43 protein-coding genes, 2 tRNA genes and 1 other RNA gene (1 of these 46 running past the window's edge) are annotated in these 57,671 nt (G+C 50.8%); 22 read left to right on the forward strand and 24 right to left on the reverse strand.

Going from position 1 to position 57,671, the window contains the following annotated elements:
• Window positions 1-1,457, forward strand: a 1,457-nt coding sequence (locus ACQ9LF_RS09010; RefSeq protein ID WP_462489064.1) for a hypothetical protein, incomplete at its 5' end; no start/stop codon positions are given.
• Window positions 1,458-1,577: 120 nt separating this feature from the next.
• Window positions 1,578-3,530, forward strand: coding sequence for a glycoside hydrolase family 97 protein (locus tag ACQ9LF_RS09015; protein WP_462489065.1), 1,953 nt, complete (start codon window positions 1,578-1,580; stop codon window positions 3,528-3,530).
• Window positions 3,531-3,578: 48 nt separating this feature from the next.
• On the opposite strand, the gene ACQ9LF_RS09020 is transcribed toward ACQ9LF_RS09015, so the two are convergent.
• The 11 genes from ACQ9LF_RS09020 to ffs form a co-directional block, all read right to left on the reverse strand.
• Window positions 3,579-3,661, reverse strand: a tRNA-Tyr gene (locus ACQ9LF_RS09020).
• A gap of 117 nt (window positions 3,662-3,778) precedes the next feature.
• Window positions 3,779-5,167, reverse strand: a complete 1,389-nt coding sequence (locus ACQ9LF_RS09025; RefSeq protein WP_462489066.1) for a TrpB-like pyridoxal phosphate-dependent enzyme — start codon at window positions 5,165-5,167, stop codon at window positions 3,779-3,781.
• A complete protein-coding gene (locus tag ACQ9LF_RS09030) occupies window positions 5,164-5,463 on the reverse strand; it encodes a Trp family transcriptional regulator (RefSeq protein ID WP_462489067.1) in 300 nt (99 codons plus the stop codon). Before ACQ9LF_RS09030 ends, ACQ9LF_RS09025 begins: the two co-directional genes overlap by 4 nt.
• A 100-nt stretch (window positions 5,464-5,563) precedes the next feature.
• Window positions 5,564-6,595, reverse strand: a complete 1,032-nt coding sequence (locus ACQ9LF_RS09035; protein ID WP_462489068.1) for a DHH family phosphoesterase — start codon at window positions 6,593-6,595, stop codon at window positions 5,564-5,566.
• Window positions 6,596-6,624: 29 nt separating this feature from the next.
• Entirely contained in the window at window positions 6,625-7,239 is a 615-nt protein-coding gene (locus ACQ9LF_RS09040; RefSeq protein WP_462489069.1) for a DUF2179 domain-containing protein, read from the reverse strand.
• A 28-nt stretch (window positions 7,240-7,267) separates the two neighbouring features.
• A complete protein-coding gene (gene corA / locus ACQ9LF_RS09045) occupies window positions 7,268-8,365 on the reverse strand; it encodes a magnesium/cobalt transporter CorA (protein WP_462489070.1) in 1,098 nt (365 codons plus the stop codon).
• A 43-nt stretch (window positions 8,366-8,408) separates the two neighbouring features.
• Window positions 8,409-9,287 (reverse strand): UDP-2,3-diacylglucosamine diphosphatase, encoded by an 879-nt coding sequence (locus tag ACQ9LF_RS09050; RefSeq protein WP_462489071.1) that lies wholly within the window; start codon window positions 9,285-9,287, stop codon window positions 8,409-8,411.
• Between the two features lie 114 nt (window positions 9,288-9,401).
• Window positions 9,402-10,865 (reverse strand): RNA polymerase factor sigma-54, encoded by a 1,464-nt coding sequence (gene rpoN, locus ACQ9LF_RS09055; protein WP_462489072.1) that lies wholly within the window; start codon window positions 10,863-10,865, stop codon window positions 9,402-9,404.
• Between the two features lie 205 nt (window positions 10,866-11,070).
• Window positions 11,071-11,673: a recombination mediator RecR gene (gene recR, locus ACQ9LF_RS09060; protein WP_462489073.1), complete on the reverse strand. Its 603-nt coding sequence runs from the start codon at window positions 11,671-11,673 to the stop codon at window positions 11,071-11,073.
• Entirely contained in the window at window positions 11,670-13,397 is a 1,728-nt protein-coding gene (dnaX, locus tag ACQ9LF_RS09065; RefSeq protein ID WP_462489074.1) for a DNA polymerase III subunit gamma/tau, read from the reverse strand. The genes recR and dnaX overlap by 4 nt, the downstream gene beginning before the upstream one ends.
• A gap of 85 nt (window positions 13,398-13,482) precedes the next feature.
• Window positions 13,483-13,581, reverse strand: an RNA gene (ffs, locus tag ACQ9LF_RS09070) — signal recognition particle sRNA small type.
• Between the two features lie 270 nt (window positions 13,582-13,851).
• Here ffs and ACQ9LF_RS09075 point away from each other — a divergent pair.
• From ACQ9LF_RS09075 to ACQ9LF_RS09110, 8 genes are all read left to right on the forward strand, one after another.
• A complete protein-coding gene (locus ACQ9LF_RS09075; protein WP_462489075.1) occupies window positions 13,852-14,559 on the forward strand; it encodes a DUF502 domain-containing protein in 708 nt (235 codons plus the stop codon).
• A gap of 322 nt (window positions 14,560-14,881) precedes the next feature.
• Complete coding sequence (locus ACQ9LF_RS09080; RefSeq protein WP_462489076.1) at window positions 14,882-15,352, forward strand: 3-hydroxyacyl-ACP dehydratase FabZ family protein; 471 nt, start codon at window positions 14,882-14,884, stop codon at window positions 15,350-15,352.
• Window positions 15,353-15,420: 68 nt separating this feature from the next.
• Entirely contained in the window at window positions 15,421-15,810 is a 390-nt protein-coding gene (locus ACQ9LF_RS09085; protein WP_462489077.1) for an acyl carrier protein, read from the forward strand.
• Between the two features lie 150 nt (window positions 15,811-15,960).
• Window positions 15,961-16,449 carry a 3-hydroxyacyl-ACP dehydratase FabZ family protein gene (locus ACQ9LF_RS09090; protein WP_462489078.1) on the forward strand — a complete coding sequence of 163 codons (489 nt, stop codon included), beginning with the start codon at window positions 15,961-15,963 and terminating at the stop codon, window positions 16,447-16,449.
• Entirely contained in the window at window positions 16,449-17,771 is a 1,323-nt protein-coding gene (locus tag ACQ9LF_RS09095; protein ID WP_462489079.1) for a beta-ketoacyl-[acyl-carrier-protein] synthase family protein, read from the forward strand. Before ACQ9LF_RS09090 ends, ACQ9LF_RS09095 begins: the two co-directional genes overlap by 1 nt.
• On the forward strand, window positions 17,768-19,075 hold the full coding sequence (locus ACQ9LF_RS09100; RefSeq protein WP_462489080.1) for a beta-ketoacyl-[acyl-carrier-protein] synthase family protein: 1,308 nt from the start codon (window positions 17,768-17,770) through the stop codon (window positions 19,073-19,075). The genes ACQ9LF_RS09095 and ACQ9LF_RS09100 overlap by 4 nt, the downstream gene beginning before the upstream one ends.
• Window positions 19,076-19,112: 37 nt before the next feature.
• Window positions 19,113-20,387 (forward strand): serine--tRNA ligase, encoded by a 1,275-nt coding sequence (serS, locus tag ACQ9LF_RS09105; protein WP_462489081.1) that lies wholly within the window; start codon window positions 19,113-19,115, stop codon window positions 20,385-20,387.
• Window positions 20,388-20,422: 35 nt separating this feature from the next.
• The gene (locus ACQ9LF_RS09110; protein ID WP_462489082.1) at window positions 20,423-22,975 is read left to right on the forward strand and encodes a ComEC/Rec2 family competence protein; all 2,553 of its coding nucleotides are present in this window, start codon (window positions 20,423-20,425) and stop codon (window positions 22,973-22,975) included.
• A gap of 17 nt (window positions 22,976-22,992) precedes the next feature.
• Here the strand turns inward: ACQ9LF_RS09110 and ACQ9LF_RS09115 are convergent, their stop codons facing one another.
• Genes ACQ9LF_RS09115 through ACQ9LF_RS09125 form a run of 3 tightly spaced genes read right to left on the reverse strand, consistent with a single transcriptional unit; the run spans window position 22,993 to window position 26,160 of the window.
• Entirely contained in the window at window positions 22,993-23,676 is a 684-nt protein-coding gene (locus tag ACQ9LF_RS09115) for an OmpA/MotB family protein (RefSeq protein WP_462489083.1), read from the reverse strand.
• Window positions 23,677-23,706: 30 nt separating this feature from the next.
• Window positions 23,707-24,855 (reverse strand): prepilin peptidase, encoded by a 1,149-nt coding sequence (locus ACQ9LF_RS09120; RefSeq protein ID WP_462489084.1) that lies wholly within the window; start codon window positions 24,853-24,855, stop codon window positions 23,707-23,709.
• A 54-nt stretch (window positions 24,856-24,909) separates the two neighbouring features.
• Entirely contained in the window at window positions 24,910-26,160 is a 1,251-nt protein-coding gene (locus ACQ9LF_RS09125) for an argininosuccinate synthase (protein ID WP_462489085.1), read from the reverse strand.
• 347 nt (window positions 26,161-26,507) lie between these two features.
• Here ACQ9LF_RS09125 and ACQ9LF_RS09130 point away from each other — a divergent pair, with 347 nt between their 5' ends.
• The 4 genes from ACQ9LF_RS09130 to hisD are packed head-to-tail and all read left to right on the forward strand — an operon-like array spanning window position 26,508 to window position 31,131.
• Window positions 26,508-28,484 (forward strand): aconitate hydratase, encoded by a 1,977-nt coding sequence (locus tag ACQ9LF_RS09130; RefSeq protein ID WP_462489086.1) that lies wholly within the window; start codon window positions 26,508-26,510, stop codon window positions 28,482-28,484.
• Window positions 28,485-28,486: 2 nt separating this feature from the next.
• Window positions 28,487-29,032: an LOG family protein gene (locus ACQ9LF_RS09135; protein ID WP_462489087.1), complete on the forward strand. Its 546-nt coding sequence runs from the start codon at window positions 28,487-28,489 to the stop codon at window positions 29,030-29,032.
• Window positions 29,033-29,040: 8 nt separating this feature from the next.
• A complete protein-coding gene (locus ACQ9LF_RS09140; RefSeq protein WP_462489088.1) occupies window positions 29,041-29,814 on the forward strand; it encodes a hypothetical protein in 774 nt (257 codons plus the stop codon).
• Window positions 29,815-29,826: 12 nt separating this feature from the next.
• On the forward strand, window positions 29,827-31,131 hold the full coding sequence (gene hisD / locus ACQ9LF_RS09145; protein WP_462489089.1) for a histidinol dehydrogenase: 1,305 nt from the start codon (window positions 29,827-29,829) through the stop codon (window positions 31,129-31,131).
• Here the strand turns inward: hisD and ACQ9LF_RS09150 are convergent, their stop codons facing one another.
• Entirely contained in the window at window positions 31,132-31,854 is a 723-nt protein-coding gene (locus ACQ9LF_RS09150) for a hypothetical protein (protein WP_462489090.1), read from the reverse strand.
• Window positions 31,855-31,927: 73 nt separating this feature from the next.
• Window positions 31,928-32,575 carry an HAD family hydrolase gene (locus tag ACQ9LF_RS09155; protein WP_462489091.1) on the reverse strand — a complete coding sequence of 216 codons (648 nt, stop codon included), beginning with the start codon at window positions 32,573-32,575 and terminating at the stop codon, window positions 31,928-31,930.
• A 167-nt stretch (window positions 32,576-32,742) separates the two neighbouring features.
• Between ACQ9LF_RS09155 and ACQ9LF_RS09160 the strand changes: the two genes are divergently transcribed.
• Both ACQ9LF_RS09160 and rlmN read left to right on the forward strand, forming a co-directional pair.
• Complete coding sequence (locus tag ACQ9LF_RS09160; protein ID WP_462489092.1) at window positions 32,743-33,195, forward strand: FHA domain-containing protein; 453 nt, start codon at window positions 32,743-32,745, stop codon at window positions 33,193-33,195.
• Between the two features lie 59 nt (window positions 33,196-33,254).
• Complete coding sequence (gene rlmN, locus ACQ9LF_RS09165) at window positions 33,255-34,289, forward strand: dual-specificity RNA methyltransferase RlmN (protein WP_462489093.1); 1,035 nt, start codon at window positions 33,255-33,257, stop codon at window positions 34,287-34,289.
• A gap of 7 nt (window positions 34,290-34,296) precedes the next feature.
• Here rlmN and ACQ9LF_RS09170 read toward each other — a convergent pair whose 3' ends face one another.
• Together ACQ9LF_RS09170 and cls are read right to left on the reverse strand one after the other, a co-directional pair.
• Window positions 34,297-34,878 (reverse strand): sulfotransferase family protein, encoded by a 582-nt coding sequence (locus tag ACQ9LF_RS09170; protein WP_462489094.1) that lies wholly within the window; start codon window positions 34,876-34,878, stop codon window positions 34,297-34,299.
• 71 nt (window positions 34,879-34,949) lie between these two features.
• Entirely contained in the window at window positions 34,950-36,344 is a 1,395-nt protein-coding gene (gene cls, locus ACQ9LF_RS09175; RefSeq protein ID WP_462489095.1) for a cardiolipin synthase, read from the reverse strand.
• Window positions 36,345-36,705: 361 nt separating this feature from the next.
• Here cls and ACQ9LF_RS09180 point away from each other — a divergent pair, with 361 nt between their 5' ends.
• The 6 genes from ACQ9LF_RS09180 (at window position 36,706) to ACQ9LF_RS09205 (ending at window position 43,341) form a co-directional block, all read left to right on the forward strand.
• Window positions 36,706-38,298 (forward strand): TolC family protein, encoded by a 1,593-nt coding sequence (locus ACQ9LF_RS09180; protein ID WP_462489096.1) that lies wholly within the window; start codon window positions 36,706-36,708, stop codon window positions 38,296-38,298.
• Window positions 38,259-40,247 (forward strand): efflux RND transporter periplasmic adaptor subunit, encoded by a 1,989-nt coding sequence (locus tag ACQ9LF_RS09185; protein WP_462489097.1) that lies wholly within the window; start codon window positions 38,259-38,261, stop codon window positions 40,245-40,247. The genes ACQ9LF_RS09180 and ACQ9LF_RS09185 overlap by 40 nt, the downstream gene beginning before the upstream one ends.
• Window positions 40,244-40,972 carry an ABC transporter ATP-binding protein gene (locus ACQ9LF_RS09190; protein WP_462489098.1) on the forward strand — a complete coding sequence of 243 codons (729 nt, stop codon included), beginning with the start codon at window positions 40,244-40,246 and terminating at the stop codon, window positions 40,970-40,972. The genes ACQ9LF_RS09185 and ACQ9LF_RS09190 overlap by 4 nt, the downstream gene beginning before the upstream one ends.
• Window positions 40,969-42,270 (forward strand): ABC transporter permease, encoded by a 1,302-nt coding sequence (locus ACQ9LF_RS09195; protein WP_462489099.1) that lies wholly within the window; start codon window positions 40,969-40,971, stop codon window positions 42,268-42,270. Before ACQ9LF_RS09190 ends, ACQ9LF_RS09195 begins: the two co-directional genes overlap by 4 nt.
• Window positions 42,271-42,315: 45 nt before the next feature.
• Window positions 42,316-42,389, forward strand: a tRNA-Arg gene (locus ACQ9LF_RS09200).
• 349 nt (window positions 42,390-42,738) lie between these two features.
• On the forward strand, window positions 42,739-43,341 hold the full coding sequence (locus ACQ9LF_RS09205) for a hypothetical protein (RefSeq protein ID WP_462489100.1): 603 nt from the start codon (window positions 42,739-42,741) through the stop codon (window positions 43,339-43,341).
• Window positions 43,342-43,443: 102 nt separating this feature from the next.
• On the opposite strand, the gene carA is transcribed toward ACQ9LF_RS09205, so the two are convergent.
• The 6 genes in view from carA to gltB are tightly spaced (at most 34 nt apart) and all read right to left on the reverse strand, a layout consistent with a single transcriptional unit that may run on beyond the window.
• Window positions 43,444-44,580 (reverse strand): glutamine-hydrolyzing carbamoyl-phosphate synthase small subunit, encoded by a 1,137-nt coding sequence (carA, locus tag ACQ9LF_RS09210; protein ID WP_462489101.1) that lies wholly within the window; start codon window positions 44,578-44,580, stop codon window positions 43,444-43,446.
• A 3-nt stretch (window positions 44,581-44,583) separates the two neighbouring features.
• Window positions 44,584-47,796 carry a carbamoyl-phosphate synthase large subunit gene (carB, locus tag ACQ9LF_RS09215; protein ID WP_462489102.1) on the reverse strand — a complete coding sequence of 1,071 codons (3,213 nt, stop codon included), beginning with the start codon at window positions 47,794-47,796 and terminating at the stop codon, window positions 44,584-44,586.
• A gap of 11 nt (window positions 47,797-47,807) precedes the next feature.
• On the reverse strand, window positions 47,808-51,008 hold the full coding sequence (gene carB / locus ACQ9LF_RS09220) for a carbamoyl-phosphate synthase large subunit (RefSeq protein WP_462489103.1): 3,201 nt from the start codon (window positions 51,006-51,008) through the stop codon (window positions 47,808-47,810).
• Window positions 51,009-51,042: 34 nt separating this feature from the next.
• Window positions 51,043-52,704: an NAD+ synthase gene (locus tag ACQ9LF_RS09225; RefSeq protein WP_462489104.1), complete on the reverse strand. Its 1,662-nt coding sequence runs from the start codon at window positions 52,702-52,704 to the stop codon at window positions 51,043-51,045.
• Window positions 52,705-52,724: 20 nt separating this feature from the next.
• A complete protein-coding gene (locus ACQ9LF_RS09230) occupies window positions 52,725-54,149 on the reverse strand; it encodes a glutamate synthase subunit beta (RefSeq protein WP_462489105.1) in 1,425 nt (474 codons plus the stop codon).
• A protein-coding gene (gltB, locus tag ACQ9LF_RS09235) for a glutamate synthase large subunit (protein ID WP_462489106.1) crosses the window boundary here: on the reverse strand, window positions 54,142-57,671 show its 3' portion. 1,024 nt of this gene lie beyond the right edge of the window; the window shows 3,530 of its 4,554 coding nt (coding positions 1,025-4,554); its start codon lies off the right edge, out of view — the gene reads right to left on this strand; its stop codon occupies window positions 54,142-54,144. The genes ACQ9LF_RS09230 and gltB overlap by 8 nt, the downstream gene beginning before the upstream one ends.

The raw sequence follows: 57,671 nt of genomic DNA on the forward strand, positions 1-57,671 counted from the left end.
TCATTAATGATCGGTTCGGAAGTCGTCCGCTGTTTTATCTGAAAACCAGCAAGGGGGTATTTTTTTGTTCGAACATCATTTTATTACTTCGCCTCTGTCGTTACAAGGTAACACTGAATCCCTTAGGTTTAATGCAGCAACTTTGTTTCGGACATCCCGTGGGCGAAACCACACACATTACTGGTGTTCAACGCTTATTCCCTGCCAGTCATCTTCAACTAACCTCTGGGCAATTGAATCAACGCAGATACTGGCACCTCAATTATGCCCCCCAAACCAATTTAAATCCGAAAACATTCTGTAATCAGGTGTATGCTGCATTCCGTGAGGGCACTGTTCGTCGTGCTTATCTAATGAAACAGGGATTGGTGGCTTTGAGCGGCGGATTGGACAGTCGCCTTATTGCCGGATCTTTGCCGGACGATGCTGATTTTTCTTTTTATACGTTTTACTCTTCATTGGGCAAACCTCTCATGGATTTTCAGGTGGCATCCCAAATTGCTCAAATTCTTCACCGCCGTCATTTAACAAAAGAATGGCTGCCAGGCGCATTTTCTTCTGCCGCCCGAGATTTAACGTTTTTGGTCGGGGGGCTAATCCCCATGAACTACTCATTAAAGTCTCTTCCGCCGTCGGAATTAGGGTATGACCTATATATGGCGGGAGGGCCGGGAGACAATCTTATTGGGTCATATGTGCCGTCCATCCACGCTACGCTGGAGTCAAGGGTCAATGAATTCATAAACTCTTTTACAAAAATAACCGACCCCTCTCTCTTCTTGTATTTTCTGTCCAAAGACATGTTTTATACTCACCTGCAGGAATATCAGGATTTCATGCAGGACTCTTTTGATAGTATCAAAAGTCCGACAGCCGCACATAAAATTTCTGCGTGGAACATGATCTATCCCGGATTGGTTTTCTCGAACACCCCACATTCTCACCCCTATATGTCGCAAATCCGCCCCCATTTGGATTATGCTTACAACGATTTAATCCTGAAACTGCCGGCACTCTGGCTATATCAAAAACAGTTTTATAAGTACATGATTTATCATGCACTGCCCCGACTCCAGAAGGTCGTTTATGCCAATACAAACCTTCCGCTATCCGGAAAAATAGGACCGTCATCCAGGCCGGAGTGGTTTTATAAATTCTATAGTCTCAGACGCAGGCTCGCTGCCGGCTGGAACACTCTTTTCCCGCATCATACATCATCCGGTTGTAATTTCGAGCTGATGCTGATCCGGCAAGATGCTGTATTCACTGATACGATAGAAAATATCCTGTTGTCTTACCCCTTCTTCAAGGACTACTTCAATGTCGATCAATGCATTAAGTATATACGAGATATTAAATCCGATACAACACCACAAGTCCAGGTGTATTGCAAAGAAGAACCCCTTTGCTTTTTGGCGGCAATCGCATACTTCTATCAAATTGTCAATTCTTGCTGATGCTGTTTGGGATAGGCTTGGCTTTGTAAGAATGCTTCAAGAAACCGTAACGATTATCTCGAAAGGGATACCATGCAACCAAATGTACAAGAGGGTATTTTGAATTGGAAAGGATAAATTATGTGCAAAAAGGAGTGGATTATGGCTGTCATCGCCGTCACTGGTTCGATTCTGTATGCGGATGGGATCCCACTCACAATACAAAGCCCTGACCAGAAAATTCAGATTACTGTTTCAACGGATCGACAGCTTATCTTATCCGTTCAGTACCAGCAATCGGACCTGCTGACAATCGGCCCTATTGGCTTGATCCTCGATGGCGGTCGTAAGCTGGGTTCGGATGCCTCCATCAAAAACACCGTCACCCGCTCGGTTGATGAACAGATTCAGGTGGTTGTCCCTGAAAAATTCAGTATCGTGCCGGATGTTTACAATGAACTGACCATTCATTTCGATTCGTTTGGCCTGATTATCCGGGCCTATAACGACGGTGTCGCCTATCGTTTTACAACCGCTCTGCCGGGTACAATCCAGGTAATAGATGAACAGGTAAAATTCACCTTGAACGGCAATCCCACGGTTTATTTCGGCCTGGAAGACAGCTTCTACAGCCATTCTGAGCGGGAATACCTGCCGATGAAGCTGGAAGCCATTACCGACAAACAATTCGCTCCTCTGCCCGTTGTGGCCGATATTGCCGGCGGTCCCAAAGTGGCCATCGTCGAATCTGACCTGCGAGACTACCCCGGTCTGTATCTGCAGGGGACTGCCGGAAGCAGTCTTGCTGGGATTTTGCCCAAAGCCGCCCTGGAAACCGAAAACACCTCGCCGCTGGACGTCAAAGTCAAAACCCGGGCCGACTATCTGGCCAAAACAGAAGGAACTCGTGCATTCCCCTGGCGAGCGGCCATTATTGCTGCCGCCGACAAAGACCTGCTGACCAATCAGATGGTTTATAAACTGGCCGAACCGTGCAAGCTCAAGGATCCCTCCTGGATCAAGCCTGGCAAAGTTGCCTGGGACTGGTGGAATGCCAATAACATCTATGGAGTTGATTTCAAATCCGGCATCAACACCGAAACGTACAAATACTACATCGATTTTGCCTCCAAATACGGCACTGAATATATCATCATCGATGATGGCTGGTCGCCGCAGGACGACCTGTTGACTACCAAACCCGGCATGAATATCCCGGAAATTGTCAATTACGGCAAGCAGAAAAATGTCGGCGTTATCCTCTGGATGAGCTGGGTGGCTCTTGACCGGCAATTGCAGCCCGCCCTCGAGCAATTCGCCAGGTGGGGTGTCGTCGGTCTGAAAGTCGATTTCATGCAGCGTGACGACCAGTGGATGGTCAACTACTATGAACGCATCCTGGCCGAAGCCGCCAAGTATAAGATGCTCGTTGATTTCCACGGCGCATTCAAGCCCACCGGCCTGCGACGAACTTATCCCAACTACATCACCCAGGAAGGCGTCCGCGGCAACGAGTGGAATAAATGGTCCGATTCCTGCTCCATTCAGCATACCATCACCCTGCCGTTTACCCGCATGGTGGCTGGCCCCATGGATTTCACGCCGGGGGCAATGCGTAATGCCGGCAAAGACCAGTTCAAATACATCAATGAACGCCCCATGAGCATCGGCACACGCTGCCGTCAGTTGGCCATGTATGTCCTGTATGACAGCCCCCTGCAGATGCTCTGCGACAGCCCGTCGAACTATCTCCGGGAGCCGGAGTGCATGGACTTTCTCGCCGCCGTCCCGACCGTCTGGCACAATACCATTGCCCTGGATGGCAAAATCGCTGAATATGCCGTTATGGCCCGTCAGTACGGCAGCGACTGGTATATCGGCGGCATGAATGGTGAAAAAGCAATGACCTGTACAGTGGATTGCTCATTCCTGCCCGAGGGGCAGTTTGAATTGACCCTTTTTCAGGATGGCGTCAATGCAGACCGGTTTGCCGAAGACTATAAAAAAATCACAAAAACCATTACCCGGCAGGACAAACTGGAAATCAAACTGGTCTCTGGTGGCGGCTTTGCAGGGAGAATAATCAGAAAATAACTTGTTTAGCAACAAGGTGTTATGAAAAAGACAGTACAGCCGTAGAAATGGGCAGAGGTGGATTCGAACCACCGTAGGCGTTAGCCAATGGATTTACAGTCCATCCCCTTTAGCCACTCGGGCATCTACCCAAACAAGAGAAAATATTTTAACGGCCCGGAGCCAAAAAACAAGTAAAAATTACCCTTTTTTTGATTCCGGGCCTAAAATTACGTTTTTTTGGAGTATTTTAAGACTTACTATCTCGCTTACCATTTCCCTGATTTACGGACCGGAGCCTGAGGATGTCCAGCCAGGCAGGCTTCGGACTTGATGATTTCTTCCTCCGGCAGATAATAAGGCTTTAGCTTGCCGGACATATAGGCGTCATACCCCATCAGGTCCATCAGGCCATGGCCGCTGTAGCTAAAGAGAATGACTTTTTCCTTGCCTTCTTCTTTGGCCTGTTTGGCCTGTCGAATCACTCCGGCAATGGCATGGCTGGTTTCAGGAGCACAGATAAAGCCTTCCGTTTTTGCCCATGTCATTGCTGCATCATAGCATTCCATCTGATCAATCGACTGTGGTGTATGCAGCCCTTCCACGACGCACTGGCAGACCAGCGGGGCCATCCCATGGTAGCGAAGCCCGCCGGCATGAATGGGGGCCGGGACAAAGGCATGGCCCAGGGTATGCATCGCCATCAGCGGAGTCATACAGGCGATATCGCCATAATCGTAAGCAAACTTGCCCCGCGTCATCTTCGGGCAGGCTGTCGGCTCAACCGGGATAATGTCGATTTGGGCTCCATTAATTTTGTCGAGTGTAAACGGCATCGCAATGCCAGCAAAGTTGCTGCCCCCACCAGCACAGCCAACAACAACATCCGGCAACCTCTCCCCAATACTTTTCAATTGAGCCTTGGCTTCCAGTCCGATAATGCTTTGATGCAAAATCACATGATTAAGCACACTGCCCAGTGAATATCGTGTCTGGCCGGTCTTATCCGTCACCGCGGCTTCAATGGCCTCAGAAATCGCAATCCCCAGGCTACCCGGGGTATCCGGAGATTCAGCGAGGATCTTTCTGCCGGCATTGGTCTCATTGCTGGGGCTGGCAACACAATTGGCCCCCCAGACCTGCATCATCAGCTTGCGGAAGGGTTTCTGGTCAAAGCTGATACGCACCATATACACCTTGCACTCGAGCCCGACCAGCTGACAGGCAAATGCCAGTGCCGACCCCCATTGTCCGGCTCCGGTTTCCGTCGTGAGCCGTTTAATGCCAAATTGTTTATTATACCAGGCCTGCGGCACAGCGGTATTGGGTTTGTGGCTGCCCGGAGGAGAGACACTTTCATCTTTATAATAAATTCTCGCAGGGGTCTGAAGATAACGTTCCAAATATACGGCACGGCGCAGCGGCGAGGGTCGCCAGCGATATAAAATATCAAGCACTTCTTCGGGAATATCAATCCATCGCTGGGTGCTGACTTCCTGCTCGATGATATTCATGGGAAATACCGGGGCCAGCATCTCCGGCGAAACCGGCTTGCCGTCGGGCGTCAAAGGCGGCAGAAGCGGAGTCGGCAAATCAGCGGCGATATTGTACCATTGACGGGGGATGTCCTGTTCCTGAAGCAAGATTTTGCGATTCATAATGTCTTCTTTCCAACCAAGAATTTACGAGTTATAGAGTCTTTATTTTTGAGAACCTTGGCACCACGGGTAATTTTACAAAGACTAATACCCATTTCCGAAGCAATCTGTCGCTGAGGTACGCCCTGACTCAGCTTTCGCATTAGTTCCCATCGCAGGGTCAAATCGTGCAACTCTGCAAGGGTCATGATTTCAGTCAAAAACAGCTCCATTTGCTTGACATCCCGAATCTGGCATAACACCGCACAAAGCTGGTCTATGCCATTGATGTCTGATTTCACCTTGTTTCTAACCATAGAAACATCCTACTCCAAGTTAACAAAAAAGTAAAGTCGTCTTTATTCAATTTTTACTATTTTTATCCGGTTTTTGCCCATACTATCGATATCAGTACGCCTATTCAATTAACTTTCGACAGGGAGCATTGGCCGCAGATGGCTCAACAGATTTCAAGAACGATTTCTCGATTTGGGATATCCATTTTGCAAGTTGGGTCTTCGAGAGTTTTTCCACTGGAATCTGCCCGCCAGCGTAACTGTCATGGCCTCCTCCGGCCCCCTTTCTGGCTACGATATGGCGAATGACTTTCGCGGCCGGGGGAGATTCAGCATCTGTCCGCAGTGAAAGCAGCATTTTGCCCTCATAAAAGCCATAACACAGCACCCAGACAATCTGTTCGTCACGCAGCAGCAAATCGGCCATTTCGCCCACCATATCGGGATTAATCACCGTCCCCAGCGAACTGATCACGGCCCTGCCGAATACCCGGGCATTGTTTAGGCATTCAGCCAGGTACTTGTAGTATTCCCGCTGCACGGCACCGTGCTGAATCTGACTGAGAATACGTTTATTGGCCTTCGGATACAGAGCCATCAGGGCATTGACATCGGCACACGTGGTGTCTCGTCCGAGGTCCTGGGTATCAGAACGGATGCCATATAACAGTGCTGTGGCAAGGGAGGCATCGATTTCAATACCCGAGGCATAGAGGTATTCCACCAGAATTGTCGAAGTCGCTCCGTAATGGCTGCGGATATCGGTAAAACGGCACTGGCGGGTATTCCGATGGCAGGGATGGTGATCAATCACAATGTCCGGCTCCACCCCTGACGGCAGACTGTTATTGCCAGTTCCGGGCTGGGTATCCACCATCGCAATCAGATCAAACGAGGCGAAATCGATCTGCTCGGCTGGTCGCAGATTCAGGTTCAGATACTTGACCAGAGCCCGGTTTTCCGCTCTGCCGACGGTGCCGCCATGCGCAATAGAACATTGAATATTGGCGATCTGATTGGCAATTTTTCGCAGTGCTACCGCTGAAGCAATGGCATCCGGATCCGGATGATCCTGCATGACAATCAGCATTGTGGCATTATGATTGATGACCTCGTACAGTTGTTTGAGTTTGGCTTTACTCTTTTCCATCATAGCTGACTGAATCCTCCGGAGACGAACTCCTATTTGCCTTTTCGAAACGGTCTGAATCCCATTTTTGCACCATCAGCCAGGGCTTTTTTGGCCGTTGGGTAGGCCCTGCTTACCGTGTCGATTTCTTCGATGACATAAAAAGCGTCCGGATGATGATTTTTGATAATTGCCAGAAAATCATTGACCTCCCGTCGGGACACCACAGTAAAAATCTGCTTGACCGGCCCATACGCCCCCTGGCCGTCGAAACAGGTAATACCGTATCCGGCCTGCCGGACGGCTTCCAGCAGCGGCTTGATATCCTTGTTGAATACCACACGCACCACAACAAATCCCATGGACAGTTTTTCGACAATCAGAATCCCCACAAAATTACCCGTCGCAAACCCCGCCGCATACGCCACATAGCAAATCGGATTAGACAGATTTTTCATAATCTGTCCCATGGCCACAATCCAGATGAGCACTTCAAAAAAACCTGCACAGGCCGCCAGGTATTTATACCCGCGCGTCACAAAGATGACACGCACCGTTCCGATGGTTACATCACAGATGCGGGCCAGAAAAATCAGAATTGGAAGGACAATCCACGAAAAAACCTGAATTTCGGCCAGTCCCGTCGGTATTGCTAACCCTTCTATCATGGCTATTTCCTTGCTGGCAGGAGACGACTCACAACCAATCCTGACGTTTGAAATAATACAGCATTGCTCCTACTGTTACCGCAATCAGCGACCAGAATCCAACCGGATACATCCAGTACGACTCCAGTTCGGGCATGTGCTTGAAATTCATCCCATATACACTGGCCAGAAAGCTTAGCGGCATAAAAATTGTGGCAATCAGCGTCAGCATTTTCATCACCGAGTTCATCCGTGTGTTCAGACTGGACAGATACACTTCCAAAAGGCTGGCGATCACATCCCGAAGACTTTCGATGGCATCGATAATCTGGATGGCATGGTCATAGACATCCCGAAGATAAACCTTGGTTGAATCCTGAATCAGTTCGCTGTCAGACCGCTGCATGGCGGCGGTCAATTCCCGCATCGGCCAGATGCATTTGCGAAGCATTGTCAATTCACGCTTGAATTCATGGATATGCCCCAGGATTTGCTGATCCGGCTGGTTGAGCAAATCTTCCTCCAGCTTCTCAATCTTTTCACCATAACTGTCCAGAATGGAAAAATACTGATCGACAATCGCATCAATCAGACAATATGCCAGGTAATCCGCACTCATCTTCCTCGCACGCCCTTTATTATTCCGCAGGCGGTCGCGGATCTGATCGAAGACATCCCCCACTGTTTCCTGAAATGTAATCAGGCAATTCTGCCGCAAAATCATACTAATCTGCTCGGTCAGGATTTCACTGCGAGCCGCATCGTACCGCAGCATCCGAACCACAATAAACAGGGTATCCTCATAATCCTCCATTTTGGGACGCTGGCCCGGCACAACAATATCTTCCATAACCAGAGGGTGCAGATTGAAGCGTTTGCCGATTTTTTCGACAAGCCCCACATCGCTAATGCCATCAATATTAATCCACGAAGTCCCCAGAGAGGCCTGGAAATCCAGCACCTCTTCGATCCGTGAAAAGCTCTGCTCCCTGAAGAGGTTGGCATCATATTCCATCAGGCTGATACGGACCGGTTCGGCAGGCGTTTCACCGGCATAAAAGACCGTTCCAGGCGGCATTCCCGCCTTTCGCAGATTGCCCCGTATCAGACGCAGTGGACGGATGATTTTCTTTTTCCTCTTGGACATAGCTAATTCCTGTTCGATCACCTTGCCGGTCAGGTTGCCACGATTATGTTATGGCAGGCTGGACTTCGGTACCTTCGGTTATTATCTCCCGGCCGTTTTTCCACTCACATACAGAAACCCCGCCCGCCGGGTCAATCCGCAAATAATTATTCCGCAGCCCAACCCAGCAGCCGCTGTTGTAATACCAATCGCCACTGCGTCCGGCCTTATGGGTATGGCCCGTCACCAGCACATCATACCCTTCACGCAGCCGGTCTTTCTGATACAAAGCCAGAATTCCTTTGACCTTTTCCGGATATTGTGTCGGGGTCAGTGAGGCCTCAAAATCCGGGGCCATCTGCCGCGTCTGGCTTTTTTCAAACTGATTGACGGATAAATTCATAATCCACATAAACCCCCGTCCGATCCGCAACAGTGTTTTTTCTGTCATCCCGCCGGCCGATAACAGGGGCGAACCTTTGCGATCCTCAATAATCCCGCCTAAAATGGACAAGATTCGTCCCCAGCCCGGGGTTCCGTCCCGATGAAACGGATCCAGTTCGTGCCCATGCATAAACTTGAATTGCCGAGTCCCGATTAACCGCATAAAAGGCCCGGTCATCCGATCAAAAAAGGGGTGATTCAGCAGTCGGGTTCCGATCAATTCCTCGAAGTCTGCGTCATGATTGCCCACGACATACACGGCTTTCATCTCTGCCAGCCGGTCCAGAAACGGCATGCGTTCTTTGAGTACACGGCTGATATTGGCCTGCCAGAATTCAAACAGATCCCCAAGAATATACAGCTCCCCCCCGGCCTGCCCCACAAAGTCCAGAAAGCGTGAAAACTCCCTCGCTTTATTATCAAAGGCAAAGTTATCCCGCGGCCCGCCATCACCCATGTGCAGGTCACTGACTACAAAAATCGTCCTTGAATCATTCATCAAAAACCATCCTACCAAACCGTCCGAGCAGTCCTGTCGGGCTAACTGAATCTCACTGGACGGACGGTTTGAATCCATATTGATATTGGCCGATATTCATCCGACCCGTCTGAATTAATACTTCTTTCGGAATCGAGCCGTCGGAATATTCAAAATCGAGCGGTACTTGGCCACCGTGCGACGGGCAATATTCCCCATTCCCGCTTCGGCCAGCTTCTGACGCAATTCATCATCACTGAGGGGATTGGCTTTGTCCTCGTTGTCAACGATTTCCTGCAGTTTGGCCTTGACAGCGTCATAGCTCAGTTCACGTCCCTGCGGATCTTCTGTGCCGCCGGTAAAGAAACTCCGCAACGGTAAAATCCCCTGCGGCGACTGCATGTATTTGCCTGCGACCGCACGCGAAATCGTCGCAATATGTACACCCACTTTTTCAGCGATAGTGGCCATTGGCAGCGGTTTCAAATACAGCTTGCCTTTGTCGAAAAAATCCTTTTGAAATTCCACAATCGCCCGGGCAACCTTCAGCAGGGTCTGCTTGCGTTGTTCGATTGCATCCATAAACCACTGCGCGGAACGAATATTTTTTTGCAGAAACTGGCGGGTGTTTTCGTCAATGCCGCGATCTTTGGCCATTTTTTGGTAAAATCCGTTGACCCGCAAATTTTGCAGTCTGGCCTCCATCAGGCTGACAGTGTAGCCCCCCTTGCCGTCCGGCTCGACAATCACATCGGCAGTAATGGGGTGATTCTCGTTGCGTCCGATGGACAAACCCGGTGAGGTATCCAGCTTGCTCATGCGTTCGATGGCCTTGCCGATACGTTCCAGACTGACATTCATCTTCCTGGCAATTCGCGGCAAATGATTATCCAGTAAATCCTGCCAGTGATTTCGTACCAGCTCCATTTCAAATGACATATCCTCGGGAAATTGTCGCATTTGAATCAGCAGACATTCGCGCAAATCCCGGGCCCCCACTCCAGGCGGTTCCAGTTTTTGTATTAAAGCCAACGCCTGATAAAGCTCATCCAGACCAAAGGGATACTTATCCTTGTTGTGAAGCTGCTCCAGCCGTACCGACAAATATCCTTTGTCGTCGATATAATCAATTATCAGTTCACCGGCGGCCTTGACTCCTTCCGGTGCATCCACCAGCCGCCATTGCTCTTTGAGGGAATCATTCAGAGAGACCTCATTAGCGGCAGTATTTTGCATTGCTTCCAGTTTCTTGTCCGGCTGGCCGTCGTCTCTAACGGGCCGATAAGCCCCCCCATCAAAATAGTCGCCATAATAGTCAGAAATCGTGTCCAGCCGCTGAAAATCTTCAATCCGGTCGGAATCATCTCGGACCACCAGTTCTTTCTCTTCAACATCTTCCGCCGACTTGGATTCCACGGGTTCTGTCTGGACCTGCGTCTCTTCATCCAGTTCCAGCACCGGATTGCTATTGAGCTCAGCCTCGATTTTTTCCTGCAGCGCCAGCAGCGGCAGTTGAAGCACCTCCATCGACTGAATCATTCGAGGAGCCAGCTTCATCCGCTGTTCCATCCGCATCTGGTTGGACAAAGACAGTTTCATACTCAAGGTATCACATTCATAACTCCCCGCTTTTAGCAGGGTTTATCTGCTTCTACGAAGAACGACATACTGATCCTGCTTGATAGTTCACGTTTCCTTGCGGCCAAGTAAAGCAGCTTCAACCACGTGCTTCTTTTGCTCGCGGAATAATCATACCCGTTGGGCATAACACGTTGGTGTAATTATAGCAAACGCTGTGCCATTTTTAAAGAGGAATTCGTCCCAAAATGGCATCCGCCAGGATATTTCCACTGGCAAACTCAATGGTTGATCCCGTAGGCAGGCCGCGAGCCAGGCGTGTCACCTTGATATTCATCCCCGATAATAGCGATTGAATATACAACGCTGTACCATCCCCCTCAAGGTTGGGATTGGTCGCCATCACTACTTCTTTGACGGTTCCCGTGCGAATCCGCTTGATGAGTGCGTCAATTGTCAGGTCTGCCGGTTCAATCCCCTCCAGGGGTGCAATATGGCCGTTGAGAACATGATAGACCCATTTGCAAAGCCCTGTTTTTTCAAGACTTATCACATCTTTGGGCTGTTCGACTACACAAATAATCGAGTTGTCCCGCCGTGAATCCGAACAAATCGGACAGGAATCCGATTCGGCCAGATTAAAACAGGTCTTGCACTGGCGGATATTCTTTTTGACATCCGTAATCGCCTCCGCCAGGGCCAGTGCCTCCGGCGAATCGGACTTTAATATATGAAAAGCCAGACGTTCGGCCGTCTTGGGGCCGACACCTGGTAATTTGGCAAACTGGTCAATCAGATTATTCAGACTTTTGGTATATGCGGGGTTCATAAGTCGGTTTCCTCTGTCAAATCCTCCTGCTCGGTATTCGGTTCTTCCAGACGTTCAATCTTGATTGGCCTGGCCGACAGACCCTGTAAAATCATCTGCACTGCCGGATCAGACATGACCTGCTCCTCTTCCTTGTGGTTAAGCCTTGCCCCCGGGGGGGGCGTGGGAGTCGCTGCTTTGGCGGTGTGTAATTGGCCCAGCTCCAATTTGACATGCACAGTCTGTCCCAGCGTTTCTCTCAATACGGTCTCGATCACATCGATTTTCTTGCGGCACATATCAATAGCAAGCTGCCCTTTGCCGTCATGATGGAATTGAATCGTCAAAATCCCATTGCGAAATTCCCCTGGCTGGGTTTGTGACAGGAACGATCCAATCTGGAAATAGCTTGACCGTATCCGCTCAATAATCAGGGGCCACTGTTGTACAATAGACTGCAAATCGATAGTGCCGGTAAATATGGGCGTATCGGCTGCTGCCTGAGGGCGTTCTGCCGTTTCAGCCGTCCTGGAATTGGAAGATCGAGGATTAGCAGGTGGGGCTATAAATTTTTTTTTTACCTCTGCCGCTGTCGTTGCCGGTGTCGTAGTGCCGCGAAGCTGTTGAGACACTGCATCCAGCCCCAGGAAATGCTCGCTCAACGCAAGTCGCAAAAACGTCGCTTCCAGCAATGCCCGGGCTGTCTCGCTGTTACGCAGCGTCCAGCGGAGCCGCTCCAGCGCTGTAATCGAGAACACCAGCCATGGAAGATCAAACTTGTCCCCAATCTCTGCCAGCTTTGCCGGCGAAACCCCCGACAGTAGTAAAACAGGGCTATTCCCCCCCGTCGCCTTAATGACCATCATATCGCGGAATAACTCCACCGCTGCGTCGGCAATCTGCGAGGCACTCTGTCCCTGCATCGACAATGCCTCAATGGCTTTTAGCACTGCCGCCGGGTCCGCCGCGGCCAGGCTTTGAATCAGGGCATGGAGATGCTCCGCCCCCGGTCTGCCCAGTAGCTGTTCCAGCATCGGCAGTGTCAGCGGCTGCATGCCCGAGCTGATAAGCTGGTCCAGCAGACTCAGGGCATCACGCATGGACCCGTTGGCCAGCCGTGACAATTGCATCAAAAAATCCGGCTCAAATGCAATCCCTTCCTTGTGAAGGATTTCTGCAAGCTGTTTACCGATAGTCTCCGGGCTGATGGCCGAAAAATCAAACCGCTGGCATCGCGACTGAATTGTCGGCAGCACTTTATTGGGTTCGGTAGTCGCAAAGATAAATTTGACATGCGCCGGCGGTTCTTCCAAAATCTTCAACAGAGCATTAAAGGCCTCTGCCGTCAGCATGTGCACTTCGTCAACGATATAGATTTTATATCGTGCCCGTGCGGGCCGGTAAATGGCATTTTGCCGCAGCTCCCGGATATTATCAATCCCGCGGTTACTGGCACCGTCAATTTCAATCACATCAATGTCGTCGCCGGTATTGATCGCCACGCAGCTGTCACAGGTCAGACACGGCTCAGTCGTCGGCTCGGTGGCTTTCAGGCAATTCAATGACTTGGCCAGAATACGAGCCATGGTTGTTTTCCCCACGCCCCGTGTTCCGCAAAACAGATACGCATGCGCCACCCTGTTGGTTTTGATGGCGTTTTTGAGCGTCTGTGCAACGGCATCCTGGCCGACCACATCGTCAAATGTTTGTGAACGAAACCGTCTGGCTAAAACCGTATATGACATTGCTCATCCTGCCCAGTGCAGTGGTATGGATTTCTGCCCCGGCACACGGTGCTTGAGGCCAAAACATACTCGCTGAATATAGAAAAGTGGTCGGGTTTGCCACGGCACAGCCCGCCGGCCGCTTAGGGCTGCTCGGTTCCCCGCCTGACCCGGTTCACGCGCGGTACTTGCATGGGACCCGACCATCAAAATTTGTTTGTCGTTAATTCTATCCCGCATTCGATCCTATTTGAACTCGAATGAGGCAGTTAGTATAGTCGCTTGCCCGGAAATTTCCAGAAAAAACTCGAAATACCCTGCATTTCTCATTATTTTGTGACCCTGCAAATAAGATGGCTTCATGGTCTTGCTTAGTGAATCAAAATATTCACCCCCATTATAGCTTGTTTTTCGGACAAAACAGGATATAGTCGGTGACTTCTATTACGAATCAATCAGGTAGCAGGTGTGTAGAATGTCGAGCGAACATAATCAAAGTTTTTATAAAAATGTGTCTTTGAATATCCGGAATCGTCTCCTTAGTGGTATATTCGTTATCGTACCATTTGCGGTAACGATTGTCATCATTTTCTGGCTGTTCAACGCTCTCAAGGGCTTCCTTGAGCCTATTGTTAACAAAGTGCTGGCGTTTCTATTGAAGATTCACTTAATGCAGCAACTCCCCGAGCACTATGTTAAATATGCCATCTCGGTGGCCACTATTCTGTGCCTGCTGTTTATCATTTATCTGATAGGAGCTATCGCCAAATTTGTTGCAGGCCGGAAACTTTTGGCATTGGGCGAGACTCTGGTCATGCGGATTCCCTTAGCCAGTACTATCTACTCGGCCACCAAACAGGTTACCACGGCCCTGTCCCTGCCGGACAATACGGCTTTTAAATCGGTGGTCATGGTCGAATTCCCACGAAAAGGGCTATATTCTCTTGGATTCCTGACAGGCAATATCCGAGACAATACAAACTCGGCCTATTGCAAGATATTCATTCCGACCTGCCCCAACCCAACCACGGGTTTTTTTATCATGCTGCCAGCCAGCGAGGTTTTTTTGACCAAAATGACCGTCGAAGAGGCATTCAAAATGATTATCTCCGGTGGCATTGTTGCCCCAGACACTTTCCCCATCACAGGGCCTATTTCGCAAAACCAGAACCTTATCCAATAATTTTATTGAGAGCCACGAAGCCATGCCCGAAACATCATCATTATCTAAGGAGCATTTCACCGCATCTTTGCTTGTTTTAAATCATGTTATTCTTACGAGATTTTAGGTCTGCTAACTCCAGGGGTTGTCTGTGATATGCAGTGGATCATAGATTATGCATCATACAACCTGGTAATTACTGGAATTAATACATCCATAATTATACTGAAATGTACAACCAGCTCCAATCCAAATTTTACCCTGTCTATTACTTCTTGTTAATTCTGAAAAAACTCCAAAAAAAACTGGAAAAAGGAAAGCTTTTAGCTACAATTCGCAGGCTATGAAATTCATACTGATAGACAAAGTAACGGCCATAGAGCCGGGAAAATCGTTGACCGCGGTCAAAAGCGTCTCGCTGGCCGAGGAATATCTGGCGGATCATTTCCCCATATTCCCCGTCCTGCCGGGTGTGTTATTACTGGAAGGTCTGATTGAGTCAGCCTCCTGGCTGGTGCGGCAGAACAATCACTTTGCCCAGAGCATGGTTTTGCTGGAAAGTGCTCGGAATGTGCGGTATAAAAGCTTTGCCGCTCCGGGTATGCAGATATGCTACACGGTGACCGCCAAGGCCCTTGAGGACAACACCAGCAGTTTTACGGGTGTCGGTGTCTGTGGCGATGAGGAAATTGTGGCTGCCAATTTCACGATGCGGCATTTTAACCTGGGTGATGAGAATCCCAAGCTGGCTCATGTCGATGGTCAGATTGTGGACAACATGAAAAAACGGTGGAAGCTGCTTTACAGCGAATAATGGATAGTCAATAAATTAAATCGCCATCGGCGAAGGATTTTTGGAAACAATAATGGAGAACAGATATTATGGCAATGAGCCGAGATGACATTTTCAATCAGGTCAAGGATGTTTTGGTTGATGCGCTGGGACTGGACGATAGTGATGTGACCGAAGACGCCACGCTGATGGGCGATCTGGGGGCTGAAAGCATTGATTTTCTGGACATCGTATTTCGTCTGGAAAAGGCATTCAATATCAAGGTGCCCCGCGAAGAGCTTTTCCCTGCCGAAGCGGTGATGAACAATCCCGAATATGTCAGCGGCGGCAAAGTTACCGCCAAAGGGCTTGCTGAGCTGAAGGCCAAGATGCCGCATACGGATTTCTCGGAATTCGAAAAGAATCCCGACGTCAACAAGATTGCGGACCTGTTCACTGTCAGCGCTATCGTGAACTTTATCGAAGGCAAACTGAAATAAGTCTTCCACGTTCATTTTCCTTTTCCATTTTCACCCAATCGGACCTGGAGATGGGCTGGATTCTGAAATTGAATAAAAACCATAAACTGGATGTATCGGCAGGCTCGCTGATGTGGCGCTCCTGCCGATAGCCTTTTTGAGAACAAAATTATGCGTTGGATTTGGATTGATAAATTTTTGGAATTTGAAAGCGGAAAACGGGCGGTCTCGCTTAAAAATGTGTCCCTGGCCGAGGAGCATCTCCACGACCACTTCCCGGGTTTCCCGATTATGCCCGAGTGCCTGATGATCGAGGCCATGGCTCAGACGGCCGGTATCCTCGTCGGTGAGGCCCGTAAGTTCCAGGAAAAAGTCGTCCTGGCCAAGATAAAAAACGCGGTGTTCCATCACTATGTCCGCCCGGGCGACACCATTACTCTGCATGCGGAGATCGAATCCATCGCCCCGGAAGCCGCCAGCACCACCGGTGTCATCAAACGCGGCGACACCCTGATCGCTCAGATTAACCTGATGTTCAGTCATGTGGATAAAAACCTGGCGGGCAAAAAATTCCCGGAAGAAAATTTTGTCTTTACCGACATGTTCAATTCCCTGCTGACCGGATTCGTTGAAACCCAAACCACGGAGGGGGCCAACTAATGCAGCGTCGGGTTGTGATTACCGGAGTCGGGGCCGTTTCTCCGCTTGGATTAACCAGTGACCAGATGTGGCAGGGGCTTCTCGAAGGTCGGTGCGGGCTGGGGCCGATTCGCAATTTTGATGCGTCTGCCTTTGACTGCAAAATCGCCGGCGAAGTCCCCCCATTTAACATCCGTGACTATGTCCCCAAGAGTCATCGTAAAGCCACCAAGCTGATGAGCCGCGACATTGAGCTGGCCGTTGCCGCTTCGCATGAGGCTGTCAAACACAGCGGCCTAATCAGCAAAGCCGACGAAGGCAAGACCCCCACGCTGATTCCCCAGCGAACCGCCATCAACTATGGGGCCGGCCTGATCGCCTGTGATCTGACAGAGATGGCCCAGTCCGTCAAGCTTTGTGTCACTGACGGCAAATTCGATATTCGCAAATGGGGCAGTGAAGGAATGCAGACCCTGACCCCCCTGTGGCTGCTCAAATACCTGCCCAATATGCTGCCCTGTCACGTGGCCATTATTCACGATATCCAGGGCCCCAGCAATACCATTACCTGCGGCGATGCCAGTTCTTACCTGGCGGTTTCGGAAGCCGCCGAGATGATTATTCGCGGTGATGTCGAAACCGCCCTGGCAGGAGGCGGCGAGACCCGCATTCATCCCTTCGGTATCGTTCGTCAGTACTTGATGAAACGAGCCAATTGCTCCTCGAATGACAATCCCTCAGCCGCCTGCAGGCCGTTTGATGCTCAGGCTGCCGGAACGGTGTTTTCCGAAGCTGCCGGAACCCTGGTTCTCGAAGACATGCAGACCGCTCGTCACCGCGGCGCATCCATGCTGGCCGAAGTCGCCGGCTGGGGTGCCAGCCACAGTCTGAATCCGGACTATACCCATCTGGAACCAAATGGTCAAGCTGTCACTTATGCTATTGAAACCGCATTGCAGCAGGCCGGTATCACCCCGGACAAACTGGATCTGATCATCCCGTGCGGCACGGGTATTCCCTGCGATGATCAGGCTGAAGCCATCGGCATCCAGAACGCCCTTGGGCAGGCCGCTTGTGTGGTTCCTGTCTGGCCGACCAAGGCACTGCTGGGGCACTCCGGTGCTGCCGCAGGAGCATTGGATTTAATTGCCGCTGCCCTGGCCATTTGCCACGGGAAAACCGGTAAGGCGGTCAATCTGGATTCTCCAACAGCCGGATGCAAACTCCATTTTCTCCGGGAGCCGCTGCATCAGCCGTTGAATTATGTTTTGTGCTGTGGTTACTCTTTTGGCGGACAGTGTGCCGCAGTTATTCTCAAGTCAATTAAGGACGAAAGTCAATGAAACATAGAGTCGTTATTACAGGCATGGGAATCATATGCCCCCTGGGGCATTCGGTTGCTGAAATGTGGGAGGGGCTCATGACCGGCAAACACGGTATGGGATACAATACACTGTTCGACGCTTCCACCTTTCCCACGCAATTTGATGCCGAAGTCAAAGATTACCAGTTAAGCCGTTTTGTCAAAAATGTCCAATTGCATAATACCGGTAATCGCGGCTCACAGTTTGTCGTTGGCGCCGCCGCCCAGGCGTGCAGGCAGGCCGGTATCGACATCGAAACCGACCACCCCGCCGACGGGATTGATCGCCGACGAATGGGAATTTATCTGGGGGCAGGCGAAGGTTCCGTCAACAACGACGCTTTCTTTCAATCGCTGATTGATTCCTGGGTCGAGGAGAAGCAACAGCCGGATTGGAATGCCTGGGTTCAATCTGCTGCCATAAAAATGACCCCGACTCAGGAACTCGAGCAGGAGCCCAGTATGCCTGCTGCCCACGTGGCCCTGCTGACCGGTGCCCGGGGCATCAGTCGCAGCTGTCTGACAGCCTGTGCTGCCAGTACGCAGGCTGTGGGTGAAGCTTCCATGCTGATTCGCTATGGGAAAGCCGATGTCATGATTGCCGGCGGCTGTCATTCGATGATACACCCACTGGGCGTTACCGGGTTCAATCGCCTGACAGCCCTGTCTACCCGCAATGACAGCCCGCAGACCGCCTCACGTCCGTTCTCTGCAACGCGCGATGGATTTGTACTGGGTGAAGGTGCAGCTATTGTCGTCCTGGAAACACTCGAAAACGCCCAGAGACGAAAGGCGACGATTCTGGCTGAAGTCATTGGTTTTGGTTCCAGCAGCGATGCGTTTCGCGTGACCGATATGCATGAAGATGCCCGCGGTGCGGTACAGGCCCTGCAGCGTGCTCTCGAAGATGCGGGCCTGACGGTCAACGACATCGACTATATCAGCACTCACGGCACCAGTACCTCTGAAAACGACTCCATCGAAACCAAGGCCATTAAAACCGTCTTTGGTCCGCAGGCCTATAAAATTCCATGCAGCAGTCCCAAGAGCCAGTTTGGTCACCTTATCGGTGCCACTGGCTGCGCCGAGCTGATCACCTGCGTTATGGCAATTCAGGAAAATACCCTGCCGCCGACCATGAATTTGCATGAGCCGGATCCGAACCTGGATCTGGATTATGTCCCCAACAAACCCAGGAAAGCCCAAGTCAATGTGGCACTCAAGGAATCCTTTGGTTTCGGCGGACAAAATAATGTCATCATCATCAAGCGATATAAAGAGTAAGTTCAGACTGTTGGTTTAACGATTTGAGGGATCAAAAATGATAGATATCAAGCTTGTACGGGAAAATCCTCAGCTTTTTAAAGACGGTGCCAAAGCCAAACGTTTTGATGTCGATATTGATGCTCTGCTTGAACTGGACAGCAAAATTATGGCTGCCAAACAAATGCTTCAGGACATCGTCACTGAAAAAAACCGTATCGGCAAAGAAATCCCCAAATTGCCGGCCCAGGAAAAACAGGCCGTCCTGGCTGAACTGAGCAAGCTTAAGGAAAAAGAAGCCGCCCTCAACGACGAACTCAAGCGAATCCAGCCTGAATTTGACGCCCTGATGCTTGAGGTGCCGCAGCCCCCCTCGCCGGAAGTACCGCTGGGTATGGATGACACCGAAAATGTCGAACTGTATAAACGGGGCGAAATTCGCACCTTCGATTTCGAACCCAAAGACCACATTCAGCTGGGCCAGGCACTGGATATGATTGATATGGAACGCGGTGTCAAACTGGCCGGCACGCGTAACTACTTCCTCAAGGGAGAGGGTGCCATGCTGCATCGGGCCGTTATGAATTTTGCGATGGATTTTATGATTGGCCGCGGCTATACCCCGATGATCGTCCCCCTGCTGATGCGTAACGAAGCCATGCGGGGTACCGGTTATTTTCCCGGCTCCGAAGAACAGACCTACCAGATGGAGCGAGACGAACTCAACCTGGTCGGTACTGCCGAAGTGCCCTTGACGGCCTATTATATGAATGAAATGCTGACCGAAAAACAGCTTCCCGTCAAATTTGTGGCCATGAGTTCCTGTTTCCGCCGCGAAGCCGGCGCTGCAGGCAAAGACACCTACGGCCTGTACCGCATCCACCAGTTTGACAAGGTCGAACAGGTTATTATTGGTGAAAACGACGAACAGAAAAGTATCCAATATCATCAGGAAATTCTGGGTAATTCCGAAGCTGTCCTGCAAGCCCTTGGCTTGCCGTATCGTGTGGTCAATGTTTGCTCCGGGGATCTCGGCCGCGGTCAGGTTCAGAAATTTGACATTGAAACCTGGATGCCATCCCGCAAAAGCTATGGAGAAACTCACTCGGCCAGCCGATTTTATGAATTCCAGGCTCGACGCCTGAATCTCAAATACAAAACCGAACAGAAGAAAAACGTCTTCTGCCATACGCTTAACAATACAGTGATTGCCTCACCTCGCATCCTGATTCCCATCATGGAACTGTATCAGAATGCCGATGGTTCCATTACTATCCCTGCAGTTCTGCGGCCCTACATGGGCGGGCGGGAGCGAATCGAACCCAAAAAATAACTGACCTAAGCCGTTGATGAAGGAGGACGGCTTCCATGCGGCTCAAAACGCTGGACCCCATTGCGCAGCAGATCCAACGACTGGACGAGCAGCTAGCAGTCAGGCCGCCGGTGATTGAGACGATTCTCATTACCGTCCCTGCTCTTCCTGCAGCAGTCGGTTTTATCATCGGTCTTAGTCTGGGATCAAGCCTGCGTCTTTGCTGGATGGTTTGCTTCATCGGTGCATTGATGACGGTGCTGCTTTCCCTGGCTTTACGCCGATTCAAAAGCCTTCATCATCAGGCTGCATGGCTTACGCTGTGCCTGACGCTGCTGTTTGTCTGGCTGGGGATGCTGCGGCTGGACTATTTTCATACCCCCTATCCCAACGATGCCCGGCTTCTGGTTCGTTCCGAACCCTATCCTGCGACGATTCGTGGAACCATCATCAGCGACATCTATCGCGAAAACCGCAAAAGCTGGCTGTTCGGGGATTACCAGTTTACCGAACCTGCCCGCAGCTTTTATCTGGCTCTTGACCAGTACCAGACCAGAACCGGCGACTGGGCCTCGGCTCGCGGTGTTATTCGTGTCCAGATCGCCCAGCCGACGGTTCATATCCGCTCGCTGGATCGTGTCCAGATGTACTGTATCCTTAGCGGCTTGAAGCCGCCTGCCAACCCCGGACAGTTTGATTTTCAGAAGTATATGCACAGCCGCGGGGTCCACCTGTCAGCTGCTGTTCAGACCAGCGATGGTATTTGCGTGCTGGACCGACCAGTCGGTCTTACCTTCCATCATATAATTTCTGCTCTGAAGCGGCTGGCCTGGCAGGGCTTGCTGTCTGAAATGCCAGATGAATCCGACCAGCGGACCGCGATGGCAGCCGCACTTCTTCTGGGGTATCAGCAAACCATCGATTTGCCAACCAATGAAGCGTTTCTCCGAACTGGCCTGTCACATATCATCAGCCTGTCTGGGATGCATATGGCCATTATTGCCGCTATTGTCTGGTGGATTGCCAAAGCCGCCGGTCTCGAAAAACGAAAACGTGCCATCGTTACCTGGATTCTTATCACCGCCTACGCCCTTATTGTCCCGCCCCGGGCACCCACCCTGCGGGCTGTGGTCGTCTGCTGGATTTTTTGTGCTGCAATGCTGTTTCGCCGCCGGCCCCATCCTGTCAATACGCTGGCTGTTGCCGCTTTGGTTATGCTTTTGTACCGCCCGATGGACTTATTCTATCCCGATTGGCAGCTCTCGTACGGCACCATTCTGGGCATTCTGTTGTTCTATAAACCTACTCTCAGTCGACTCAGCCAATATACTCTCGAAAAGAGTCAATTGTTAGCCACCGGCTCTTTACCCGCACGCACACTCTACTGGCTTATCCAGATTCTGATTGAAATGGGCGCGGTCGGCTTTGCCGCCTGGTTCGGCGGCAGCGGCATTCTGTTGTGGCATTTTGGTTCGTTTACGCCCTTGTGCACCTTCTGGACCATCCTCGTGGCTCCTATCGTACCGATTATCCTTTATCTGGGCTTTTTCAAGATACTGCTGGCGGGTTTCCTGCCTACCCTGTCTGCGATGATGAGTGTAGTCATTCTTCACTGCTGCCGCCTGTTTTCCGTCGCCGTCCAATGGTTTGCTGCCGTCGATTTCACCTCGTTTCGCATCGGTCCTGTTGCCGGCTGGATTGTCGCAGCATATTATTTGCTCATCCTGATATGGCTGCTCCGACATCATCTTCACGCTGTTGCACGAAAACTCGGATATACAGTGTTGACTGCGATTGTGATTGCTGGGCTTGCTGTTCACCTTCATTCCCACCGAGAGGGTCTGTCGCTGTGCTGTCTTTCTGTCGGCCATGGCCAGGCCATCGTGCTCCGGACGCCCCGCGGCGATGCCTATCTGTTTGATACCGGCTCCATCAGCCATAAGGACCCCGGATCACGTGTTGTTATCCCCTATCTCAAATATAAGGGAATCGACCGCCTCCGGGCCGCTTTCATCAGCCACGGCGATCTTGACCATTTCAATGGCCTGCCGGAAATCGCCGCAACCGGCTTCCTCAACACTGTGTATGCCAATACCACATTTATCGATCGAGCTCAATCCCCCTCCGCCCCGGCTCAATTAATCCGGCAACTGAATCAGTACAACATCCCCATCCAGCCCATCCCCCGCCTCCTCAACTCCGATTCCATCCAAATCCGCAGTCTCTGGCCAACAGACGCCGTCTCTTTGTCGCTATCCGACAACGACCGATCCGAGGTCCTGTTGATTACCTATGCCGGCAAATCCATTCTCCTGTGCGGCGACATTGAAGCTGCAGCCCAGACGGAACTGTTGAAACAATACCCGGACCTGCACGCCGATATCCTGATTTTGCCCCACCATGGCTCAACCACCAACCTGGCCCCCCATTTCATCGCCTGCATCGCCCCCGATATTCTCATCGCCAGTTGTTCGCAAAGCCGGCTGAGTCATGTCTGCTTGCCTGCACCAAACCAGCAGGCCTTTTACACCGGCCGTGACGGTGCGGTCGAAATCAAAATAAAAGCCGACGGTACATATAGTACCATCGGCTTTCTCAACTCTCAATAAGTCCGAGCGATCCGCTGCTATCGCATATACACAACGATTTCCACGCGGCGGTTCTTGGCCTTGCCTGCAGCCGTGCTGTTGGATGCAACCGGACGCGATTCGCCACAACCGGCAGCCCGGATCGTTTCATCCGGAATCCCTTTCTTCACTAAGTACCGTACCACCGTCAGGGCTCGTTCTGCCGACAGTTCCCAGTTATCTTGCCATTTGTTCTTGGTCTTGTTGATGGGGTCTGTGTCCGTATGGCCGACAATGTCAATCTTGCGTCCGGCATATTTGGAACGCAGCACGCTATAGGCCTTGTCCAGTTCGGCAATCGAAGCACTCTTCAGCGTCGCGCTGCCTGAGGCAAACAGAATCGCATCGCTGATGGTTACGGTAATCGTCCCCGCAGCGGCATCCACGGCAACATCGCCGACCCCCTCAAATCCAGTCGCTTGAGCAGGAGTCGCCTGCTTGGTGGCTATTTGCCTTTGCATTTCTTCCAGCTGCCGCCTGCTGTCCGCCAAATCCCGCTCCAGCCGGCCTTTTTCGGATGCGGAACTTGACAGGGTCGCTTCACAGTTTTCATACAATCCCTTGACGTTCTGATATTCCACGTCCAGAGCCTCGTATTTCTTCTTCCAGTCGGTGCAGCCTGTCAGCATCGTTGCAGCAACCAGTCCAACCAAAACAAACATCATTTTTCCTGTGGTTTTCATAATGTGACCTCCCTTTCGTCTATGTCAGTGTTAAAAACCATACCAGTTCATAAATAGATTTCGTATCCAGTCATCGAAAATCATAACGCCAAAAACCGCAATTGACAAGAATGGACCATACGGAATTTGTCGACTTTTTTTGAAAATCCATTGATATAATGCCCAGATCAGCCCAAAAAACGGAGCGATAAAAAATGCCAGCACCGCCATCCACGGCCCAATCACTGCTCCCGCGGCTCCCATCAGGTGCACATCCCCAAGCCCCATCGCTTCCCGGCCAAAAACCAGAGTCCCAGCAATCCGGGTCGCCCAGACCACCGTACAGCCTGCAAAATACCCCATCAACGCCCCGAAAAAGCCCCGAACAGCCGGAATCCCAAGCCAGTGATCCCACATTGCCAATCCAGCCTCGGAGCGAACAAACATATACCCGACAAATCCTCCCGCTATTATCGGAATAAGATAAACGATCTCTTTTAATATCTCCCGCCGGTCATCGAATTCCGGCTCCTGCGATTCCGGATTGTCCGAGATTTTTTCGTGACCTTCCGGATACGGATAACTTGGCTTAATCAATCCTGATTTCAGGCAGCCCAGCGAAATAATCAGCCCTATCCCCGCTCCCGCCGCAATTGATGCCTGTGTAGGAGTTGCCATCGGAAAAATCTGGTGAATATCTATCTGCGAAGGGGATAGCACATACCCGCTGACACTGGCCGCGATAATTCCCGCTGCCGTCACAAACCAGCACAGCTCAAGCGGAATAACCCACAGCTCCAGATCAATCGCCGAGGCCGCCAGAAACACCGACACCAGAATCATCACATTCAGATAGACCAGCCACCCCCCAGCCATAAACCGCTGAATTGCCATTTCGCCCGGCAGTTCCATCTGTCGGCCCTCAAAATAAAAATACCACAGATAGACCCCGATAAACAGGCACGCCGTCAGCAGTTCAATCAGAAAATAACGGGGAGAAATCGAGGTTTTGCACGCCCGACATCGCCCCCCCAGAATCAGCCATGAAAACAGCGGAATATTATCATAAAAGCGTATCGGCGTATCACAGGATGGACATGCAGACCCCGGCCACACAAGGGATTTCTCCCGCGGCAGCCGATAAATGACTACATTCAGGAAACTGCCAACGCAGGCCCCGAACGCAGCAATAAACGCCATCCAAATCCATTCTGGCGACACGCCGATATCCTTTTCTATACCCGTTGGGTATTATTACTTTTTCTTTTTGGCAGACTTGGCTGCAGCGGTCTGACGGCTGACAATCCCGGCCACCTTCATTGGCAGACCAAATAGCCGAATGAATCCGGTTGCATCGGTGGAATTGTATTCGGCGCCCATGGTAAAGCTGGCCAGATCCGGATTATACAGGCTCTTGGGACTGGTCATGCCGGCTAGTGTAGCCTTCCCCTTATAGAGCTTGAGCCGCACAGTGCCGGTCACATTCCGCTGCGTTACGTCCACAAATGCATCCAGCGCCTCACGGAGCTGGCAGAACCATTGTCCATAATAGACCATTTCGGCATACTTCAGCGATATCAGCTGTTTATAGTGAGCTGTCTCCCGGTCCAGACACAACATTTCCAGTGCCCTGTGAGCCGTCGTCAGAATCGTTCCGCCGGGCGTCTCATATACTCCGCGGGATTTCATTCCCACCAGACGATTCTCCACCAAATCCGCAACACCGACACCATGGATGCCGCCGATAATATTGAGGGTTTCAATCAGCTTGACGCCATCGGTTGTCTTGCCGTTTAACTTTACCGGGATACCCTGCTCAAATCCGATTTCGACATATTCGGCCTTGTTTGGGGTCTTCGAAATGGGCCGGCACAGAACCAGCATCTCATCCTTCGGCTCATTGGCCGGATTTTCCAGGTCCGCCCCCTCGTGGCTAATATGCCAAAGGTTCCGGTCACGCGAATAAATTTTCTTAACCGACTGCTGAATCGGGATTTTTCGCTGTTTGGCGTATTCGACGGCTGCCTCCCGGCTGGTCAGCGTGAAATTCGGGTCCTTCCAGGGGGCAATAATCTTCAAATCCGGCGCCAGTGCCATAAATGTCAGCTCAAACCGCACCTGGTCGTTACCTTTGCCGGTAGCGCCATGGGATACCGCCGTTGCCCCGGTCTGGCGGGCAACATCAACCTGATGCTTGGCAATCAGCGGGCGAGCAATGCTCGTACCCAGCAGGTACCCGTTTTCATACACCGCGCCGCTTTTCAGCATGGGCCAGATGTAATCTTCCACAAATTCCTTGCGGAGGTCCTTAACAATGCACTTGACTGCACCCGTAGCCAAAGCCTTTTTCTGAATGCCTGCCAATTCGTCACCCTGTCCCAGTTCGGCGGCAAACGCCACCACTTCATACCCATATGTTTCCTTCAGCCATGGCAGGATCACGCTGGTATCCAGCCCGCCGCTGTAAGCTAATACTACTTTTTCCGGTTTATTCCTGGCAGTCATTACTATTTCCTTTCTAATGCCGACATAAATCATAGATAATCATAAAAGAGGTATTATAGACACAATGAACCGACTTGACAAGATACAAAATTTATGCGTGCAAATCTTGCACCTTGAAGGTAACCATTTTTAGTTGAATCCATTGAAGGTTCCAAAGGGACATTGAATGCAGGAGTACTGCACTTAAGAACCCCTATTCATTGTGCCAGAGACCAAGGGGGACAAAGTGGGTTTTTTCGTGCAAAAACGTTGTTTTTCAGGCACTACTGTGGTAAATTGAATTAAGCAGATTCGAGCACCAAGCACATGAAGAAAACCGTAACTTTTGTCATTGCAAAGGCTTAACAATGAATCGGACATTAACATACAAGATTTTACATAAACATTTAGTCGAAGGCGAATTGAAGGCGGGTAACCCTATAGGCATTCGCATTGACCAGACCCTGACCCAGGATGCGACGGGGACAACGGCGTTTTTGTTGTTTGAGATGATGGGCACCGGACGAGTCAGGACCGAGGTGTCGGTCAGTTATGTGGACCATAATATGGCTCAGTTCGGGCCAGAAAACCATAACGACCATTTGTATTTACAGACGGTATCGACCAAGCATGGGGCGTGGCATTCGCGGCCAGGCAACGGCATCTGTCACCAGGTGCATCTGGAGCGATTCGCTCGGCCTGGGGCAACGCTGCTGGGCAGCGATTCGCATACGCCAACCTGTGGTGGAATGGGGATGCTGGCGATGGGTGCCGGCGGGCTGGATGTGGCGGTAGCGATGGGGGGCGGGCCATTTTATCTGACCTGCCCGAAGGTGATCGGCGTGGAGCTGACTGGCAAGCTGAACGAGTGGGTCTCAAGCAAGGATGTCATTTTAAAATTGCTGAGCATCCTGACGACCAAGGGCAATGTGGGGTGCGTCGTGGAATATTTTGGGCCGGGCGTCAAGACGCTGACAGTACCGCAGCGGGCTACGATAACCAACATGGGCGCGGAATTGGGCGTTACGACCAGTATCTTCCCAAGCGACGAATTGACGCAGGCATTCCTGGAAGCCCAGGACCGCGGGCGGGATTTTCAGCCCCTTCATGCAGACCCGGGAGCGGAATATGAACGTGTGATTCCGATTAATCTTTCGGAGGTGGTGCCGATGGCAGCGTGTCCGTCGTCACCGGATAATATTCAGGCCATCCGGGATATCGAAGGGCTTAAAATTGGGCAGGTGATTGTCGGAAGCTGCACAAATTCGAGTTATACGGATATGATGCTGGTGGCGGAGGTGCTGCGAGGCAAGCAGATTGATGCGATGGTGGAATTTGGCGTGGCGCCGGGCAGCAGGCAAGTGCTGGAGATGCTGGCTCGCAATGGGGCCTTGGCAGATATGATTGCAGCCGGGGCGAGAATTATTGAATCCGGCTGCGGGCCATGTATCGGGCAGGGATTTTCGCCGGCTGATGGCGTGGTGTCACTGCGGACGTTCAATCGGAATTTCGCAGGGCGGACAGGAACCAAGAACGACATGTGTTATCTGGTTAGTCCGGAAACCGCGGTTGCCTCGGCAATTATGGGTGAGATTACCGATCCTCGCAACCTGCGGCAGTTAATGGGGATTAAATATCCCAAGATTCGTGTGCCGCGGGAATTTCTGATTGATGACAGTATGCTGCTGCCGCCGCTGTCGCCGGAGGAATCGGGCGCGGCCCAGGTGCTCCGCGGGCCGACAATAGTCGTGCCGGAATCGCCCAAGCCCTTGCCGGAACATCTGGACGGTAAGGTACTGCTCAAATGTGGTGACAAGATTACGACCGACCATATCATGCCGGCCGGGGCATTTTTGAAATACCGCTCCAATGTGCCGTTATATTCAAAATATGTGTTTAACTGCTTCAATGAAGAAGGCAAACCTACTTTTGCGGATCGGGCACTGGCCCTGAAGGCCCAGGATCGCTGCGGGGTGATTATTGCCGGGGAAAGCTATGGACAGGGGTCCAGTCGTGAGCATGCGGCGTTGTGCCCGATGTATCTGGGTGTGCGGGCGATTGTCGCCAAAAGTATTGAGCGAATCCATAAAGCGAACCTGATTAACTTTGCGATCGTGCCGATTGAGTTTGCCAATCCAGCCGATTATGAGGCAATTAACGCTGATGATGATCTTGCAATTGAAGAGTTGACTGCTGCGATTCAGGGACGGGATGAGGTTACGATCCAGAACAAGACCAGCGGCCAGACCTTCCGAGGCAAGCTGACCTTGTCAGCCCGAGACCGGGATATCCTGCTGCATGCAGGCCTGCTGCACTACACCAAGATGATGGCCGGACGGCGATGATTTTGAAATCCAGACCTATTATTACAGTATTTGGTACCAGCAAGGTCGTTGAAGGCGATACGGTATTCACACTGGCGATGGAAGCCGGCAGAGCATTGGCCGCAGCAGGATTTGATATTGCCAATGGCGGGTATGGCGGCACGATGCTGGCCTCGGCACAGGGTGCGGTTCAGGCAGGTGCACAGGTGTTCGGCGTGACCTGTAAAGCCTTTCGACGCGGCAAGGCCAATCCGTATGTCAGTACAGAACTGGCTACCGACAATCTTGACCAGCGGCTAAAAAAACTGGTCGAAATCGGTAATGGCTACCTCGTCCTGCCTGGCGGAACCGGAACGCTGCTGGAACTGGCGTATGTGTGGGAACACAAACACAAGCGTTTTGAGACGGCAAATAAGCCGATTGTGGTCATGCGGGATTTCTGGCAGCCGCTGGTGGTGATGATGGAACAGGCAGACCTGGCCAGCAAAGACAGCCTCGCTGTTGCTGAAGACCTGGCAGAGGCCGTAGAATTCCTGAAACGACATTTCATTTCGACGGAATCAAGATAAACATGGATATGAAACGATTATTCCTTTGCCTTGCGGTATGGACGGGTGCTGGCATTGCCCAGGCAGCCAGACCGACATTACCGGAAGGATTTGTGCTGAATGCCATCGACGGCATTGCCCGACAGGACAAGGTCGATAAAAACCTGTGGACGTTTTCCACGGATGCGGAACTGAAATATATGAAAACGGTATTTCCGTCCGGCATTCCCCTGAAAATTCTGGCTTCGGGCGGTCTGGACCAGATACGGGCCTTTGCCAAAGAGAACACCGAGGTACGGATTAAAATCTGGGGGATTTTGACGCTGTACCGAAAGGAAAATTACCTGTTTCCGATTCAAGTCATGCCGTTAGTTGAGCCGGAAAAGGCGGTTCCTGTCCCGGCAGAAGCCTCCCCCGTGACAGACCCCAACAGCACGGATTCGGAAGTCATTCCCAGCGATATTATGAAGCTGCTTCGATCGCAAAGTAAGGTCGATTTGGCCCAGATTAGCGAGACGACCGCACAAACCACTGCAGATTCGTCGCTGATTAGCAAGGCCGGGTATATTACTTTGGGCCAGACCAGACAATTCCAGCCGGATGGTTTTGGCCGCAAGGTGGAGACGGCGGATTATGTGCTGCTGCCCTGTCTGACACTGGAAATGACCGAAGATGCGCTGGCCCGTGCGATGGGACGCTACCGCTATACGATTTCGGGGATTCTCTCGCGAAGTCAGGGGCAGCAATATCTGCTGCTGTACCGGGCCCAGCGAACCTATTCCAACGGCAACTTCACACCTTAAGGAGGGACTTCTTTGAGTGCTTCTTTACGTTCTATCGTGATGCATCATAGCGATCCGGATTTCCAAAACAAAGTCCGTCATCTGCTGGACGAACATTCGATGCAGGCTTTTTTGCACAGCCGAACATCACTGGCTCAGAGCGTCCGTGCGATTGTTGAAGAAGTTCGCAATCGAGGGGATGAGGCAGTTGCTGAATTCACGGAAAAATTCGATAAAGTCAAGCTGTCTGCTTGCCAGTTTCGTATCCCGCAGGAGGAACTCAAAAAAGCCCATGCCGGTCTGGATAACGATCTGCTGCGTTCCCTGCGAAAGGCTATAGAGAATGTCCGTCGTTATCAGGCCGAGATTTTTATCGGGAACAAAATCACCTCGGCGGGTATCCGGTACCGTCCTTTACAGCGGGTAGGGGTTTGTATTCCAGGCGCCAGTGCTCCCCTGCCCAGCACAGTCATTATGACCGCAGTCCCGGCACAGGTCGCCGGCGTGCGGGATATTGTAGTAATTTCTCCGCCGCGATATCAGGGCGGTATTCATCCGGTGATTCTGGGACTGTGTTTTGAACTGGGGATTACGGAAGTCTATCGATTGGGCGGTGCACACGCCGTAGCGGCACTGGCATGGGGAACGCAGACGATTCGCAAGGTCGATAAGATTGTCGGGCCGGGACATGATGTGGTACAGCTTGCCAAGAAAGAGGTGTATGGGCTGGTCGATATTGATTCCTTTGCCGGGCCCAGCGATGTGCTGATTGTGGCCAACGAGCAGGCAAATCCGGCATGGGTGGCCGCAGATATGCTCAGTCAGGCTGAACATGACCCGGGCGCAGGGATTCTGGTAACCGCCTCGGAAAAGCTGGCTGAGGCGGTTCTGGCGGAACTGGAACACCAGGTCGCCCGGCTGGGACGGTCGGAAGCGACGCGGGCGTGCCTTCTGGCCTACAGCGGCATTGTAGTCCTTAAGACCATGGAACAGGTCATTGACTGGGCCAATGCCTTTGCCGCTGAACATCTGCAGGTCCAATGCGGTGATCAGAGCAAGGCTGTCAGCGAAAAATTAGTCAATGCAGGGGCTATATTCATCGGACCCTACACGCCGGTTGCCGCGGGCGATTATTACGCCGGGCCAAGCCATACCCTGCCGACCCGCCAGACCAGCAAGTTCTTCAGTGCACTGACCAGCAACGAATTTGTCAAGTCCAGCAGTATCATCGAATTCGATGCCCGCAAGCTCGCTGACAGCGCCGATGACATTATCCGATTGGCAATGACCGAAGGACTGGATGCTCACGCCAGAAGCGTTCAGATTCGTCGCGGCTGATTAGATACCCCAGTCAAGACGAGATTCATTTCGGTAATAAAACCGGCCCAGCATGGCGGAGCCGACAAAAGCCAGGTATAAGGTCATTGCCTCTGCAGGCAGAGCCATCCAAATACCCCACCGATTGGCGTAGATTGCCAGCACAACAAATAATCCAAACGGAATGCAAAAACACAGAACCAGCAGCAGGTAATACAGGTGAGTGCGAATAATGGATAGCACAATGAGAATCGGATTGAGGCCACAGAGAGAATCATGCAGAATAGTGGATAATAAGACCATCGGCAGGAAGAACAAACCGACAGCCAGAATATGCCATAATGTTTCATCCGTCTTTCGGGTCCAGATCAAATAGATGAATCCCGGCGTAAAACAGAGAGCAGCCGCAAACAAAATTCGGCTCATCCTGGCTATTATTTCCGTATAATCGCCTTCGTCCTCCTGCAGAATATCGGGGGCTGTGGTTTGTCCTTCTGCGGTAACCTGCACACACAGGCACAGATACCAGCCAATATATCCTTCGACTATGGCGGATAGGATGGCTATGACAAAGCCAATTGTGGCGATTGGTACAAAAGCCAGGGCGCCAAGAACAATTTTACAGAGGATGAACACCCCGATCATGCCCAGGCCGGTCTCGTTTAATGGAAACAAAAACGGCCAGTACCAGGGCGGCGGCGCAGCCGGGCTTTGCAGGACATGTTCATCCTGGTGGACTTTCATAAATCTGTTTTCTTCTGCTACTCTGTCTATGTTTAGTACGATAATGCACTCTGGGAATATAGACAGTACCAAATCATAAAATTTCCAGAATTTCGGCGGCCTGATGCACGATTATTTGCCCGCCGGCAGCTTTAATCTGTTCAATGGATCGAAATCCCCAGCTGACCCCGACGAAATCCACCCCAGCATTCAGAGCCGTCTGTGCATCGATATCGCTGTCGCCGATATACAGAACATCTTTGGGGTTGCTGATTCCCAGTTCGTTCATAACCCAATTTACCGGAGCAGGGTCGGGTTTGATTTTCAGGCCTTCTTTCTGGCCGAGAATACATTCAAATCGTTCCGGCCCGAAGTAATGCTGGACAATTTTATGGGTCAGGCTGTGTTCTTTATTGCTGATTACCGCCAATTTCAATCCTTTTTGGCGGCATTGGTCCACAAACTCCAACACGCCCGGATAAATCGTGGTTTCTTTAAGGCAGGTCGCCAGGTAGCGTTTCTTCATTTCACTAATCAATTGCTGCTGAAGATGCTTGGCATGGTCAGGCAGGGCTTTGTAAGCAAATACGGCAAGACCATTGCCAATCATCGCTCTGCATTCTTCCCGACTGATGGAAGGTTGTCCGAGCAGATTCAGAGCATAGTTCATCGCATTCGTAAGATCATCGAGGGTATCGACAAGAGTCCCGTCAAGGTCGAAAAATACAGCTTTGTGCTTCATAATAGATACTTATTATCTTTTATTTGTTTTTGGATAAATTATCCCGTCATTTCCGTTTTTTTCTTGCAGAATCAACAAATCATACGCTATAATTTCTTTGTACTCAAAGAATTTTTCAGGGAGGCAGAATGCAGGTAAATCTTTTGTTGTTAAAAAAAGACGGGTCTGTGAAACCATTCAACCTACCCAGTGCCGTAACCACCATCGGGCGTCGGCAGGACTGTGATTTATGTATACCCATCTCTGTTGCATCCCGTAAACACTGCGAAATCAATATGGACCAAGGGCGATTGATGGTGCGCGACTTGGGTAGCAAAAATGGTACATTTGTCAATGGCCGGAAAATAGATGAAATTCGACTGAATCCCGGAGATCAGTTGCGAATCGGGCCTGTCACCTTCGTGATTCAAATTGATGGCAACCCGGCCGATGTGACCGGTGTCAAGCCCATTGAGCCGGTTCAAGAGCCTCTGGAAGAGAAAAACGGGGAAAAACTTACCGCAGACCATCAATTTGATGAATTCGTCAAAGACCTGGCCAATGCGGACCTGAGCGAAAGTCAATCCACGGAAATCCATCATTTCCCTGATGACGATATGACAACATTTAAAGATATGTAAATTTACGGGCATGCAAATTTTTCTTTGGTTGCCGGCACAAAAATCGTTATGATGCCGGGATGATAAAAGACCTGAAATCGCTGACATGGAATGAGCTGGAACAACTGGCAGCCCAATATGGGCAGAAGTCATTTGTTGTCCGTTATTTATTTACTTTTATTCACCAGAAAAACGTTTCCTCTCTGGAACAGATTACCCCTCTTTCCAAAACCTTTCGTGCCGCGTTGACCGAGGCAGGCTATTCTATTTCGTCGCTGAAACGGATCAAGACTTTCGAGGATCTGGACGGGACGATAAAGTTTGTGTTTGAGACCCCCGATGGGAATCGGCTTGAGGCGGTCCGGCTTTTGGACGATGGCCGCAATACCTTGTGCATATCGACGCAAATAGGCTGTCGAATGGGATGCCTGTTCTGTGCCACTGGGAACCTGGGCTATCAGCGAAATCTAACCTGCGGAGAGATTGTCGACCAGGTCTATCAGATACAGGCTCAAGTGGGCAAAGTTCAGAATATCGTATATATGGGAATGGGTGAGCCTCTGGATAATTACGAAGCAACCATGAGGTCCGTAGAATTGCTTCATCATTCCGATGGCCAGAATATGGGGATTCGGCATATTACGATTTCAACCTGCGGGTTGACGGAGGGTATTACGCGTTTAGCAAAAGAGCCATTGTTGCCGCGGCTGGCAATTTCACTGCATGGGCCGGACGACCAAACCCGGCAATGTCTAATGAGAATATCCAAGAAAGTATCTATACGCGAGCTAATGTCTGCTTTGCGGCACTACCAGGACCAGACCGGCCGGCGGATCACATTCGAATATTGCATGATACAAAATTTTAATGATTCACCGCAGCAAGCCCGTCTTCTGGCTCGCCTGATCAAGCCTTTTAAATGCAATGTGAATCTGATTGAGTTTAACGCCTTTGATGGCTGTGATTTTACGGCTGCAAGCCCTGCAGGAATCCGTCAGTTCGCTGCGATTCTGGAACGCGAAGGAATTGAAACCGTCATTCGCTATAAACGCGGACGTTCGATCCGGGCGGCCTGCGGACAATTGGGGGCCGATTGGCTTAAACCTGCAACCTGATTTCTGGTTATTGATTTCGATTGCGATATAATAACGGGTTGACGGTTTGAACCATGTTTTCGATGTTGAGTCGGCCTCCCAAAAAATGGGATATTTTCTCACACTGCTCCCGCGTATGATTCAGCATATCGCGATGATTGACAATCAGCATCTTAAAATGCGGCTGCTGGGCAATCCACAGAAAAAACTTCTGCAAATCGGCCTGATATAAAGCGGCCATCTGGTCATCGGAGACTTTGGCAGCCGATTTTTGGCTGCGTTCAAGCATTTTTTTTTGGGAAGCAAGTACCTCCGCCATATCGCGTTGCATGAAGATGACTCGATATTCATACCCTTTTGGCAAATCATAAAGAAGGCGATAGACCATTTTGACAGCCTTTCCGCAGGCGTGGGGCAGCCAGGAAGGGTCTTGTGCTGTTTTCTTCACTGGCTCATACTCAAAATAGCCCAGGGGATTATCCTCGTCTGCTTTGCGGATATTATCCACCAGAAGCTCAAGCCCCCCCTTTTGGAGGCAATTCATCATCATTGAAGTCCCGGAGCGGGGAAGTCCCGCTACAATAGTTACAAAATCATTTTTCTGTTCCATGGGTATTTATCCAATCTTGTTATAAAAGCGATATTATACCCATAATCAATCATAAATCAATCGGAATTGGGCTATAATAATGGGCTAAAAAGGCGAATCACATGCTCGAATAAAGTACGCATAAAGCCGGCTTTCAATTCACAATGAATACAGGCTTTTTCGATGCGAGCCATCCAGGTTTGAATTTGGGTAATTTGAGGACGGCTGTAAGTAATTAACATAACTTCATAATTTAGAAACAGGCTTCGTGAGTCCATATTGGCCGAACCAATCATAACCAGGGTGTCATCCACGAGAATGGTTTTCGCGTGAATCATTGTCGGGGTATAAAAAAAGATTTCAGCTCCTACACGAAGCATTTCTCGCAGATATATCCGCCGGACAATATCTGCTATCATGTGGTTGGATTTGGCAGGGACGATAATTTTGACCTGGACGCCCCGTCGAACAGCAAGCTGGAGGGCATAGAGCAGAGGCTCATCCGGGATAAAGTACGGCGTTATGATCTGGATTTTATGTCGAGCATTGTACAGGGAGGTCAGGATTGCATCATACAGGGCGTCACCTGGTATATCAGGCCCGGATGGAACAACCTGAACAATGGCAACATTGGGGCTATCATAATATCCGGCCGGTTCCGCCTGGGCTGGTACATCATCTGTGCCTATTGTAAAAGCCCAGTCCGAATGAAAAATTTCAAGGTAAGACCGCACAGCAGGTCCTTTTAATATAAAGGATAAATCCTGCCATCGCTTCGGGTCGGGTTCAGGGCCAAGGTATTCTTTGCCGATATTGGCCCCCCCTGCCAGTACGGTTTGATTATCGACGATAACGATTTTGCGATGATTGCGGAGGTTTGTTCTGCCGCGAAAAAGCCGGTGCATGAAAAATGCATATTTTCCGCCGGCTTCGGCCAGCGGAACAAAGAAACGACGGCCGGTCTGAATCGCCCCAAATCCGTCAAGCAAAACACGCACGTCGAGCCCCCGACGAGCTTTGAGCACGAGTCTGTCTCGGATTTCTTTGCCGACCTCATCCGGACGAAAAATAAAGGTTGAGATATATATAGAATGCTGTGCGTTATCAATCAGGGAAATCAGGTTATGGTATATCTGTTGGCCATCGGTCAGGAATTCCAGCCGATTGCCGTCAGTGGCATTGGGGATGCCATAACTTTCGAGCAATTCATCGACTTGCGTTCGCGGAACGTCCAATCGCCGCGAGGGGCGGGATAACGACGTTGCTGATTTTTTGGCGGCAGTGCGTTTCATTTTTCTGCCGCCGAACATTAAATACAGAGGGACGCCAATATAAGGAATCAGGATAATGGCCAGCAGCCATGCAATCGTGCCTGATGGCGAGCGTTTTTGAGTCAGAACATGCGCAATGAGCACGATACCCACCATAAAGCCGATCAGCAATTCGACATGTGCAATCAGCCATTGTAGAATAATCCATCCGGTCATTTGATGCCCTTTGGTGCAAAATCCTCAAATCCGCCTTGCCTTTGATATATCCCAATTTAACACAGATTGTTTTTTGCACATTCTATAGATATTTTACAGAACCTATCTAATTATGATACAATAACACAGAGATAGACTCTGGTCAACCGTCTGCGCGACAGAACAGGAACCATCAAATGAGAATAATTTTCGAATTTAAATGTATTTTTATACTTTTTTGCAACAAAATCATAGGATATAACGTCATAAGCACAATAAAACTAATGACGGCCTTATTGATTAATTAACGAATATGTTATGTCCTGATAAAACAAAAAAGATAAATCAGCAATTATCCGATCGGTATCGTTTTGTTCAGTTCTTGCTTGTATTAAGCTGCTGTTGTCTGGCCTGTATTGGCTGTTCACCGGAACAGTATAAAGCTGACGCAGACAAGGAAGTCCAGAGCATTTTAGACAGCAAGTGGAAGGCCGAACATGGCACCCGTGCGAATTCGCGGATTTCGGATGTGGAACGAGATCCCAACGATTTATTTTTTGATCCCAATTACATTCCAACCGGGAAACTAACCCTTGCTGAAGCGGTGGCATTGGCAACCGCTCGGAACCGGGATTATCAGCGGCAAAAGGAATCGTTGTACCTGTCTGCGCTGGATTTAACACTATTCCGTCATAACTTTGCCACCAAGTGGTTTGGTACCTTCGACGGTACCTACAGCCGAAACGAGTCAGACGAATCCCTGACAGGCGGCGGCGAGGTGGGCTTAAACAGGCTTCTGGAAGATGGAACTCAGATTTCGACCAGCATTGCCTCCGACTGGCTTCGTTATCTGACGGGTGACCCGCGGGAAAGCCTTGGAAGTGTTCTGAGCGCAACGATCAGCAAGCCCCTTCTTCGGGGAGCCGGTAAAGATGTCGTGATGGAAAATCTGACACAGGCAGAACGCAATGTTCTGTATCAAATCCGGACATTTAGCCGGTATCGCAAAACATTTGTGGTCTCAATCGTAAGCGACTATTATCGCGTATTGCAGGCTCTGGATCGAGTCAAGAACGCCGAAAGCAATTACAAAAGTCTGCAGCTGGCCTATGACCAATCGAATCTGAAGGCCATGGCCGGTCGGCTGGATATGTTTGAAGCGGACCAGACCAAACAGCAGATGCTGGATGCACGCGACAATCTGGCTGGGGCAGAGCGAGCATACCAGCAGGCCCTGGATACGTTTAAAATCAGACTCGCCATTCCAACCGATGCCTCAATCGAACTTGACCCGAATGCCCTGGAGATACTGTCCACGATGGAAGTGACTGAGCCAGAGTTCAATGTGGACGATGCGATTCAAACCGCGTTGGCACTGCGACTTGATTTGGCAACAATCAGGGATCAGGTGGATGATGCCCGTCGGAAAATCAAAGTGTCTGAAAATGCGCTCAAGGCGGATTTAAATATCATTGCCCGGGCCAATGTGGATTCCACCCCTGACAGGCAGGCAGGACGACTGCGGTTTAACGACGGCAGTTACAGTATTGGTGCTCAGGTGGACTTGCCCTTTGATCGCAAGTCGGAGCGAAATAATTACCGGGAATCTCTGATTACCCTGATTCAACGCCAGCGGGATTATGAGGATGGTATCGATAATGTCAAATTAGATGTGCGAAACAATTATCGTTCTCTGGTTGAATCCGCACAACGCTACAAGATTCAGCTGCTCAGTCTTGAATTGGCAAAAGAACGAGTGAAAAGCACCTCGCTGCTGTTTCAGGCGGGTCGGGTTCAGACGCGTGACGTGCTGGAATCGCAAAACGCCCTGCTTTCAGCACAAAATGCAACGACCTCTACCCTGGTCGATTACAATATAGCCAAATTAAGTTTTTATCGTGATATCGAAGTACTTTCAGTTAAACCGGATGGATTATGGCAGCTACCAGAAAAATCGGATTCAAAAGGATTTTAATTGCCGTTGTGGTAATAGCCGGAGTGTTGGGACTGTGGCGTGTCTTTTATGGGCAGAGCGGTAAAGCTGTTGCCAAAAGCAGTGAAGCCCTCTATACCGTCAAACGCCAGGATTTGGTTATCAGTGTGACCGAAAGCGGCTCCATTAAGGCCAGCAATGCAGTCACCATTCGTTCCGAAGTCGAAGGGCGAACCACCATTGTCAATGTGGTCCCCGAAGGAACGATTCTGACGGAACAGGATGTTGCTGAAGGCAAAGTGATTCTTGAACTGGATACGTCCAGCATCAAGCAGGATTTGAACCAGCAGCAGATCCAATACAACAGTGCCATGGCCGATCTGACCGACGCGAAGGAAAATCTTGAAATCCAAAAAAACCAAAACGAGTCTGACATTCAGCAGGGAATACTGACTGTCAAATTCGCGCTGATGGATTTACAGAAATATCTGGGTCAATATGCCGCTGATAAACTGATCGCAGACGCCAATAGCAGGCCGATCACAGACCAGGACTTCAAAAAACTGACCGCAGACCCCAACCAGCTTGGTGGTGAAGCCCTGCAAACCTACCGCCAATTGATTGCGGATATCAACGTTGCAGAATCGGAATATTATATTGCCCAAAATACCTACAACTGGACCGAGAAGCTATACGCCAAAAATTATGTTGCCAAGACGGACCTGGAATCCGACAAGCTGAAAGCTGATAAATGCAAAATCACTCACGAACGAGCCCAGACCGCGTTGGATTTATTTTTCAACTATGAATTTCCCAAACAGGCTCACAAGCTGTTCAGTGATTATATTGAAGCCCAGCGGCAGCTGGAGCGAATCCTGGCCAAAGCCCGGTCCCAGGAAGCTCAGGCTATGGCAAAGCTGAGCAGTGCCGATGCAAAATTTGCACTGGAAAAAGAACGTCTTGAGCGGTATCAGCGTCAGATGGCCGCCAGTGTCATTAAAGCCCCATGTCCGGGTATGGTGGTTTATGCCACCCAGTTTAGCCGAGGCAGCCGCTCCAGGACCTCCATCGAAGTCGGACGCGAGGTTTATGAACGCGAAGAAATTATGTCGATTCCCAATACCACGCAAATGGCGGTGGATGCCAAAATTCATGAGACCAACGTTGACAAAATAGCTATTGGACAAAAGGCACGGGTTGTTGTTGATGCAATGCCGGACAATGTCTTTTATGGGCAGGTTACCAAGATTTCCCCCCTGCCTGATCAGGCCGGCTTTATGTCAAATCCGGACTTGAAAATCTATTCCACAGATGTCCTCCTTCAAGGCGGCGAAATGCTGCGTCCGGGAATGTCAGCCAAGGTCGAGATTATTATTGCCCAGTTAAAAGATGTTCTGGCGGTTCCCGTGCAGTGTGTTTCCAATCGCGGCGGCAAAAAATACTGCTATGTTCATACACTGCGCGGCAATGAAGCCCGCGAGGTTCAGACCGGCCCGTACAATGATAAATTTGTCCAAATTGTGTCGGGCTTAAATGAAGGCGAATCTGTTCTTTTGAATCCGCCGAGGATATTTGACCAGCAGCAGGGAACTCCGCTTCCGGATACTCTGCCGGATATGCCAGACCTGATACCGATTAACAACCAGACCCGTGAGCGGCCCAATGGCGGATTAATGCAATCTGACAATCCGGACCGCCCCAGCGGATTCCCGGCACCGGGGCAATTTTCTCCGGACAGTCAGAATCCAACCGGACGCCGCCGAGTGAACGGCCAGGGTACTTTACCCAATCAGCCCCAGGAGAATGCCCAACCCGGCAGCATTGGGACAGACCGCCCCCTTCGCCAGCGTCCTGAGGGGATGGGATTGGATCGCATGCAGCAGAATAATCCAGAAGGAAGCGGTACGGCTCCTATTGACAGGCCCCAGGGACAGCGTCGTAGTCGTCAAAACCCGGAAAACATACCCGTACAGACAGAAACAAGACCATGATTCAGTCCTCTTCATCAAAACCAACTCCTGAGACGGTTGTTGAGCTTCAGGATATTCGCAAGTCCTATTTTCTTGCACATACCGAACTGCCGGTTTTGCGTGGGATCGATCTGTGTTTTCACAAAGGGGAATATGCCGCGATCATGGGACCCAGCGGGTCGGGCAAATCCACGCTGTTGAATTTACTGGGATGCCTGGACCGCCCTACCGGCGGCAAGTACCTGCTGGGAGGACTGGATATTTCCGAAATGGATGATGACACCCTCTCGACGATTCGAGGCAAGCGAATTGGTTTCATTTTTCAGTCTTTTAATCTGATTCCACAACTCAACCTGGTCGAGAACATCGAAATGCCGATGTATTATCAGCAGGTTCACAAGCATGAGCGCCGTGAACGAGCAATCGAACTGGCCTGCCGAGTCGGCCTCAAAGATCGCCTGCATCACCGACCGTCGGAGTTGTCAGGCGGTCAGCAGCAGCGTGTCGCCATCGCCCGTGCCCTGGCGAATGATCCGGTCATTCTGCTGGCTGACGAACCGACTGGCAACCTGGATAGCCGGAGCGGATCAGACATTCTGGGCCTGCTGGATGAACTCCACTCAGCCGGCAAAACAATTATTGTCGTCACCCATGACAGCAACGTGGCCAAACGGACTCAGCGGAGCATTCATATGCTCGACGGTAAAATCGAACGCCAGCAGACTTACACGAGGACGGAACCATGAGTATCCTGCTGCAAATTGGAGGTGTATTGCAAATCAGCCTTCGCAGCCTGTGGCTGCATCGGCTGCGGTCCATGCTGACGATGCTGGGTATTATTTTCGGGGTATCGAGCGTGATTGCCATGCTGGCCATTGGCGAGGGAGCCAGTCGACAGGCTCAGGCGCAAATTGCCCGGCTGGGAAGCACCAATATTATTTTGAAAACTCTCAAGCCCCCGCAGCAGACCGCTTCCGACACGACTCAGCAGTCGCTGGTTCAGTACGGCCTGACATACGATGATGCAGAGCGGTTCCGGGATACCATTCCGAATGCTCAGGTGGTCGTGCCCTCGAAAGTGATCAGTCACAAGGCCTACTACCGCAACCGGGTGCTGGGGGTCGAGGTTATTGGCACGGTACCGTGGTATCCGGAACTAGCCCCGGTTCAGCTCCAGCGAGGTCGCTTTCTTGAAACCAATGACATGTATTATACGCTGAATGTCTGCGTCATTGACCAGGATGCCGCAGATTCCTTGTTTGTTGTTGACGATCCCATTGGCATGGATATTAAGATCGGCGGGGACTATTACCGGATTGTGGGAGTGGTCAGTGAAACCAAAACCGAGAAAAATGAAGACGACCACCTCGAAACTCAAATGACGGCTTCTTCCACAGGAGCCAATGGCAAGGTGTATATGCCGATTACGACCATGAAAAGCCGTTTTGGTGAGATATTGTTGCAATTCAGCGGGACCACAGGGATGGTCGGAGAGCGTGTGGAATTAAGCGAAATCACGGTCAAAGTTCCTACCATTGAAGATGTACTGCCGATTCGTGATTTGCTTGAAGGAATGCTCAAACGCTTCCATAAACAACAGGATTATCAGGTTATTGTCCCGCTGGAATTGCTCCGGCAGGCGATTCGGACAAAACGGATATTTAGCATCGTCTTAGGGTCTATCGCCGCTATATCTCTGTTGGTTGGCGGTATTGGTATTATGAACATTATGTTGGCTACGGTCAGCGAGCGAACTCGCGAAATCGGAATCAGACGGGCTTTGGGGGCCAAAAAACGCGATATTGTTATTCAGTTTTTATCAGAAACGCTCTTGTTGACGCTGACCGGCGGATTGTTTGGTATGGCACTGGGGGCAGTTATCCCAATCGCAGTCACGGTTTTCGGCAAAATGCCGACAGTTATCACCAGCCAAGCCATGCTGCTGTCATTTGGCATCTCCGGGGCTGTCGGATTGACATTCGGGCTGTATCCGGCCGTCAAAGCCGCGAATATGGACCCGATTGAATCCTTACGACACGAATAAACACAGTTGCAAATTTCAAACCAGCATAGTATATTCCCTACTGTTGCGTCTGTAGCTCAATTGGATAGAGCATCAGTCTTCGGAACTGAGGGTTTGGGGTTCGAGTCCCTACAGACGCATTCAATTTTTTGGGCCAAAACCGTGTTTTTTTATTGAATAATGCGGTTTTTTTGTTATTTTCAGCCTCCTAATTGATTTTTTCTGATTTTGCCAGTTTCGCTATGTACCCATAATGCAAGCAGACGCCAGCGAGCAGGTTTGTCCATCCATGCACATTTTTCTTTTTTTCCCGGAACACTCCAGTTTGAACATCTTGAAAACCATTTAATATATAGATATTCTAAGTCGATTATCAGTAATTATCGAAAAGGAAAATTTTTGCAATATTATGGGACAATCCGGCGTCTTGCCTTTTACGATTCGTTTTTAAACCTTATTATTCAATTTTACACAGAAAGGATTGGACCCATGCTTAAGAATCGTAAAATGATGGTAGTCGTCGCAAGTCTATTATTGGCAACTGTTTCTATCCCGTTTATCTGGGCGGCCGGCAATCAGGGACAACCTCCGGCTCAGGGTGGTTTTGGCGGCGGCCAGGGCGGACAACGAGGCCCGGGTGGACAAGGTGGTTTTGGATCACAAATGGACTTTCAGGCGCGTATGCTTGAAATGGCCAAAACTCAGTTGAATGCTACCGATGCAGAATGGGCCAAGATTGAGCCTCCGCTCAAGAAGGTTATGACCTTGTCCAACCAGGTTAATGCACGTGGCATGGGAATGGGTATGGGAATGGCCGGACGCGGCAACCGTCCGGGTGGACAGGGACAAGGCCAGGCACCGGATCAGCAGCCTGCCAGAGAGCAGAGTGAAGTCCAGAAAGCTTCCGCTGCATTGAGTGAAGCTTTGCAGAATGAATCTTCAACCGCTGAAGACATTACGGCAAAACTGACTGCACTCCGGGCTGCCAAAGATGCTGCACAGAAAGAACTGGCTGCTGCTCAGGCCGAGTTGAAGAAAGTGGTGAATGTCCGTCAGGAAGCCAGACTGGTTCTGATGGGGATGCTGAACTAAAATACTCGATTCTCCCTTTTTGTTGAGTAAAGGAATCGAGTTGCTTAAAATAAAGGCCTGCGGTTTTGTAATCGCAGGCCTTTTTGATTTCCCTTTTGAAACCTATTTTGTCTTCCTGGACTTGTCCATCCAGTCGGTAAACTGCTTGAATAGATATTGTGAATCATGCGGGCCGGGAGAGGCTTCCGGGTGATACTGGACAGAAAAGGCTTTGAGCTTTTTACAACGAAGCCCTTCCAGCGTATTATCATTAAGGTTCATATGAGTTAATTCGACGTTTTTGTCTTTGAGCGAATTAATATCGACACAGAAGCCATGATTCTGGCTGGTGATTTCAATTTTGCCAGTTTCCAGATTTTTAACCGGATGATTGGCCCCGCGGTGGCCGAATTTGAGTTTATACGTTGTCCCGCCAAGGGCCAGCCCCAGAAGCTGATGGCCCAGACAAATACCGAAAATGGGAACTTTGCCAAGCAGGCCGCGAATGCCATCAATAGCATAGGTAACCGCGGCCGGGTCGCCGGGACCATTGCTGAGAAAGACGCCGTCAGGCTTCTTTTTGAGTATCTGAGCGGCGGTAGTGTCGGCCGGAACGACTTCGACCTTGCAGCCATGCGAAACCAATAGACGCAGGATATTCTGTTTAATGCCGAAATCGAAGGCGATAACCTTGTATTTGGGTTTGGGTTTGCACTCCTGTCCTGTCAGTACGTCTACGACTCCCTGGGTCCATTGGTAGGACTTGCCGAGGGTGACATTCTGAACAATATCGCGTCCAACCAGGCCGGGATAGGCATCCAGTTTTTTCCGGAGTATATTCACATCCAGTTCACACGAGGAGATAATTCCCCGCATCGCTCCCTGGGTGCGGATATGGCGAACCAGTTTACGGGTATCGATGCCTTCCAGGCCGACGACATTGTTTTCTTTGAGGTAATCACTAAATGTTTTTTCATTCCGCCAATTACTGGGGAAAGGACAATTTTCCTTGACGATAAAGCCCGAGCAAAACAATTTGCGAGACTCCCAGTCCCCAGAGTCGGTGCCATAATTGCCTATCATTGGATAGGTCATTGTTAATATCTGTTCAAAGTAGGACGGGTCCGTCGTGATTTCCTGGTAGCCGGTCATCGAGGTGTTGAATACGACCTCGCCGACGGCGGTCCCTTTGGCGCCAAAAGAGCGGCCGATAAATACGGTGCCGTCTTCCAGCAATAAAATCGCTTTATTATTCGACATAAATTACTTCCTGTAATAGGCTTGAATCGATTTGACCGTCAATTTTTCATTTTGCAGTGCTTCAATGGCTCGTGCTGCCGCAAGACCACCGCGAATGGTGGTAATATACGGAATTTGCCGATCCAGGGCGGTACGGCGGATCGGGAAGGAATCCCGGATAGTCTGTTCACCCACCGTGGTATTGACAATCAAGTCAATCTGGTTATTAATCATCAGGTCAACCACATTGGGGCGTCCTTCAATCATTTTGCGTACAAATTCCGAAGGAATGTTGTTCTTAATTAATTCGATACAGGTCCCTTTGGTGGCCAGTATTTTGAAGCCCAACTCGTGGAGTTTTCGGGCCATTTGCACTGCTCGCGGTTTGTCTGCATCACGCACACTGATAAACACGGTCCCTTTGGTGGGCAAATTGCAGCCAGCAGCGATCTGTGATTTGGCATAGGCAACACCATAGTCATTGGATATCCCCATCACTTCGCCGGTGGACAGCATTTCAGGACCGAGAATGACATCGGCGCCCTGGAATTTCAGGAATGGGAAAACCGCTTCCTTGACCGCGTAATGATTTCGAGATACCTCCTGGGTAAAGCCAAGCTGCTGGAGTGTCATTCCGGCCTGGATTTTGGCAGCCAGCTTGGCCAGCGGAACGCCAATGGCCTTGCTGACAAATGGAATCGTCCGGGAAGCCCGAGGATTGACTTCCAGAATATAGACCTTATCATCCTTAATGGCAAACTGAATATTAATCAGGCCTTTGACCTGCAATTCCAGAGCCAGCAGTCGAGTCTGGCGTTTCACTTCGGCGATGGTTTCGGGTTTGAGTGTTACCGGAGGCAGGAAGCAGGCACTGTCACCGGAGTGAATCCCGGCTTCTTCGATGTGCTCCATGACGCCGCCAATCACCACCGTCTGGCCGTCACAGATGGCATCGACATCCAGTTCGGTTGCATCATCAAGGAACTTGTCGATCAGGATGGGATGCTCGCCGGACACTTCGAGAGCCTCATCGACACAGGCCTTCAGCGAGGATTCATCGTACACGATATCCATAGCCCGCCCGCCCAGGACAAAAGAGGGACGAACCAGCAACGGATAGCCCAGCTTTTGGGCCACCTTCAGCGTTTCTTCATAGCTGGTGGCGGTGCCGCTGAACGGCTGGAGCAGATTGAGTTTCTCCACCAGTTTATTGAACAATTTGCGGTCTTCCGCAATTTCAATACTGCGGGGCGAGGTACCGATAATCGGAACCCCCGCCTTGTGAAGAGCTTTGGATAACTTCAAGGGCGTTTGCCCGCCGAACTGCACAATGACGCCGTCGGGTTTTTCTGTATCGATGATCGACATCACATCTTCATACGTCAACGGTTCAAAATACAGCCGATCCGACGTATCATAGTCAGTCGATACGGTTTCCGGGTTGCAGTTGACCATAATCGATTCGATGCCGATTTCTTCCAGCGCAAAGGCTGCATGAACACAGCAATAATCAAACTCAATACCCTGACCAATCCGGTTAGGCCCCCCGCCAAGAATCATAATTTTACGGCGTGTGGTCGGATTGGCCTCACATTCTGATTCGTAAGTCGAATACAGATAGGGCGTTGAAGCTTCAAATTCAGCACCGCAGGTATCCACCATTTTATAGACAGGCTTAATCCCAGCATCCAGACGTTTTTGGCGAATGGCCGTCTCTTCAACACCATATTTCATCGATAAATACTTGTCGCTAAAGCCGGCTTCTTTGGCCTGACGAAGCAATTCCGGAGTCAGTTTGTCGAATCCGACGGAAAAGAGACTCTTTTCCATTTCGACCAGATCTTTGATATGATTCAAAAACCAGGGATCAATATGGGTCAATTCAAAGATTTCCTGGGTGGTGTATTTGCGACGGTAAGCCTCGGCCACATACCACAATTTATCCCAGTAATTTTTCCGCAGCCGTTCCTGTAACTGGTCATCATTCAGGCCCGGTTTGATATGGCGGGCATCCAGTGAATAGCGGTCGATTTCAAGCGACCGAATGGCTTTCTGGAATGCTTCCTTGAACGTACGACCAATGGCCATCGCTTCACCGACCGATTTCATCTGAACGGTCAGTTCCGGGCTGGTCTGGGGGAATTTCTCGAATGTAAACCGCGGCCACTTGACCACGACATAGTCAATCGTCGGCTCAAAACAGGCCGGGGTCTTTTTGGTGATGTCGTTGGGAATTTCGTCGAGGGTATACCCCACCGCCAGCAGCGAAGCGATTTTGGCAATCGGAAACCCGGTGGCTTTGGAGGCCAGCGCCGAGCTGCGGGAAACGCGAGGATTCATCTCGATAACATACAGCTTGCCGTTTTTGGGATTGACAGCAAATTGGATGTTCGACCCCCCCGTTTCAACACCGATGGCGCGGATGATTTTCAGTGCCGCATCACGCATGACCTGATATTCTTTGTCCGACAGCGTCTGGGCCGGTGCGACGGTAATGCTGTCGCCGGTATGGATACCCATCGGGTCAAGGTTCTCAATTGAACAGACAATCACCACATTGTCTTTGCGATCCCGCATGACTTCAAGTTCATACTCTTTCCATCCGACGACAGACTCTTCAACCAGAATCTGGTGTATGGGGCTGAGGTCCAGCCCCCACTGCACCATCCGTTTGTATTCTTCCAGGTTATAGGCCACATTGCCGCCCATACCACCCAGGGTGTAAGAGGGACGAATGATCAGCGGAAAGCCAATCTGTTCCATTACTTTCATGGCTTCATCGACAGAATGAGCAAAGCCGCTTTTGGGCACTTCCAGTCCGATATCCTGAACGATTTTTTTAAACCGGTCTCGTTCTTCGGCTTTTTTAATGGCCTGCAAATTGGCACCCAGGAGTCTGACTTTGTATTTTTTCAAGACTCCCATTTCCGCCAGGGCCACCGCGGTGTTCAGGCCGGTCTGTCCGCCAAGCGTCGGCAGCAGGCTGTCCGGGCGTTCTTTCTCAATAATTTTGGCCACTATCTCCGGAGTAATCGGCTCAATGTAAGTTTTGTTCGCCATTTCCGGGTCGGTCATAATGGTTGCAGGATTGCTATTGACCAGGATCACCTGATAGCCTTCTTTGCGAAGCACTTTGCAGGCCTGTGCGCCGGAATAGTCAAATTCACAGCCCTGACCAATGACGATGGGGCCTGAACCGATAATCAGAATTTTTTTGATGGATTTATCTTTCGGCACTCGTGTAGTCCTTATCCAATTTCTTTATGATATTGCTGCAGCGATTTCACATCACGCTGTTTTTCTTTGCATGCCAATATGCCTTTTGCCGCTGCCAGCGCCGCCGCAGTCGTTGTCACATACGGAACCTTATATTTAATAGAGGCTTTACGTATATACGAATCATCATGGCTGCTTTGTTTGCCGGCCGGAGTATTAATTACCATTTTTATTTCGCCATTCATGATACTGTCGAGAATATTGGGGCGGCCCTCATGGAGCTTAAGTATCTTTTCGGCTTCGATTCCGTGCTGCGTCAGGAAAAGATATGTACCTTCCGTCGCAATAATATCCAGTCCGGCTTTCTTAAGTATCCTGGCCGGCTCAAGTATCTCATTACGGTCTTTCTGGGCTACGGAAATCAACACCTTGCCCATCAGAGGCAGGATTTGCTGAGCAGCCTCCTGAGACTTATAGAATGCCATCCCAGCCGAATCAGCCATCCCAAGCACTTCGCCGGTGGATCGCATTTCCGGCCCCAGAATCGGGTCCACTTCCGGGAACATATTGAACGGAAAAACCGCCTCTTTCACTCCATAATGCGGGATTTTTCTGTGAGAAAGCGATATTTCCGACAGCTTTTTACCCATCATTAGCTGAGTTGCAATCCGAACCATCTGGATATTGCATACCTTAGATACGAGGGGCACCGTTCGTGAAGCTCGGGGGTTAGCCTCAAGAATATAGACTTTATCTCCGGCAATGGCATACTGAATATTAATCAAACCGCAGACTTTCAATTCTACGGCAATTCTGCGTGTGTAGTCTTCGATCGTCTGCAGGTGCCGGGGCGGAATCGACACCGGCGGCAGGACGCAGGCGGAGTCGCCCGAGTGTATGCCGGCCAGTTCGATATGCTCCATGATCGCGGGAATAAAAGCGTCTTTCCCGTCGGAAATAGCGTCCGCTTCGACTTCGAGAGCATGTTCGAGGAATTTGTCAATCAGAATCGGACGATCCGGAGAGATATCCACGGCGGCATTGACATAATGAGTCAGCATCTGTTCATCATAGACGACTTCCATGCCTCGTCCACCCAACACGTACGAGGGACGAACCATCAGGGGGTAGCCGATTGTCTTTGCAATCTCGAGGGCTTGTTGCAGGTTGGAAGCCATTCCCGATGCCGGCTGGGGGATGCCCAGTTTTTTGATGACCTTGCTGAAACGGTCCCGATCTTCAGCCAAATCAATGGAATCGGTTGAGGTTCCCAGAATGCGCACGCCGGCCTGTTCCAGTTGCCTGCAGATGTTCAGAGGAGTCTGGCCGCCAAACTGCACGATGACGCCTTCGGGCTGTTCCTTGTTATAAATCTGCAGCACATCTTCGACCGTCAGCGGTTCAAAGTAAAGCTTGTCGGAGGTGTCATAGTCAGTCGATACGGTTTCCGGGTTGCAATTGACCATGATGGTTTCATAGCCCATCTCACGCAGTGCAAAGGCTGCATGGACACAGCAGTAATCGAATTCAATACCCTGGCCAATGCGGTTAGGGCCGCCGCCGAGAACCATAATTTTTTTGCGATTGCTGACAGTGACTTTGTCAGGGGCATTATAGGTTGAATAATAATAAGCCGCATTTTCGACACCGCTGACTGGAACCGGTTCCCAGGCTTCCATGATGCCCAGAGCCTTGCGTTTCTGAAAAATATCCTTTTCAGGGATACCCAGCAGCTTGGCAAGATATTTATCGGCAAACCCATCCTTTTTGGCCTGAATAAGCAGGGCATCCGGCAGCGTTTTACCTTTGTATTGCAAAATCTGTTCTTCCAGTTCGACCAATTCCTTCATCTGCTGAATAAACCAGGCTTTGATATAGGTCTTGGCTTGCAGGGCTTCCACGGTTGCCCCCTTGCGAAGAGCTTCATACATAATGAACTGCCGTTCGCTGGTGGGATATGCCAGCATAGTCATCAGCTCATCAAGGGTTTTTTTGTTGAAATCTTTGGCAAAGCCCAGTCCATATCGGCCGTTTTCGAGCGAACGAATAGCCTTTTGGAGTGCCTCCTTGTAATTTTTGCCGATGCTCATGACTTCCCCGACAGCACGCATCTGGGTGCCGAGCTGATCTTTAATGCCGCGGAATTTCTCAAAGGCCCACCGGGCAAATTTAATGACAACATAATCGCCGGAGGGGGTGTATTTTTCGAGCGTCCCATCCCGCCAATAGGGGATTTCATCGAGGGTCAGCCCCCCTGCCAGCAAGGAAGAGACAAATGCTATCGGGAACCCGGTTGCCTTGGATGCCAAAGCCGAGGAGCGGGATGTGCGGGGGTTGATTTCAATCACTACCACACGTCCGGTTTTGGGATTGTGGGCAAACTGGACATTGGTGCCGCCGATTACACCGATGGCATCCACTATAGCATAGGAATATTGCTGCAGTTTATCCTGAAGTGATTTTTCAATCGTCAGCATGGGAGCGGCACAGAATGAATCTCCGGTATGGACTCCCATTGCATCGATATTCTCGATAAAACAGACGGTGATTTTCTGGCCTTTGGAATCGCGGACCACTTCCAGTTCGAGTTCTTCCCACCCTTCAACCGATTCTTCAATTAGAACCTGGCCAACCAGGCTGGCCGAAAGCCCACGGCTGACAATGGTACGGAATTCCTCGATATTATAAACCAGCCCCCCGCCGGTACCGCCCATCGTATAGGCCGGGCGAATGACACAGGGCAGGCCAATCTTCTCGAGAATGCGTTCGGCATCCTCAAGACTGTAGGCAATTTCACTGCGCGGCGTATCAATCCCCAAAGACGCCATGGTATCTTTGAATATCTGACGGTCTTCACCCCGTTCGATGGCGTCTTCCTTAACGCCGATAATCTGCACACCATATTTATCAAGAATGCCTTTTTTGGCCAGGTCCGACGATAAATTCAGACCGGTCTGACCACCCAGGTTGGGCAGCAAGGCATCCGGACGCTCTTTGGCGATAATCATTTCCAGCGACTTGACATTCAGGGGTTCGATGTAAGTAACATCCGCCATGCCCGGGTCGGTCATAATAGTCGCCGGGTTGGAATTGACCAGAACAATTTGGTATCCGAGTTTGCGCAATGCTTTACATGCCTGTGTGCCGGAATAATCGAATTCACAAGCCTGACCGATTACGATCGGACCGGAGCCGATAATCAATACTTTTTTGATGTCTGTACGTTTTGGCATTGGCCAGTGTCCTTCATGCTAAGTTCTTCATGCTTCATGCGTTTCCGGAGAAATCCGGTTTATATCGATTAGTAATAGGCATCCGCCGGTCCTTGCCGAAAGCCCGGGGAGTGATCTTGACACCGGGGGGGCATTGGCGTCGCTTGTACTCGGCCAAATCCACCAAACGAAATACCCGTTCAACCGTTCGCGGCGGAAACCCTTCGGCAATCAGTTCGGAGGGGGATTTCTCGCGTTCGATGTGTCCCTGCAGGATGACATCAAGGATATCATATTCCGGCAGCGAATCGCTGTCTTTCTGGTTGGCCCGCAGTTCGGCGGTGGGGACGCGGTCAATGGTGCTTTGGGGAATCCGTTCTTTCCCTGCCATCCGATTGACATACTCGCTGAGCTGATAGACCAGGGTTTTGGGGACATCTTTGATGACGGCAAAGCCACCTGCCGTATCGCCGTAGAGAGTGCAATACCCCACGGCGGTTTCGCTCTTGTTGCCTGTGGTCAAAACCATATAGCCAAGCTGATTGGACAGCGACATCATCAGGCAGCCGCGAATACGGGCCTGAAGATTTTCATAAGCAAGCCCCTGTTCATTCCAGCCCGGGACTGCAGACAACACCGTGCTGAATTCTTTTAAAATACTCTCGATGGGCAGACTATAAAAATGAATGCCCAGGTTTTCGGCCAGCTTTCGGGCATCATCCTGGGTCTGGGTACTGTTGAATCGAGACGGCATCGTAATCCCAAGAACATGTTCCGCCCCAAGTGCATCCGCAGCAATCACAGCTGTCAGTGCTGAATCAATCCCGCCACTAAGACCAAGCATCGCTTTGCTAAATCCGTTTTTACGAACATAATCCCGTGTCCCCAGCACCAGAGCCTGATAGACTTCGGCAACGGGTTCCAGTTCCTCTTTTACAGGAAGCGATTCAGCCGATGGCGGTAAAGAGACAAGAACAGACTGATTTTGGATGGTGATATCTGCATAGACAATATCATTTTCAAAGGCCTTGCCGGAGGCGATAACCGCGCCTGTTTGGTCGGCAATCAGGCTCCGCCCGTCAAACACAAGTTCATCCTGTCCACCGATGAGATTGCAGTAGAAGACCGGCTTTTGAAAATGGGCGGCACATTGTCCGACAATTGCCTGACGCTGATTGGATTTTCCGGAATGGAAAGGTGATGCGGAAATGTTGATGATACCATCAAAACGACAGGGTTTCAGAAATCGTGTCAGCCAGTCAAGATTCCAGATATCTTCACAGATGGTCAAAGCCAGATGTACCCCGTTGACTTCACATACCATGGGTTCATAGCCGGGGGTAAAATAACGTTTTTCGTCAAACACGCCGTAATTGGGCAAAAGCACTTTGCGATAAATGGAAGCGATTTTACCGCTTTGAATGACGGCCAGTGAATTGTAGATATGTGTATCCTGTTGTTCAGCGAATCCGACCATCAGAACTGGACCGTCCCAGTCGGCAGCCAGTTGTTCCAGAACCTGCCGGGTATCCTGCAGGAAACGCGGACGCAGGAGCAAATCCTCCGGCGGGTAGCCACACAAACACATTTCCGGGAAAACAACGATATCGGCACCCTGCGCCTGGGCCGTCGCTGCAAAATGGCCAATCATGGCGGCATTGCCTGCCAGATCGCCTACCGCGACATTACACTGTACCAGCGCTATCCGTATCGCCATGTGTTCCCAATCCCCTGTGTCTAACTGTTTTTCTGATACCAGTTCAAAATGGCTTCAGCAGCCTTACGCCCGCTGTCAATCGCCCGAACCACCAGAGAAGCCCCGGAGACCGCATCACCGGCTGCAAACACCGAGGGGATGTTGGACTGATAGTGATTGACTTGAATGTTGCCGCGGGCATCCAGGTCAAGATGCAAATCCTGAATAAGCTGATTGTGTTCCACATGCACAAACCCCATAGCCAGCAAAACCAGCTCCGCTTTAATCACCAACTCGGAATTCGGGATTTCATTCATGATCCAGCGTCCATTCTCCTGTTTCCAATCTACTCGGCAGGCATGGACTTCTTTGAGACCAGAGGCATCTCCGACGAACTTTTTGCTGGCAATACCCCACATCCGCGTACATCCTTCCTCATGAGAAGACGAAGTGCGCATCTGCCGGGGCCACATCGGCCAGGGCGTATCAGCGGGACGGCTTTCCGGAGGCTGGGGCAGAATTTCAATCTGGGTAATCGACGCGGCCCCCTGACGGCGTGATGTTCCCACACAGTCGCTGCCGGTATCCCCGCCGCCAATCACCAGGACATTCTTGCCGGCAGCACTGATTCGACTTGACAAATCGAATGGTTCATTGGAATTGAGCTTATTCTGCTGGGACAAAAATTCCATCGCATAATAAATGCCCGGGATGTCCCGGCCCGGAATCGGCAAATCACGGGGTTTGCCGGCCCCCATCGTAATACAGATATAATCATACATTTTCTGCAGGTAATGCGCGGAAATATCTTTGCCCGCATTGACACCGGTATGAAATTTAACGCCTTCAGCCTTCATTTGTTCCAGCCGGCGGTCAATCACCCACTTTTCGAGTTTGAAATCCGGAATGCCATACCGCAGCAGGCCGCCGGGCTTCTCATCTTTTTCAAAGACTGAGACATCAAACCCAGCCCGGGCAAGCTGTTGAGCCGCTGACAATCCTGCCGGACCAGAGCCAATGATAGCAACCGTTTTGCCATTTTTAACCGCCGCCGGCATGGGCTTAATCCAGCCTTCGGCAAAACCGCGTTCCACAATCTGGTATTCAATATGCCGGATCGTAACGGGTTTGTCATTAATCGACAGCGTGCAGGAAGCTTCACAAGGCGCCGGACACACACGGCCTGTAATTTCCGGCAGATTATTCGTCGCGTGCAATACCTCACAGGCCTGCTGCCAGCGTCCCTGGTACACCAGGTCGTTAAATTCAGGGATATTATTGCGAACTGGACAGCCCGTGCCATGGCAAAACGGAATGCCGCAATCAATACAGCGAGCCGCCTGTTTTTTCAATTCATCGGGGGTCAGGGGGATTTCAATTTCCTTGTAATCCTTAATCCTGCATTCCACCGGACGGTAGCCGGTCGATTGCCGCGAAAATTCAATAAAGCCTTTTGTCTTAGCCATGGAACACCTCCTCGGTTGCCGGGGTCTGTTCCGCCGCCCTGCGTTCCTGCTCGCGCATCCGTTCGAGGGCCTTGCGGTAATCCGTTGGTATTACTTTCACAAAACGACCCACCATATCCGGCCAGGCATTGAGAATGCGTTTTGCCCGGCTGCTGCGAGTCAGTTTTTCATGCTTTACAATATGCTGATACAGGATATCTTTATCTTCCTGCCGCCAAACGTTTTCCAAATCTACCATATCAAGGTTGCAAAGGGTGTCAAACAACTGCATTTCATCAAGCACATAGGCAATGCCCCCGCTCATGCCCGCGGCAAAATTGCAGCCGGTTTTACCCAGCACAATCACCAGGCCGCCGGTCATGTATTCACAGCCGTGATCCCCGACACCTTCGACAACCGCCGTAGCCCCGCTGTTGCGAACGCAGAATCGTTCGCCGGCCATCCCGTTGATATACACCTCGCCGCTGGTAGCACCATACAGCAGGGTATTGCCGACAATGATATTTTCATGGGCCATAAAAGGCGAATCCGGCGGCGTTTCCACAATAATCTTGCCGCCAGATAATCCCTTGCCCAGATAATCATTGCTCTCGCCGACAAGGCGAAGGGTGACACCACGGGCCAGGAAGGCACCGAAACTCTGTCCCGCAGAGCCATGGAAGGTGATATCAATGGTGTCTTCCGGCAATCCCTTCAGGCCATATTTCAGAGCAATTTTGTTACTGAGAATGGTCCCCACAGTACGATTGACATTGCGAATCGGCATGTCAAGGGAGACTTTTTGGCCTTTTTCAATGGCATTTTTGCATTTTTCGATAATCTGCCAGTCCAGATGATCTTCGAGCCGATAGGGCTGAGGCCGGCTGAGTCGAATGGCGCTGGAATCCTTATGCTCCGGGATATAAAACAGCTTTGAGAAATCCAGCCCTTTGGCTTTGTAATGGTCAACGGCTTTTTTGGAGCACAGCCGATCAGCCCGGCCAACCATCTCCTGGACTGTACGGAAGCCCAATTGAGCCATAATCTGCCGTACTTCTTCAGCCACAAACATCATATAACGAATGATATATTCGGGTTTGCCGCGGAACCGGCTGCGGAGTTCGGGGTCCTGTGTCGCAATACCGTACGTACAGGCACCATCATGACACCGACGAAGCAAAGTGCATCCCATGGTTACCAGGGCACTGGTGCCGAAGCCGAATTGTTCTGCTCCAAGCAAGGCCCCAATGACAATGTCTCGGCCGGTCCGGAGCTGACCATCCACCTGCACACGTATCCGGTCACGCAGTCCATTGAGAACTAGTACCTGCTGAGTCTCCGCCAGCCCGATTTCCCACGGGCAGCCGGCATGTTTGATCGAAGACAAGGGGCTGGCGCCCGTCCCGCCATCATGGCCGCTGATGAGGACCTCATCAGCATTCCCTTTGCAGACACCCGCAGCGACTGTCCCGACCCCCACTTCAGAGACCAGTTTGACCGAAACCTTGGCCGTGGGATTACTGCACTTGAGGTCGTAAATCAGCTGGGCCAGATCTTCAATCGAATAAATATCATGATGCGGCGGAGGCGAAATCAGGGTAACACCCGGCGTTGAAAAACGAAGCTGTGCAATTTCATCGGTTACCTTATGGCCGGGCAGCTGGCCGCCTTCACCCGGCTTGGCCCCCTGCGCCATTTTAATCTGCAGTTCCTTGGCATGGGCCAAATAATTAATTGTTACGCCAAATCGTCCGCTGGCCACCTGCTTGATGGCGCTATTTAAAGAATCCCCATTGGGCAGCGGTTTATAGCGTTCGGGGTCCTCGCCGCCTTCTCCTGTGTTGCTCATGGCACCAATCCGGTTCATCGCTATCGCCATGCATTCATGGGCTTCTTTGCTGATGGAACCATGACTCATCGCCCCGGTACAGAATCGCTTGACAATCTCCGATGCCGGCTCCACTTCCTCCAGCGGAACGGGTGTACCCGGGACAAATTCGAACAAGCCACGCAGCGTGCACAGTGCTTTATCCTGCTCGTTGATGGCTTTGGCAAATTCATTGTAAGCCTTCTGGTCATTATTCATAACCGCATGCTGCAGACAGGCTACGGTCGTCGGATTCCACAGGTGACGTTCTCCCTCACAACGGAAATGATAGTCTCCGCCATATTCCATTTCGAGTTCGCCGGGCCTGCGGTTACGATAGGCCTCGTGATGCCGGCGAATGGCATCAGCAGCAATTTGACGCAGGCCAATGCCTTCGATGCGGGAGCTGGTTCCAACAAAATATTTATCAACAAACTCCTTGTTTAATCCAACTGCCTCAAATAACTGAGCATTGAAATAACTGCGAAGGGTCGATATGCCCATCTTGCTCATGACCTTGAGGATTCCTTTTTTGATCGCGGCGATAAAGTTGTCCGCACACTGGCCCAAATCGATTTTGGCGGGCAAATCCCCCTGCCGCTGCAGTTCCTGCAGCATCTCAAAGACCAGATAAGGATTCACCGCATTGGCACCGAATCCACACAGCAGGCAAAAATGCATCACTTCACGAGCTTCGCCGGTTTCGACAATCAGCCCCGCCTCACCACGAAGGCCCTTTTCAATCAGCCCGTGATGTACGGCGGCCACCGCCAGCAAGGCAGGAATCGGGGCCTTGTCGGCATCGCACCCCTTATCGCTAATCACTAACAGGGATGCACCATTGTCAATTTCCCGCTGGGCAGCGGCGACCAGTTTATCCAGCGAGCGTTCCAGATTGACCGCCGGATCATTGGAATGGGCATCAAAAAAGGCCGGCAGGGTTGCCACTTTGAAGTCTTCGCGTTTCACATTGCGAAGACGAATCATGTCTTCATTCGTCAGAATGGGATGAGGCAATTTCAGCTGACGGCAGTGCTGGGGCGTCTCATCCAGGACATTTCGTTTTTTGCCGGTAAAGCTCATCAGGCTCATGACCAGGCCTTCTCGCAGCGGATCAATTGGCGGATTGGTAACCTGGGCAAACAACTGCTTGAAATAGTCGTATAACAGACGAGGCCTGTCACTTAATACGGCAAGCGCAGCATCGTTGCCCATGGACCCAACCGGCTCCTGGCCATTTTGAGCCATCGGAGCAATAATCATCCGCATTTCTTCGCGGGTATATCCAAAGACTCGCAACCGCGTATATAAGGTATCGATATCGGTAATAGCCGCCTTGGGCGTATCAAACAGCCCCCGCAATTCAATGCGATTTTCTTCCAGCCATCGACGATACGGCTTCTGACGGGCTATCTTGCTTTTGATTTCCTGGTCGGTGATGATTCGCCCTTCCACGGTATCCACCAGAAACATCTTACCAGGCTGCAAACGCCCTTTCTGACGGATCTGATTGGACGGAAATTCGATCACCCCGGCCTCGCTGGCCAGTACTGCCAAACCATCGGTGGTTACCAGGTAGCGACTGGGACGCAGACCATTTCGGTCCAGCGTACCGCCCAAATAACGACCGTCGGTAAAAACCATTGCCGCCGGACCGTCCCAGGGCTCCATAATCG

It is taken from the genome of Anaeroglomus insulsum (genome assembly GCF_050689095.1).
In the GTDB taxonomy this organism is placed as follows: domain Bacteria; phylum Planctomycetota; class Phycisphaerae; order Sedimentisphaerales; family Anaerohalosphaeraceae; genus Anaeroglomus; species Anaeroglomus insulsum.

Bases quoted from the DNA above. Each gene is read 5' to 3' on its own strand.
- ACQ9LF_RS09015 (WP_462489065.1), top strand. From the start codon at position 1,578: ATGTGCAAAAAGGAGTGGATTATGGCTGTCATCGCCGTCACTGGTTCG.
- ACQ9LF_RS09025 (WP_462489066.1), bottom strand. From the start codon at position 5,167: ATGAATCGCAAAATCTTGCTTCAGGAACAGGACATCCCCCGTCAATGG.
- ACQ9LF_RS09030 (WP_462489067.1), bottom strand. From the start codon at position 5,463: ATGGTTAGAAACAAGGTGAAATCAGACATCAATGGCATAGACCAGCTT.
- ACQ9LF_RS09035 (WP_462489068.1), bottom strand. From the start codon at position 6,595: ATGATGGAAAAGAGTAAAGCCAAACTCAAACAACTGTACGAGGTCATC.
- ACQ9LF_RS09040 (WP_462489069.1), bottom strand. From the start codon at position 7,239: ATGATAGAAGGGTTAGCAATACCGACGGGACTGGCCGAAATTCAGGTT.
- corA (WP_462489070.1), bottom strand. From the start codon at position 8,365: ATGTCCAAGAGGAAAAAGAAAATCATCCGTCCACTGCGTCTGATACGG.
- ACQ9LF_RS09050 (WP_462489071.1), bottom strand. From the start codon at position 9,287: ATGAATGATTCAAGGACGATTTTTGTAGTCAGTGACCTGCACATGGGT.
- rpoN (WP_462489072.1), bottom strand. From the start codon at position 10,865: ATGAAACTGTCTTTGTCCAACCAGATGCGGATGGAACAGCGGATGAAG.
- recR (WP_462489073.1), bottom strand. From the start codon at position 11,673: ATGAACCCCGCATATACCAAAAGTCTGAATAATCTGATTGACCAGTTT.
- dnaX (WP_462489074.1), bottom strand. From the start codon at position 13,397: ATGTCATATACGGTTTTAGCCAGACGGTTTCGTTCACAAACATTTGAC.
- ACQ9LF_RS09075 (WP_462489075.1), top strand. From the start codon at position 13,852: ATGTCGAGCGAACATAATCAAAGTTTTTATAAAAATGTGTCTTTGAAT.
- ACQ9LF_RS09080 (WP_462489076.1), top strand. From the start codon at position 14,882: ATGAAATTCATACTGATAGACAAAGTAACGGCCATAGAGCCGGGAAAA.
- ACQ9LF_RS09085 (WP_462489077.1), top strand. From the start codon at position 15,421: ATGGCAATGAGCCGAGATGACATTTTCAATCAGGTCAAGGATGTTTTG.
- ACQ9LF_RS09090 (WP_462489078.1), top strand. From the start codon at position 15,961: ATGCGTTGGATTTGGATTGATAAATTTTTGGAATTTGAAAGCGGAAAA.
- ACQ9LF_RS09095 (WP_462489079.1), top strand. From the start codon at position 16,449: ATGCAGCGTCGGGTTGTGATTACCGGAGTCGGGGCCGTTTCTCCGCTT.
- ACQ9LF_RS09100 (WP_462489080.1), top strand. From the start codon at position 17,768: ATGAAACATAGAGTCGTTATTACAGGCATGGGAATCATATGCCCCCTG.
- serS (WP_462489081.1), top strand. From the start codon at position 19,113: ATGATAGATATCAAGCTTGTACGGGAAAATCCTCAGCTTTTTAAAGAC.
- ACQ9LF_RS09110 (WP_462489082.1), top strand. From the start codon at position 20,423: ATGCGGCTCAAAACGCTGGACCCCATTGCGCAGCAGATCCAACGACTG.
- ACQ9LF_RS09115 (WP_462489083.1), bottom strand. From the start codon at position 23,676: ATGAAAACCACAGGAAAAATGATGTTTGTTTTGGTTGGACTGGTTGCT.
- ACQ9LF_RS09120 (WP_462489084.1), bottom strand. From the start codon at position 24,855: ATGGCGTTTATTGCTGCGTTCGGGGCCTGCGTTGGCAGTTTCCTGAAT.
- ACQ9LF_RS09125 (WP_462489085.1), bottom strand. From the start codon at position 26,160: ATGACTGCCAGGAATAAACCGGAAAAAGTAGTATTAGCTTACAGCGGC.
- ACQ9LF_RS09130 (WP_462489086.1), top strand. From the start codon at position 26,508: ATGAATCGGACATTAACATACAAGATTTTACATAAACATTTAGTCGAA.
- ACQ9LF_RS09140 (WP_462489088.1), top strand. From the start codon at position 29,041: ATGAAACGATTATTCCTTTGCCTTGCGGTATGGACGGGTGCTGGCATT.
- ACQ9LF_RS09150 (WP_462489090.1), bottom strand. From the start codon at position 31,854: ATGAAAGTCCACCAGGATGAACATGTCCTGCAAAGCCCGGCTGCGCCG.
- ACQ9LF_RS09155 (WP_462489091.1), bottom strand. From the start codon at position 32,575: ATGAAGCACAAAGCTGTATTTTTCGACCTTGACGGGACTCTTGTCGAT.
- rlmN (WP_462489093.1), top strand. From the start codon at position 33,255: ATGATAAAAGACCTGAAATCGCTGACATGGAATGAGCTGGAACAACTG.
- ACQ9LF_RS09170 (WP_462489094.1), bottom strand. From the start codon at position 34,878: ATGGAACAGAAAAATGATTTTGTAACTATTGTAGCGGGACTTCCCCGC.
- cls (WP_462489095.1), bottom strand. From the start codon at position 36,344: ATGACCGGATGGATTATTCTACAATGGCTGATTGCACATGTCGAATTG.
- ACQ9LF_RS09185 (WP_462489097.1), top strand. From the start codon at position 38,259: ATGGCAGCTACCAGAAAAATCGGATTCAAAAGGATTTTAATTGCCGTT.
- ACQ9LF_RS09190 (WP_462489098.1), top strand. From the start codon at position 40,244: ATGATTCAGTCCTCTTCATCAAAACCAACTCCTGAGACGGTTGTTGAG.
- ACQ9LF_RS09195 (WP_462489099.1), top strand. From the start codon at position 40,969: ATGAGTATCCTGCTGCAAATTGGAGGTGTATTGCAAATCAGCCTTCGC.
- ACQ9LF_RS09205 (WP_462489100.1), top strand. From the start codon at position 42,739: ATGCTTAAGAATCGTAAAATGATGGTAGTCGTCGCAAGTCTATTATTG.
- carA (WP_462489101.1), bottom strand. From the start codon at position 44,580: ATGTCGAATAATAAAGCGATTTTATTGCTGGAAGACGGCACCGTATTT.
- carB (WP_462489103.1), bottom strand. From the start codon at position 51,008: ATGCCAAAACGTACAGACATCAAAAAAGTATTGATTATCGGCTCCGGT.
- ACQ9LF_RS09225 (WP_462489104.1), bottom strand. From the start codon at position 52,704: ATGGCGATACGGATAGCGCTGGTACAGTGTAATGTCGCGGTAGGCGAT.
- ACQ9LF_RS09230 (WP_462489105.1), bottom strand. From the start codon at position 54,149: ATGGCTAAGACAAAAGGCTTTATTGAATTTTCGCGGCAATCGACCGGC.